Source organism: Malikia spinosa, assembly GCF_002980625.1.
Taxonomy (GTDB): Bacteria; Pseudomonadota; Gammaproteobacteria; order Burkholderiales; family Burkholderiaceae_C; genus Malikia; species Malikia spinosa.
In genome coordinates this window covers 1-43696 of sequence record NZ_PVLR01000064.1, presented here as the reverse complement: position 1 = coordinate 43696, position 43696 = coordinate 1, and the positions used below count along the sequence as shown (strand labels likewise).

40 protein-coding genes, 3 tRNA genes, 3 pseudogenes and 1 riboswitch are annotated in these 43696 nt (G+C 65.8%); of the genes and pseudogenes, 27 read left to right on the top strand and 19 right to left on the bottom strand.

Annotated features, from left to right (window positions below):
- The 3 genes from C6P61_RS16740 to C6P61_RS16730 all read left to right on the top strand — a co-directional run.
- On the top strand, nucleotides 1-935 hold a 935-nt coding region (locus C6P61_RS16740), incomplete at its 5' end, for a DNA polymerase III subunit delta' (RefSeq protein ID WP_105731050.1).
- A 13-nt stretch (nucleotides 936-948) separates the two neighbouring features.
- Nucleotides 949-1761, top strand: a complete 813-nt coding sequence (locus C6P61_RS16735) for a TatD family hydrolase (protein ID WP_105731049.1) — start codon at nucleotides 949-951, stop codon at nucleotides 1759-1761.
- Between the two features lie 46 nt (nucleotides 1762-1807).
- A complete protein-coding gene (locus tag C6P61_RS16730; RefSeq protein ID WP_105731053.1) occupies nucleotides 1808-2569 on the top strand; it encodes an ankyrin repeat domain-containing protein in 762 nt (253 codons plus the stop codon).
- A gap of 6 nt (nucleotides 2570-2575) precedes the next feature.
- Here the strand turns inward: C6P61_RS16730 and C6P61_RS16725 are convergent, their stop codons facing one another.
- On the bottom strand, nucleotides 2576-3622 hold the full coding sequence (locus tag C6P61_RS16725; RefSeq protein ID WP_105731048.1) for a hypothetical protein: 1047 nt from the start codon (nucleotides 3620-3622) through the stop codon (nucleotides 2576-2578).
- Between the two features lie 230 nt (nucleotides 3623-3852).
- On the opposite strand from C6P61_RS16725, the gene C6P61_RS16720 reads away from it, so the two are divergent.
- The 19 genes and pseudogenes from C6P61_RS16720 (at nucleotide 3853) to cobA (ending at nucleotide 17673) form a co-directional block, all read left to right on the top strand.
- The gene (locus tag C6P61_RS16720; RefSeq protein WP_105731047.1) at nucleotides 3853-5139 is read left to right on the top strand and encodes a tyrosine-type recombinase/integrase; all 1287 of its coding nucleotides are present in this window, start codon (nucleotides 3853-3855) and stop codon (nucleotides 5137-5139) included.
- Between the two features lie 81 nt (nucleotides 5140-5220).
- A tRNA-Val gene (locus C6P61_RS16715) sits at nucleotides 5221-5295 on the top strand.
- Between the two features lie 37 nt (nucleotides 5296-5332).
- A tRNA-Val gene (locus C6P61_RS16710) sits at nucleotides 5333-5407 on the top strand.
- 26 nt (nucleotides 5408-5433) lie between these two features.
- Nucleotides 5434-5508 (top strand) — tRNA-Val (locus C6P61_RS16705).
- Nucleotides 5509-5612: 104 nt separating this feature from the next.
- Nucleotides 5613-5820, top strand: a riboswitch (cobalamin riboswitch).
- 110 nt (nucleotides 5821-5930) lie between these two features.
- Nucleotides 5931-6608 (top strand): energy-coupling factor ABC transporter permease, encoded by a 678-nt coding sequence (locus C6P61_RS16700; RefSeq protein WP_105731046.1) that lies wholly within the window; start codon nucleotides 5931-5933, stop codon nucleotides 6606-6608.
- Nucleotides 6605-6952 carry an energy-coupling factor ABC transporter substrate-binding protein gene (locus C6P61_RS16695; RefSeq protein WP_105731045.1) on the top strand — a complete coding sequence of 116 codons (348 nt, stop codon included), beginning with the start codon at nucleotides 6605-6607 and terminating at the stop codon, nucleotides 6950-6952. The genes C6P61_RS16700 and C6P61_RS16695 overlap by 4 nt, the downstream gene beginning before the upstream one ends.
- Entirely contained in the window at nucleotides 6939-7688 is a 750-nt protein-coding gene (locus C6P61_RS16690; protein ID WP_211296996.1) for a CbiQ family ECF transporter T component, read from the top strand. Before C6P61_RS16695 ends, C6P61_RS16690 begins: the two co-directional genes overlap by 14 nt.
- The gene (locus tag C6P61_RS16685) at nucleotides 7685-8569 is read left to right on the top strand and encodes an energy-coupling factor ABC transporter ATP-binding protein (protein ID WP_105731043.1); all 885 of its coding nucleotides are present in this window, start codon (nucleotides 7685-7687) and stop codon (nucleotides 8567-8569) included. Before C6P61_RS16690 ends, C6P61_RS16685 begins: the two co-directional genes overlap by 4 nt.
- Complete coding sequence (gene cobM, locus C6P61_RS16680; RefSeq protein WP_105731042.1) at nucleotides 8566-9357, top strand: precorrin-4 C(11)-methyltransferase; 792 nt, start codon at nucleotides 8566-8568, stop codon at nucleotides 9355-9357. The genes C6P61_RS16685 and cobM overlap by 4 nt, the downstream gene beginning before the upstream one ends.
- The gene (locus tag C6P61_RS16675) at nucleotides 9354-10256 is read left to right on the top strand and encodes a sirohydrochlorin chelatase (protein ID WP_105731041.1); all 903 of its coding nucleotides are present in this window, start codon (nucleotides 9354-9356) and stop codon (nucleotides 10254-10256) included. The genes cobM and C6P61_RS16675 overlap by 4 nt, the downstream gene beginning before the upstream one ends.
- Nucleotides 10253-10942, top strand: coding sequence for a precorrin-8X methylmutase (locus C6P61_RS16670; protein WP_105731040.1), 690 nt, complete (start codon nucleotides 10253-10255; stop codon nucleotides 10940-10942). Before C6P61_RS16675 ends, C6P61_RS16670 begins: the two co-directional genes overlap by 4 nt.
- Before the next feature lie 6 nt (nucleotides 10943-10948).
- On the top strand, nucleotides 10949-12151 hold the full coding sequence (locus tag C6P61_RS16665) for a cobalt-precorrin-5B (C(1))-methyltransferase (RefSeq protein WP_105731039.1): 1203 nt from the start codon (nucleotides 10949-10951) through the stop codon (nucleotides 12149-12151).
- Entirely contained in the window at nucleotides 12148-13485 is a 1338-nt protein-coding gene (gene cbiE / locus C6P61_RS16660; RefSeq protein ID WP_105731038.1) for a precorrin-6y C5,15-methyltransferase (decarboxylating) subunit CbiE, read from the top strand. The genes C6P61_RS16665 and cbiE overlap by 4 nt, the downstream gene beginning before the upstream one ends.
- Complete coding sequence (gene cobI / locus C6P61_RS16655; RefSeq protein WP_105731037.1) at nucleotides 13478-14302, top strand: precorrin-2 C(20)-methyltransferase; 825 nt, start codon at nucleotides 13478-13480, stop codon at nucleotides 14300-14302. The genes cbiE and cobI overlap by 8 nt, the downstream gene beginning before the upstream one ends.
- Nucleotides 14299-15105, top strand: coding sequence for a cobalamin biosynthesis central domain-containing protein (locus tag C6P61_RS16650; protein WP_105731036.1), 807 nt, complete (start codon nucleotides 14299-14301; stop codon nucleotides 15103-15105). Before cobI ends, C6P61_RS16650 begins: the two co-directional genes overlap by 4 nt.
- Nucleotides 15102-15503: pseudogene (locus tag C6P61_RS18080) on the top strand (cobalamin biosynthesis protein); the annotation flags it as partial. The gene C6P61_RS16650 and the pseudogene C6P61_RS18080, both read left to right, overlap by 4 nt.
- A 60-nt stretch (nucleotides 15504-15563) precedes the next feature.
- Nucleotides 15564-16568 carry a precorrin-3B C(17)-methyltransferase gene (cobJ, locus tag C6P61_RS16645; protein ID WP_211296997.1) on the top strand — a complete coding sequence of 335 codons (1005 nt, stop codon included), beginning with the start codon at nucleotides 15564-15566 and terminating at the stop codon, nucleotides 16566-16568.
- Nucleotides 16565-16906: a (2Fe-2S) ferredoxin domain-containing protein gene (locus tag C6P61_RS16640; RefSeq protein ID WP_105731034.1), complete on the top strand. Its 342-nt coding sequence runs from the start codon at nucleotides 16565-16567 to the stop codon at nucleotides 16904-16906. The genes cobJ and C6P61_RS16640 overlap by 4 nt, the downstream gene beginning before the upstream one ends.
- The gene (gene cobA / locus C6P61_RS16635; RefSeq protein ID WP_105731033.1) at nucleotides 16903-17673 is read left to right on the top strand and encodes a uroporphyrinogen-III C-methyltransferase; all 771 of its coding nucleotides are present in this window, start codon (nucleotides 16903-16905) and stop codon (nucleotides 17671-17673) included. Before C6P61_RS16640 ends, cobA begins: the two co-directional genes overlap by 4 nt.
- Nucleotides 17674-17740: 67 nt before the next feature.
- On the opposite strand, the gene C6P61_RS16630 is transcribed toward cobA, so the two are convergent.
- The 12 genes from C6P61_RS16630 to C6P61_RS16575 form a co-directional block, all read right to left on the bottom strand.
- Nucleotides 17741-19474: a cation:proton antiporter domain-containing protein gene (locus C6P61_RS16630; protein ID WP_105731032.1), complete on the bottom strand. Its 1734-nt coding sequence runs from the start codon at nucleotides 19472-19474 to the stop codon at nucleotides 17741-17743.
- Complete coding sequence (locus C6P61_RS16625; protein ID WP_170067410.1) at nucleotides 19453-20511, bottom strand: tyrosine-type recombinase/integrase; 1059 nt, start codon at nucleotides 20509-20511, stop codon at nucleotides 19453-19455. Before C6P61_RS16625 ends, C6P61_RS16630 begins: the two co-directional genes overlap by 22 nt.
- Nucleotides 20512-20606: 95 nt before the next feature.
- Entirely contained in the window at nucleotides 20607-21332 is a 726-nt protein-coding gene (gene dnaQ / locus C6P61_RS16620; protein ID WP_105731052.1) for a DNA polymerase III subunit epsilon, read from the bottom strand.
- 14 nt (nucleotides 21333-21346) lie between these two features.
- A complete protein-coding gene (fdx, locus tag C6P61_RS16615; RefSeq protein WP_105731030.1) occupies nucleotides 21347-21685 on the bottom strand; it encodes an ISC system 2Fe-2S type ferredoxin in 339 nt (112 codons plus the stop codon).
- Between the two features lies 1 nt (nucleotide 21686).
- On the bottom strand, nucleotides 21687-23588 hold the full coding sequence (gene hscA, locus C6P61_RS16610) for a Fe-S protein assembly chaperone HscA (protein WP_105731029.1): 1902 nt from the start codon (nucleotides 23586-23588) through the stop codon (nucleotides 21687-21689).
- Between the two features lie 141 nt (nucleotides 23589-23729).
- Nucleotides 23730-24263, bottom strand: coding sequence for a Fe-S protein assembly co-chaperone HscB (gene hscB, locus C6P61_RS16605; protein ID WP_105731028.1), 534 nt, complete (start codon nucleotides 24261-24263; stop codon nucleotides 23730-23732).
- Nucleotides 24264-24267: 4 nt separating this feature from the next.
- On the bottom strand, nucleotides 24268-24591 hold the full coding sequence (gene iscA, locus C6P61_RS16600) for an iron-sulfur cluster assembly protein IscA (protein WP_105731027.1): 324 nt from the start codon (nucleotides 24589-24591) through the stop codon (nucleotides 24268-24270).
- A 38-nt stretch (nucleotides 24592-24629) separates the two neighbouring features.
- Nucleotides 24630-25019, bottom strand: coding sequence for a Fe-S cluster assembly scaffold IscU (gene iscU / locus C6P61_RS16595; RefSeq protein ID WP_105731026.1), 390 nt, complete (start codon nucleotides 25017-25019; stop codon nucleotides 24630-24632).
- 25 nt (nucleotides 25020-25044) lie between these two features.
- Nucleotides 25045-26265, bottom strand: a complete 1221-nt coding sequence (locus tag C6P61_RS16590; RefSeq protein WP_105731025.1) for an IscS subfamily cysteine desulfurase — start codon at nucleotides 26263-26265, stop codon at nucleotides 25045-25047.
- A 37-nt stretch (nucleotides 26266-26302) separates the two neighbouring features.
- Complete coding sequence (locus C6P61_RS16585) at nucleotides 26303-26836, bottom strand: Rrf2 family transcriptional regulator (protein WP_105731024.1); 534 nt, start codon at nucleotides 26834-26836, stop codon at nucleotides 26303-26305.
- A gap of 117 nt (nucleotides 26837-26953) precedes the next feature.
- On the bottom strand, nucleotides 26954-29017 hold the full coding sequence (gene uvrB / locus C6P61_RS16580; protein WP_105731023.1) for an excinuclease ABC subunit UvrB: 2064 nt from the start codon (nucleotides 29015-29017) through the stop codon (nucleotides 26954-26956).
- Between the two features lie 46 nt (nucleotides 29018-29063).
- Nucleotides 29064-30542, bottom strand: coding sequence for an AlbA family DNA-binding domain-containing protein (locus tag C6P61_RS16575; protein WP_105731022.1), 1479 nt, complete (start codon nucleotides 30540-30542; stop codon nucleotides 29064-29066).
- A gap of 148 nt (nucleotides 30543-30690) precedes the next feature.
- On the opposite strand from C6P61_RS16575, the gene C6P61_RS16570 reads away from it, so the two are divergent.
- The 3 genes from C6P61_RS16570 to rsxB all read left to right on the top strand — a co-directional run bounded on the left by C6P61_RS16570 (nucleotide 30691) and on the right by rsxB (nucleotide 34346).
- Nucleotides 30691-31887: an amino acid aminotransferase gene (locus tag C6P61_RS16570; protein ID WP_105731021.1), complete on the top strand. Its 1197-nt coding sequence runs from the start codon at nucleotides 30691-30693 to the stop codon at nucleotides 31885-31887.
- Between the two features lie 165 nt (nucleotides 31888-32052).
- Nucleotides 32053-33651, top strand: coding sequence for a polyhydroxyalkanoate depolymerase (locus C6P61_RS16565; RefSeq protein ID WP_105731020.1), 1599 nt, complete (start codon nucleotides 32053-32055; stop codon nucleotides 33649-33651).
- Between the two features lie 20 nt (nucleotides 33652-33671).
- Nucleotides 33672-34346 carry an electron transport complex subunit RsxB gene (rsxB, locus tag C6P61_RS16560; RefSeq protein ID WP_105731019.1) on the top strand — a complete coding sequence of 225 codons (675 nt, stop codon included), beginning with the start codon at nucleotides 33672-33674 and terminating at the stop codon, nucleotides 34344-34346.
- 30 nt (nucleotides 34347-34376) lie between these two features.
- On the opposite strand, the gene bioB is transcribed toward rsxB, so the two are convergent.
- The 6 genes and pseudogenes from bioB to scpA all read right to left on the bottom strand — a co-directional run bounded on the left by bioB (nucleotide 34377) and on the right by scpA (nucleotide 42740).
- Complete coding sequence (gene bioB, locus C6P61_RS16555; RefSeq protein ID WP_105731018.1) at nucleotides 34377-35399, bottom strand: biotin synthase BioB; 1023 nt, start codon at nucleotides 35397-35399, stop codon at nucleotides 34377-34379.
- A 94-nt stretch (nucleotides 35400-35493) separates the two neighbouring features.
- Nucleotides 35494-35965: pseudogene (locus C6P61_RS16550) on the bottom strand (VOC family protein).
- Nucleotides 35962-38013, bottom strand: a complete 2052-nt coding sequence (locus tag C6P61_RS16545) for an acetyl-CoA carboxylase biotin carboxylase subunit (RefSeq protein WP_105731017.1) — start codon at nucleotides 38011-38013, stop codon at nucleotides 35962-35964. Before C6P61_RS16545 ends, C6P61_RS16550 begins: the two are co-directional and overlap by 4 nt.
- Before the next feature lie 21 nt (nucleotides 38014-38034).
- Complete coding sequence (locus C6P61_RS16540; RefSeq protein ID WP_105731016.1) at nucleotides 38035-39567, bottom strand: acyl-CoA carboxylase subunit beta; 1533 nt, start codon at nucleotides 39565-39567, stop codon at nucleotides 38035-38037.
- Between the two features lie 24 nt (nucleotides 39568-39591).
- A complete protein-coding gene (gene meaB / locus C6P61_RS16535; protein WP_105731015.1) occupies nucleotides 39592-40584 on the bottom strand; it encodes a methylmalonyl Co-A mutase-associated GTPase MeaB in 993 nt (330 codons plus the stop codon).
- 8 nt (nucleotides 40585-40592) lie between these two features.
- Nucleotides 40593-42740 (bottom strand): methylmalonyl-CoA mutase, encoded by a 2148-nt coding sequence (gene scpA / locus C6P61_RS16530; RefSeq protein WP_105731014.1) that lies wholly within the window; start codon nucleotides 42738-42740, stop codon nucleotides 40593-40595.
- Between the two features lie 109 nt (nucleotides 42741-42849).
- On the opposite strand from scpA, the gene C6P61_RS16525 reads away from it, so the two are divergent.
- Together C6P61_RS16525 and C6P61_RS16520 are read left to right on the top strand one after the other, a co-directional pair.
- Nucleotides 42850-43497, top strand: a complete 648-nt coding sequence (locus C6P61_RS16525) for a GntR family transcriptional regulator (protein ID WP_105731051.1) — start codon at nucleotides 42850-42852, stop codon at nucleotides 43495-43497.
- Between the two features lie 47 nt (nucleotides 43498-43544).
- Nucleotides 43545-43696, top strand: a pseudogene (locus C6P61_RS16520) (IS5/IS1182 family transposase); the annotation flags it as partial.

The following is a 43696-nucleotide window of genomic DNA, read 5'->3' as shown; positions in this document are numbered from 1 at the left end:
GCCTGGGCCAGTACCCGCTGGCGCTGGCGCTGGCGCGGGCCTGGCTGTGCGAATCGCCGAGCCCGGAGCAGGGCGCCTGTGGCCGTTGCGCCAGCTGCCACGCGGTCGATGTGCGGACCCATCCCGATCTGTTCGTGCTGATGCCCGAGACGCTGGCGATCGAGCTCGGCTGGCCGCTCGATGAGCGCACGCAGGACAAGATCGACAAGAAGGAGCTCAAGCCCGGCAAGTTCATCCGCGTCGACGCCACGCGCGAGGCGGTGGCCTTCACCCAGTTCACCCGCTCGCGCGGCAACACCAAGGTGGTACTGGTCTATCCGGCCGACCGGCTCAACATGGAGTCGGCCAACACCCTGCTCAAGACGCTGGAAGAACCGCCGGGGGCATTGCGCTTCGTGCTCGCGACCGAAGCGGCCCATGCGCTGCTGCCCACGATCCGCAGCCGCTGCCAGAATCATGCGCTCGAATGGCCGGCACAGGCCGAGGCGCTCGGCTGGCTCGAGCAGGCAGTGCAGGGCGACGAGTCCCTGGCTGGCAAGCCGCAATCCCGCGAGGCGCTCGCCACCTGGTTGCTGGCGGCAGGCGGCCGACCCGACGAGGCGCTCGCGCTGGCCCGGCTCGGGCTCTCCACTTCGACCTGGGCCGGTCTGCCGCGCTCGATCGCGCGCGGTGACTGGTCGGCGCTGGCCGACTGGGCACCGGCGCGCCAGCTCGACCTGCTGCACAAGATCTGCCACGACCTGATGGTGGTCGCCAGTGGCGGCTTGCCGCGCTTCTTTCCGCCGTCCGACCTGCCGCCGCCGCCCCGGCTGTCCGCGCTGCTGCAATGGCAAAAAGCCTTGCAGCAGGCGGCCCGCACGGTCGAGCATCCCTTTAATTCCGGTCTGCAGCAAGAGGCGTGGGCCGGCCTGGCCCGCTCGGTGCTGACCCCCTGATTGATTACCCGACATGTTCATCGATTCCCATTGCCACCTGAACTTCACCGAACTGCGCACCCAGCTGCCCGAGATCCTGCAAGCCATGCAGCAGGCGCAGGTCGAACGCGCGCTGTGCATCTGCACTACGCTGGAGGAATTCGACAGCGTCCACCAACTCGCTGTCTCTCATGACCGGCTCTGGGCCACGGTCGGCGTGCACCCTGACAACGAAGGCGTGCGCGAACCCTCGGTCGAGGAGCTGATCGAGTTGTCGCAGCGCCCGCGTGTGGTCGGCATCGGCGAGACTGGCCTGGATTACTACCGCCTGGGCGAGCGCAGCCTGGGCGACATGGAGTGGCAGCGCGAGCGTTTCCGGCGCCATATCCGCGCCGCACGCCAGACCGACCTGCCGTTGGTGATCCATACCCGCAGCGCTTCCGACGACACGCTGGCCATCCTGCGGGAAGAGGGTGGTTTCGGACCCCAGGGGGCAGGCGATCTGCCGCAGTCGCGCGGGGTTTTCCATTGCTTCACCGAAAGCGTTGCGGTCGCGCGGGCCGCGCTCGAGCTGGGCTTCTACATCTCGTTCTCGGGCATCCTGACCTTCAAGAACGCGACCGATCTGCACGAGGTCGCGCGCTTCGTGCCGCTGGATCGCTGCCTGATCGAGACCGACAGCCCCTATCTGGCACCGGTCCCGTACCGCGGCAAGACCAACACGCCGGCCTATGTGCCCCATGTGGCGCAGAAGCTCGCCGAGCTCAAGGGGTTGCCGCTCGAACAAGTCGCCGCCGCGACCCGGGCAAACACGCTGGCGCTGTTCCAGGGCATGGCGGCTTCCTGAAACCTTGGCAGTCTTACCTTGGCATTCCTGACAGGTGCGCACCGAGATGTCCGACTTCCTCATCCGCCAGACCCGAGCCCGGCCTATCGCCCCACTGGCCTTGCCCGGCGTGCTTGATCGACCCGCTCACCCAGGCCGGCGCCGGGCTGTCTGGCAGCTGGCCGCGGCACTGCTGGGGGTTGGCATCGGCTTGCCTGCCGCGGCGGGGTCCTACGAGGATTTCCTGCATGCCTTGCGCAATGACGGGGTCGACGCGCTGCGCCGGCTCCAGCGCCAGGGCTTTGACTTCAATACCCGGGACGAGGGCGGTCAGCCCGGCTTGCTGCTGGCGCTGCGCTCGGACTCGCTGCGGGCCGCCGAATTCCTGCTCGCCCAGCCCGGGATCGACCTCGATGCCCTCAGCGCCAACGGAGAAAACGCCTTGATGCTGGCCGCGCTGCGCGGCCATGTCGGACTGTTCAAGCAGCTGATCGGGCAGGGTGCCGAAGTCAACCAGCCGGGCTGGACGCCCTTGCATTACGCCGCCACCCATTCAGCCCCGGCCAGCGTCGAGATGGTTGCGCTGCTGCTCGAGCACCATGCCTACATCGACGCAGCATCACCCAACGACACCACGCCGCTGATGATGGCGGCGCGCTACGGCAATACGGAAACGGTCAAGCTGCTGATCGATGCCGGTGCCGATGTCACGCTGCGCAACCAGCAGGGACTCAGCGCACGCGACTTCGCCCGCACGGCCGAGCGCCAGGATGTGGCCGACCTGATCAACCGGGCGCTGCGCGCCAAGCTCGGGCCGCCGACCTGGTGAGATCCATCAGCGCAAGGTCTTTCTGCGCACCGGCGTGGCAGCAGGAGCCGAGCGCCGTGACGGCTTGAGCCGGGCCTGGTTCGACTTGACGGGCTCAGCGGCCATCGATACTGGCTGGCGCTGGGCCTCGCTCAGGGCGGATTGCAGGACGGCAGCCCGGACTTTTTCCTCCTCGAGGTATTTCTCCAGCGTGCGGGTCAGCGCATCGGCGGCCTTGCGCTTTTCCTTTTCGCCCGCGAGCTCGCGCTCGACCACGCGCGCGGTGTCGATAGACAGCAGGCGTTGCCGGCGTTCCTCGTCACCAGCGGCCTGAGCCTGGCGCAGCGACAGCTCGAGCTGGCCCAGGCGCTCGGCGGACTGGTCTAGCCGCGACTGCAGCACGGCAGCGCGTTCGGCCGAGGCGCGGTTTTCCGCCTCAGACCGAACCAGGGCGGCCTGCAACTCGTCGAGGCGCAGCGCTTGCGCGGCATTCTGTTGCTCAAGGGCCACGGTCTGCTGCTGGCTTTGCTCCAGCCGCGATTCAAGTGCCCGCAACGCCTCGCGTGCCGACTGCCGTTCGGCCTCGGCGGCTTGCTGCTGGGCGGCCAGTTCGGCGGCCAACTGTGCGCGCAACTGCACCGCCTCGGCCTCGTAGGGGCGGCGGATCTCGTCCTTCATGAGGTCGAGCAGGCGCTCGAGCCAGCGATTCAGCCCCTCGACCATGTCGGCCGGCAGCGCCGGGTGCGCCACGCCCAGGGTATTGGCCCGCACCAGGCTGCGCCGATAGGCCGCCACGCAATCCTGCGCCACACCGGCGGTGCCGACCGGTATTGCCGGCAAGCCTGCCGGTCGCTGGGCGTTGAACAGCTGCAGCAGTCCGACCAGCCGGGCCCCGGTCGGCACATCGCCCTCGAGCCGGGCCACCAGCCGCGTCATCGACGCATAGGCCTCGCGCGCCGTGACCTGTTGCGCCGCCAGCGGCGTCAACAAGGCCAGCAAGCCCTGGCGCAGCTGCGTTTCCGGGTCGCTGGCAGCGGGACTGTTTTCGATCAGGGGGTCGGTGGCTTGGTTCATGGGTTTTCCGGCTCTGTTGCCGGTTTTGCGTTACTGGTTTGATTGCCCGGCATTTTACGTATTTTATTGACGTCATACGTAATATAAGTACCTTTGCATCCTCCTTGTTTCTGTTAATGTGAATTATCGGAACTAGGATCTTATCCGGCAGGGGAGTCAGCCCAGGTAAACACGGCACAATCGATCCAACGTTCCCAAGAGCCAGAATCACGCCAGAACCACTGCAGAAAATGCCTGAAAACACCGCGCAATCCCAAGAACTCGTGCTGGACGGCTTCGTCATTCCCGCCGGCGCCGGCCAGCAGCCGCCCGGGCTGCTGTTCGACCTGACGGCGGTCGGCAACTGGCTCGAACCGTTCCGGCGCAAGAGCCCGCACACGCACCGGGCCTACCAGCGCATCGCCGCCTACTGGCTCTATTTCCTCGAGCAGACCCACGGCTACCACGCCGACCTGCTGCTGCGCGCCGGTCCGATTGACGCCCATGATTTCCTGCGCGCGCTGACGCACGAGCCGCTGGATGCCGAGCGCTCGCGCAACTCCGCGCTGCTGGCCTCCGGATCGGGTCAGTTCGAGCTCGCCCGCCTGGCGCCGGCACCGTTCTGGCAGGACCACGGTCCGCGCGCGCTGCCGAACCATTTCGGCGTCGCCAGCAACCCGTTTGCGCGAGCCAAGTCGCCGCGCTCGGTGGCCCAGGCCATCGCGTCGCTGTCCTCGCTCTACAAGTTCAACAACACCAAGCGCTCGGCCCAGGACCAGGCCTTGCTCGACTTCAACCCCTTTTCCGACCTGGGGCGCTTCATCGTCAAGCAGGACGCCAAGACCGACCGCGTCTTCGAGCCCAACGCCTACCTGCGCATGCTGTCGGCTACCGACCGCCTGCTGGCCCAGGCCGAGACCCAGACCCAGCAGCAGCGTGCGATCCGGCTGCGCTGGATCACGGTCGCGTTGTTCAACCTGTGGATGCGGATCTCGGAACTGTCTGGCTTGCGCATGAGCGACATCCGCCAGCGCGGCGGCGTCTGGTTCGCCTCGGTCCATGGCAAGGGCCGCAAGGTGCGCGCGATCGAGATCACGCCCGCCGTCATGCAGGAACTGATGGCTTACCGTGAAGCGCTGGGCCTGCCCGCGTTGCCGCAGCGCCAGGAAACCGACATCCCAGCCGTGGTCTCGCTGCGGCGCAGCGCCAATCATTACCCCTCGATGACGCCGCGCGCCCTGTTCGGCGAAGTCAAGGACCTCGGAACGGCCGCCGCCGACTGGCTGCTCGAGTCGCACCCGAACCCGGCCGATCTCGAGGTCCAGTCGCTGGCCGAACGGCTGCGCCAGGTCTCGCCGCACTGGTTCCGGCATTCGGGCGCCTCGGAAGCGATCAACGGCCATTTCCCGATCGCCGACGCGGCCGAACGGCTGGGCCACAAGGACCCGGCCATCACGGTGCGCATGTACTACCACGGCGACGCCAAGCGGCGCGTCGGAGCGCTGCAGGCGCTCGAGCAGGCCCGGCAGGAAGACTGACAAGCGCCCTGCCCTGATCAGCCGCAAAAATTTGGCACCGCTCCCGGATCGGGCGGATTTTCGACATAGAATATCGGCTTCGGGTGATTAGCTCAGCGGTAGAGCACTGCATTCACACTGCAGGGGTCACATGTTCGATCCATGTATTACCCACCAGAAAAAACCTGACTGTCTTCCTCCGGAAAGCAGCCAAGGGCGATTAGCTCAGCGGTAGAGCACTGCATTCACACTGCAGGGGTCACATGTTCGATCCATGTATCGCCCACCACACCCAGCAAGCCACAAGGCCTGCGCGGATCGTTAGCTCAGGGGTAGAGCACCACATTCACACTGTGGGGGTCAGTGGTTCGATCCCACTACGATCCACCAGACTAAAGCACTCAATGCGCACCGCTTGAGTGCTTTTTTCATGGCTCGACCCTACCCCAGCCGTTCCCGCAGGTCTTCGTTGTGGCGCTGCACCCTATATTTCGTGTTACGATAAAAATTCGGGTGCGTTGTTCAAATCCATGAACCACGTTAAACGGGAAGCCGGTGACACTGCCATTGCAGTCATTCCGGCGCAGCCCCCGCTGCTGTAAGCCAGACGACTCTGCCCACTGCCACTGTGTTCACGAACATGGGAAGGCGCGGAGAAGGATGAAGGCGAGCCAGAATACCGGCCCGAAAAATGTCAGCACCATTCCCCGGGGTGATGGGAAACTGCTTCGACAGGCCTAGCTTCGCCCAGGTCTGTTGTTTGCATTCGTCCTCCGTTTGGTGTTTTTTCAACATTCGACGGGAGGTTTCGAATGCACATCATGGAAGGTTTCCTGCCACTCGAGCACGCGCTCGGCTGGTCGGTAGCAGCTACCCCTTTTCTGGCCTACGGCCTTCATGCGGTACGCCGCGACATTCGCCAACACCCTGAGCGGCGCATGTTGCTCGGTGTCGCTGCCGCGTTCAGTTTTCTGCTGTCCGCGCTCAAGCTGCCTTCGGTCACTGGCAGCAGTTCACACCCGACCGGCGTAGGTTTGGGTGCCTTGCTGTTCGGTCCCTGGGTCATGGTGCCGATTGCGTTTGTCGTGTTGCTGTTTCAGGCTTTGCTGCTGGCGCACGGTGGATTGACGACCCTGGGAGCGAATCTGTTTGCCATGGGCATCGTCGGCCCGTTCGTGGCCCATGGCCTGTTCCGGCTATTGCGCTTATTCGGTCTGCCCTGGATCGGAGCGGTCTTTCTGGGGGCCTGCCTGGGCAACCTGGCGACTTACCTGACCACCTCGCTGCAACTGGCCTGGGCCTTTCCCGATCCGGTAGGAGGTGCCGCGGGCTCTTTGGCCAAGTTCGCTGGCATTTTTGCGCTGACGCAAATCCCGCTGGCCATCAGCGAGGGCTTGCTGACCGTTCTGGTCGTCAAGGCCTTGCGCCGCTACCACCCGGATGAACTGAGCCAGATGCGGCTGTTCCCGGCGACGGGAGGCCGGGCATGAAAAGATCCAATCTGCTGATCGTGGCCGCCCTGTTGGGCCTGACCATCTTGCCGCTGTGGTGGGTGGCCGGCATCGAGCCGGCAGCCGGAACCGAATGGTTCGCCGGTTCGGACCGCCAGGCACAAGACATGATCCTGGCCCTGGCGCCGGCTTACTTGGCCTGGTTCGAGCCCCTGTGGCAACCGGCCAGCAGCGAGATCGAATCCTTGCTGTTTGCCCTGCAAGCGGCACTGGGGGCTGGTTTCATCGGCTACTGGTTTGGTGTGTCGGTCACCCGGCATGCGCTGCGCCAGTCTCAGCCAGTTCGCCAGCCTGATCCGATCCCGTCCCGTGTGGATTGTTGAGCGCTCGGCGCACCACAACCGCTGGTACGCCGTGACGCCCGCAGCCAAAGGCATTTTTGCCCTGGCGGGGCTGGCAGCGGCCTATCTGGCGCAAACACCTGCTGCAGCCTTGGCTGTGGCGGGGGCCTGCTTCATGGCGACATGGCTAGGTGCTGGCGTGCGCCTGGGCTGGTACCTGCGCGTGGCGGCTGCCCCGCTGGGTTTCCTGGCGCTGTCTGTGCTGTCCCTGCTCGGTTCCATCGCCTGGTCTGCCGAGGCGGGCTGGGCGTTGCGCCTGGATCTGGCCGCGCTGGCGCCGGCTGTGATGGTCAGCGCTCGTGCCCTGGCGGCGCTGTCAGCCTTGTTGGCACTGGTGCTCACCACGCCCTTGTCGCATCTGCTGGCCTTGTTGCGCCGGCTGCACTGTCCCGAGGTGTTGCTGGATCTGATGGTGCTGTGCTACCGCCTGCTGTTCGTGTTGGCCGACGCCAGCCGCGACACATTGGCCGCTCAATCGGCCCGGCTCGGGTTCAGCAGCCCGGTGCGGTCGCTGCGTTCGATGGGACTGCTGGTGGGCAATCTGGCCGCCCAGGTGGCGTTTCGGGCACGCGGTCTGCAAACGGCTGCCGAGGCACGCTGCAGCGATGGCAGTTTGCGCTTCTTGACTCCCCTGTTTGTCCACGCTGGTCGCCACATTGCGTTGGGCAGTGCCGCCGGGGTGGGGGTGTTGCTGCTGGCCTGGAGACTGTCGGTATGACCGCCGTGCTGGAATTGATCGAGGTCGGGCATGTGTACCCCGACGGGCGTGCTGGCCTGCAGCATTGTTCCTTGCGTTTGCGTGCTGCGGCCCGCCACGCCATTCTGGGCGCCAACGGCGCGGGCAAGACGACCTTGCTGCAACACCTGAACGCGCTGTTGCGCCCTCAGGCTGGCCAGGTGCATTTTCGGGGGCAGCCGATCGACTACCGACGTCAAGGCTTGCAGCGGGTGCGGCAGGAAGTGGGGCTGGTGTTCCAGAACCCCGACCGGCAGCTGTTTTCCGCGAACGTGTACGAGGACGTGTCGTTTGGTCCGCTCAATCTGGGGCTGGACGAACGCCAGGTGCGACAGCTGGTGGTGCAAGCCCTGTTGGCGGTCGGCATGGCCGAGCATGTCGACCGGCCAGTGCAGGAGCTGAGTTTCGGCCAGAAGAAACGCGTCTGCATCGCCGGGGTGCTGGCCATGCAACCCCGGGTGCTGCTGCTCGACGAGCCGATGGCCGGGCTGGACGCAGAGATGCAGCATGAGCTGGCGGTCTTGCTCGACGGATTGATCGACCAGGGTGTCACCGTGGTGCTGACTTCGCACGATGTGGACTTTGCCTATCGCTGGGCGGACGATATCCACCTGCTGGCAGCCGGCCGCTGCAGCGCGTCGTTCCCGGCTGCCGACCTGCCTCAGCACACCGAGGCCTTGCGTGTCGCAGTACAACCCTTGCCGCTGGTCCTGCGCCTGCATGCGGCGCTGACCGAGCGGGGCTGGATCGCCGAGCAGACGGCGCCACGCAGCGTCGAGGCGTTGCTGGCCACCTTGCCTCCTGCCCGCATTGGCATCGGCCATCCGTTTTCCTCCATTCTTTCAGAGCCCCGATTTTTATGATCCCCGCAACTACCGGCACCGTCTGGTTCGTGGGCGCCGGCCCCGGCGACCCGGAACTCATCACCGTCAAGGGCCGCAGGCTGCTGGAGCAGGCTGGCGCAGTGCTGTTCGCCGGCTCGCTGGTCGACCAGGCGGCGACCCGCTACGCCCCGGCGGCTTGCCTGATCCGGGACTCCAAGGACATGACGCTGGAGCAGATGACGCAATGGCTCACGGAACAAGCCCACCAGCACCCGACGGTGGTGCGCCTGCAGACCGGCGACCCGGCGCTGTACGGTGCCTTGATCGAGACGACCCGGCCATTGACGGCCGCCGGCATCGCCTGGGCGGTGGTGCCCGGCGTGTCGTCGGCGATGGCTTCGATGGCGGCGGCCGGGGAATCGATGACTCTGCCTGAAGTGACCCAGAGCGTGATCTTCACACGCGTCGAGGGTCGTACTCCGATGCCGCCCGGGGAAGACCTGGCCGCGCTGGCGGCACATCGCACCACGCTGTGCATCTTCCTGTCGATCACCTTGTTGCACAAGGTCGAGGCCGGTTTGCGGTCCGCCGGCTGGCCCGATGCTGCGCCCATGCTGGTGGTCCACAAGGCCAGCTGGCCCGGGGAAGAACGCATCGTGCGCGGCACCCTGGCCGACATCAAGCAGCGTTGCCGCGACGCGGGCATTGTCAGCCAGGCCATGGTCATCGCCAGCCCGACGCTGGGCGCTGCCAGCTGGGACCAGCTGGTCCGCTCCAAGTTGTACGACCCCGCTTTCACCCACCGTTTCAGAAAGGCCATTGCATGAGCAGCACGACAGACACCCTTCTTCTCGTGGGGCACGGTTCCCGCGAGGCATCGGGCAATCAGGAAATCCAGGTCTTTGTCGAGCAATGGCGTGCGCGCCGCCCGGACTGGCGCATCGAGCTGTGCTTCATCGAATTCGCCTCGCCCTCGCTGCACGACGGCCTGGTGTCGGCGGCACAGGGTGCCCGCCGGGTGCTGGTGCTGCCCTTGATCCTGAACGCGGCTGGCCATGTGAAGATGGAAATCCCGGAGGCGATCGAACACGCGCGCGAGCACGCGCCGGGCGTGGAGTACCTGTACGGACCGCATCTGACCGCTTGCGATCCGATCCTGCTCATCCTCAGGCGTCGCCTGCGCCAGGCCATGGCTGCGCTGGACATGCCTGACCCCACCACCACCGGGGTGGTGTTGCTGGGGCGTGGCTCGTCGGACCGTGCCGCCAACGGCGACATGGCCAAGATGGCGCGCTGGCTGCAGGAGGAAACTGACCACGAGCTGGTCGACCTGGCTTTCACCGGCATCACCTACCCCAGGCTGGAACGGGTGGTGCAGCGTCAGGCCCTGCTCGGCATCAAGCAGGTGATCGTGCTGCCGTACTACCTCTACACCGGTACCTTGATGCAGCGCATCCAGCGCCAGGTGGAACACTTGCGCGGCCAGTACCCGCAGATGCGTTTTGCCTGCGGCACGCAGTTCGGCCTGGAGCCTGAAATCTTCGAGCTGCTGGAGCAGCGCGCTGCGGACCTTCAAGCTGGCAAGCCCGACAGCAAGATGCCTTGCGACGGCTGCAGCCTGCGCGAACTTGCCCATGACCTCGGGCATGGGCATTCCCATGCGCACACCCATCAACAGGCCGTCCCGGTGCTGTTGCAGGGCGCCTTGGCGGAGGCCCTGGCATGAGCACGGTCAATACCGTCACCGAACAGCTGACGAGCGCCGGACAGGCGATCGAGCATGACAGCTTCGCCATCATTGACGCCGAGGCGGGGTCCTACCGCTACACCGAAGTCCAGTGGCCGATCGTGCGACGCATGATCCACGCCAATGCCGATTTCGAGTTCAACGGCCTGACCGACTTTCACCCCGAGGCGGTGAGCGCCGGCATCGCCGCCATGCTGCGCGGCGGCACGCCCGTGGTGGCCGATGTGGAGATGATCTGCTCGGGCCTGTCGGCCCCCAGGCTGGCCCACTTTGGCATGCACGCCCATCAATTCATCAGCGATGCCGATGTGATTGCCCAGGCGCAGGCCGAAAACACCACCCGTGCGGTGCAGGCCATGCGCAAGGCCCGGCGCCAGGGCTTGCTCGACGGCGCCATCGTGGGCATTGGCAATGCGCCCACGGCCTTGATCGAACTGGTGCGCCAGATTCGCGAGGAAGGTGTGCGCCCCGCACTGGTGGTGGGCATGCCGGTGGGTTTCGTCTCTGCCGCGGAGTCGAAAGACCTGATGGCTGAACTCGACGCGGTGCCCTGGATCGTGATCCGGGGCCGCAAGGGAGGCTCGACCCTGGTGGTGGCGGCATTGCATGCCTTGCTGGCGCTGGCCGAAGCGCGTCAGAAAACCCTGACATCCGCCCAGGCCTGACACCGCATGATGGACAAGAACTCCCCGCGCGGCACGCGCACCGGCTTCACCACCGGAGCCTGTTCAGCCGCAGCGGCACGAGCGGCGGCCATCGGGCTGGCTCAGGGCCAGGTACCCGCCGAGATTGAAAGCCTGCTGCCCAACGGCAGCCGGATATCTTTTGCGGTGCAGGATGGCCGCTGCGACGAGCGAACCGCGCATGCGGTGGTGGTGAAGTTCGCCGGCGACGATCCGGACTGCACCGACGGTGCCCACCTGACCGTCGACTTGCGTTTGCTGCCACACCAGCCAGGCACCCTGCTCTACCGCGCCGGCGAAGGCGTGGGCACGGTGACAATGCCGGGCCTTGGCCTGGAGGTCGGCGGTCCTGCCATCAATCCGGTGCCCAGGCAGAACATCCTGGACAACATCCGCGAAGCGGCCCCGGGCCTGCTGGCCGAGCACGGACTGGAAATCACCATCAGCGTGCCAGGGGGCCAGGACATGGCCCGCAAGACCACCAACGCGCGCCTGGGCATCCTGGGCGGCATCAGCATCCTGGGTACCACGGGCATCGTCAAACCCTATTCGACGGCGGCCTGGCGCGCCAGCGTGGTCCAGGGCATCCAGGTGGCGGCCACGCTGGGTCATGGCATGGTGGCCCTGACCACGGGCGGGCGCACTGAAAGCTTTGCCATGACCGAGCTGCGCCAGCAGCGTCCCGAATTGCCGGCAGCCTGTTTCGTGCAGATGGGCGATTTCCTGCGCTACGCCCTCGACGAGGTGGTGGCGCAAGGCATCCGCCTGGTGGTGCTGGGCGTGATGGTGGGCAAGCTCACCAAGATCGCCCAGGGCGAAACCATCACCCACGCCAATCGCGCCGAGGTCGACACCGATCTCGTCGCTCGCCTGGCGCGCGACATTGGTGCCAGCGAGGCGGACTGCCAGGCCATCGCACAGGCTGAAACCGCGCGCTTTGGCGCCGAGCTGATGGTGGAGCGCGGACTGGGCCCAGCCTTTCACCACGCACTGGCGCAAGCCGCCATCGACACCCTGACCGCGCCTGAGCGCTACGGCAACGCCTTCCAGTTGCGGGTGCTGGTGTGTGACTTTGCCGGCCAGAAAGTGGCCGACCTGTGGTCGGCTCTGGCCGATGAAGGCGCCTCGCCCGTCACTGCCGGGCGCACCGGCATTGGCCATATCCAGCACCCGGACTTCGACACCGAATGACCAGCCACTCCCTGCGCCAAGATCCCAACCCCTGCCGCGTGATCGGCGTGCTCGACGACGGGGTGGCCAGCCTGAGCGCCACCGCACTGGCCCACCTGCGCACCGCCGATGTCGTGGTGGGCGGCAGCCGCACCCTGGCGCTGTTCGCACGCGAATGCAAACCCGGCGTGGTGTTGCATGACCTGACAGGACAGCTCGGCGCCTTGCCCGAATGGATACGCGCGGCCCGGGCCGCGAACCAGGCCTGCGTGGTGCTGGCCACGGGTGACCCGCTGTGCCATGGCATTGCACCCTACCTGGCGCAGCAGCTGTGCCTTGATGCGCTGGAAATCCTGCCCAACCTGTCCACCCTGCAGCTGGCCTGCGCGCGAGTCGGCCTGGCGTGGCAGGACGCCGCCATCTTGTCGGTCCACGGCAAGGACGCCGGAGAATGGTCGCGCGGTAGCCGCCCCGAGCATGGTTTGTACCCGCTGGCGCAGGCCGTGCGCGCGCAGGAGCGCCTGCTGGTACTGACCAGCCCGGCCAACAGCCCGGACCGGCTGGCCCGTCTGCTGCTGACCGAGGGACTGGGCGACGACTTCCAGCTCGCGGTCGCCGCCGACCTGCTGCAAGCCACTGAACGGGTGTGGTCGCAACTGGCGCCATCGGACGCCGCCCAGATGGCTTTTCCGGCGCTGAACGTGGTGCTGTTGTGGCGGACTCGGCCGCGGCCCATGCCAGTGCAGATCGGGCTGGCGGACAGCGCCTACGAGCAACGCCAGCCCGACAAGGGTCTGATCACCAAGCAGGAGGTGCGCGCGGTCAGCCTGGCCAGGCTGCAACTGCGCGCCCACAGCGTGGTCTGGGACATCGGTGCCGGCTCGGGCTCGGTGGGACTGGAGGCGGCACGGCTCTGCCCGAAGGGCCATGTGTATGCGATCGAGAAGAACGAGGCCGACCATGCGATTGCCGCGCGCAACCATGCCGCCTTCGGCGTCAGCAACTACAGCCTGGCACTGGGCAAGGCACCGCAGCAGCTGGACCACTGGCCCAACCCGGACGCCGTGTTCATCGGCGGCTCGGGCGGCGAACTGGCCGAGCTCATCTACCTCGTGCTGCGCCGCTTGCGCCCGGGCGGACATCTCGTGATGAACTTCGTCACCCTGGAAAACCTGGCCACGGCCACCGCCACGCTGCAAGGCGCTGCGGCTGCGGCCGAGCTGTCATGGGACGTGTTGCAACTGCAGGCCTCCCGCAGCAAGCCGATTCTGCACATGCACCGCATGGCGGCCGAAAACCCGGTATGGCTGGTCTGCGCCCACAAACCCGAACCTCAGAGGCCCGCACATGACTGAAGCTGAACATCCCCGCCGAGGCACTTTGTGGGGCGTCTCCCTGGGTCCGGGCGCTCCGGGCTTGATCACCCGTGCCGCCTGGGCCGCCTTGCAGCGCCGCGACACCGTGTGGGTCTATCCCGCGCGCAGCGGCAAGACGCCCAGCTACGCGCTGGACATCGTGACCCGAGCCGGGTTGGTTCCGCCGGCCGACCACGCGCAGCTGCTGTTTCCCATGACGCACGATGGCGAAAAACTGGCGCGGGCCTGGCTGAAAGCCGCCCACACCGTGTTGCCCTGGCTGCAAGCCGGACGCGATGTGCTGTTCCTGGTCGAGGGCGATGCCAGCACCTACGCCACCTTCGGCCACCTGGCCCGCACCTTGCGCGCGCTCGACGCTGACTTGCCGCTGCAGGTGATCGCGGGCGTGAACTCCTTCACCGCCGCCTGTGCCGATGTCGGTGAGCCGTTCGCCGAGCAGGACGACACGGTCGCCATCGTGCCGGCAGCCTATGGCGTTGGTGCGGTGGACCGGCTGCTGCACGACTTCGACACCCTGGTGTTGATGAAGATCAAGCCCCTGCTGGACGAGCTGCTGACCTGGCTGGAAGACAAGGGTTTGTTGGCCCATGCACATTTCATCGAACGCGTCGGAGCCGAGGATGAACGGCGCCTGTCCGGCGCTGACCTGCTGGCCCTGCGCGGTCAGCGGGTCAGCTATCTGTCCCTGTTGATCGTGAAGAACCCGCACCGCGTGCGCGGTGAACGGATCAGGGGCTGCCTGAAGAAGACCAGCCTGGGCACCGTCCCCGTGGCGCAGGAGGAAGTGACGCCATGAGTGCAGAGACCACCGTGGTGCTGTCGGCACCCGCACTGACCGAGGTCGAGCACCGGATCTGCCTGGTTGCCATCACCAGGCATGGCGCGGCGCTGGCCGCGCGCCTGGCACGCGATCTGCCGCAGGCCCATGTCTGCAGCGCGAGCAAGTTCTCTGCCACCTTTGCCGACCTGCCACAGCCGGTGCATGCCTACGCAGGCGCCTTGCGCGACGAAATCCCCCGCCTGTTCGCACAGTACGACCAGCTGGTGTTCCTGGTCTCGCTCGGGGCCGTGGTTCGGCTGATCGCCTCCCACCTCAAAGGCAAGGACGAAGACCCGGGCGTGACCGTGGTCGACGATGCGGGTCAGTTCGTCATTCCGGTGCTGTCGGGCCATGTCGGTGGCGCCAACGCCATGAGCGAACGCGTGGCTGACCTGCTCGGCGCCACCGCCGTGCTGACAACCGCGTCCGATGTCGGCAAGACCATTCCGGTGGACATACTGGGTCGCCACCTGGGCTGGCGGGTCGAGGCGCCCAAGATCAACATCACCCGCGTGTCGGCGCATGTGGTCAATGGCGAACCGATCGCCTTCGTCCAGCAGGCCGGCAGCCGCCACTGGTGGACCCGTGCCACCCCCCTGCCAGCCAACATCGAATGCCTGGAGCATTGGGAACAGGTGCGGCCAGAACACCATCGCGCGGTGCTGTGGGTGACCCAGGCCGACATTCCGGCGGCGCATTGGCAGCAATGGGCCGAGCGCCTTGTGGTGTACCGCCCGCCGCTGGAGCCTGCAATCCCTGCCGATGAGGTCCGCGCGTGACGCCCCAGACCGACCATACCCTGGTGCTGGGACTCGGTTGCGATCGGGGTACCGCACTGGCCACGCTGCAAGAGGCGGTCGCCCAGGCGCTGCAACAACTGGGGGCCAGCGTGAACGCGGTAGCGACGCTGGCCAGCATCGACCTCAAGGCCGACGAACCCGGTCTGCTGTCCCTGGCCCTGCAGCTGAACTGTGCCATCCATTTCTACCCGGCGGCCGCACTGGCCGCGGTGCCTGTGCCCAACCCCAGTGCCACGGTGTTGCGCCACACCGGCACGCCATCGGTGAGCGAGGCAGCTGCCTTGCTGGCTGCTGGTGCGCCTGATCACCCAGCCCCACCCACTGCCCTGTGCCTGGAAAAGCACAAATGGCGGGGCGCGGACGGCAAGAACGCCACCGTGTCGATCGCCCGCCGGATTTCTCCCGCCCCCCCTACCCCTGCAGCAAGGAAAGCACGCATGACGACCCCATCCCCCATTCCTGACGCCGCGTCCACGGCCGGCAAGATCATGCTGGTCGGCATCGGTCCCGGCAGCGAAGCCCACATGACGGCGCGCGCGCGCCAGGCCATCCAGGAGGCCGACACCGTCATCGGCTATGTCACCTACATCAAGCTGGTGGCGGATCTGCTCGAAGGCAAGGAAATCATCCGCAAGAGCATGACCGAAGAGCTGGACCGCGCGGTCAGCGCGCTGGATGCGGCCCGGCAAGGCAAGAAGGTGGCACTGATCTCGTCCGGCGACGCGGGCGTCTACGGCATGGCCGGCCCGACCTACGAGGTGCTGTTCCAGGCCGGCTGGACTCCCGACGACCCGGTGCAGGTGGAAATCATCCCGGGTGCTTCGGCGCTCAACAGCTGCGCGGCGCTGGTCGGCGCACCGCTGACGCACGACTTCTGCGCCATCTCGCTGTCGGACCTGCTCACCCCCTGGCCCACCATCGCGCGGCGCCTCGATGCGGTAGCCATGGCCGACTTCGTGGTCGCGCTCTACAACCCCAAGAGCGGCCGGCGTACCCGACAGATCGTCGAAGCCCAGCGTCTGTTCCTGCGTCACCGCCGCCCGGACACGCCAGTGGCAATCGTCAAGAGCGCCTACCGCCGACGGGAACAGATCCTGTTCACCACCCTCGACCAGATGACCGAGGCCGACATCGGCATGCTGACCACGGTGCTGATTGGCAACAGCAATACCTTCGTACGCCACGGGCTGATGGTGACGCCTCGCGGCTATGCCAACAAGTACGACCTGGAACAGGGCGGAGACACCCGTGACGGGGAAAAACGCGGCCGATCCCTGTCCACCGGCCTGCTGGGCTGGCTTGACACCTTGCAGGCCGAACACGCCGAGGGACTGGACATCGATACCCTGGCCGCACGCCACCGGCTGCCTGCCGACTACATCCGTTCCACCCTGATGGAGCCGGTGACAGCAACCGCGGTGGAATCCGAGGAAAACGCATGAGCCATCCGGTGGAAAAACCCAAGATCGGTAACTACCACCGTCACCTGCTGCTGTGCACCGGAACGCGCTGCACCCAGGACGGTGCAGCGCAAGCCTTGTTCGACAGCCTGGGCGAAAAATTCAAGGCGGCCGGGCTGGACCAAGGCGAGCTGCGGGTCAAGCGCAGCCGGGTCAACTGCTTTGCGGCCTGCAAGGGCGGCCCGGTGATGTGCGTGCAGCCTGACGGCACCTGGTACTACAACGTGACCCCCGACAACATGGACCGCATCATCGAACAACATTTCGTGGGTGGGCAGCCCGTGCAAGACCTCGTGTTTCACCAGGGGCCCTCGTCATGATGCCGGTGCTGTCAGAACAGGCCAGAGGCACGGTGTCGCTGGTGGGCGCTGGCCCGGGTGATCTGGAGCTGCTGACCCTGCGCGCCTGGCGTCGCCTGCAGATGGCCGAAGTGCTGGTGTACGACAACCTGGTCGGTCCAGGTATCGTGGACCTGGCGCCGCCACAAGCGCAACGCCTCTACGTCGGCAAGGCCGCCGGGAACCACACCTTGCCGCAGGACGAGATTTGCCAGCTGCTGGTGCGGCTGGCGCAGCAGGGGCGGCGGGTGGTACGTCTCAAGGGCGGCGACCCGTTCGTGTTTGGGCGCGGCGGCGAGGAAATGGATCGGCTGCTGCAACACCAGATTCCGGTCGAAATCGTGCCTGGCATCACGGCTGCCCTGGGTGCAGCGGCCAGTTTTGGCTTTCCCTTGACACACCGCGATCATGCCCAGAGCTGCGTCTTCGTCACCGGCCACCAGAAAGATCACAAGGTCGAACTGAATTGGCCAGCACTGGCCCAGTCCGGGCAAACTGTGGTGATCTACATGGGCGTGACCGGTCTGGAAACCATCGCGTCCAGACTCCAGTCTGCGGGACTGCCAGGGAACACCCCGGCAGCACTGGTCTACAAGGCGACCTGGCCGCAAGAGGCCATTTTCCCCACTCGCCTGTGCGATCTGGCGAGCACCGCCGAACGGTACGGCGTGAAGCCGCCGAGCTTGTTGGTCATTGGGAGCGTGGTGTCGCTGGCGCAGGCGTGGAGCATCCGCTCGCATCCGTCATGAAGGCCGGGACTGATTCCGTGCCCTGACGAACAGATCAGCCGATACCGGCTGTGGTGATCCGGCGGGTTCAGCCATGGGATGACGCCGGGGCTTTTTCGCCTGGACTGGCTTGCGCTCCCAGGCGTTCCAGCACATGGTGGGTCATGCCCTTGGCCAGTTCCTCCTCGCCAAAGAAGACCTTGCCGATGCCATCCTTGCACAGCAGCACCGACTCATCCTCACTGTGCGTGCGCAGCACGATCTCGATACCGGGATTGAGCGTCCTGGCCGTCTCTGCCATCTGACGCAGGTTGAACAGATCAGGCGTTGCCACCACCAGCATCGCGGCCTCGGCCACATGGGCCTGGACCAGCACCACCGGATCGGCCGCATTGCCCGATACGGCCACCTTGCCCTGCTGGCGCAGGTCCTCGACCAGCTCGCGGTTCTGCTCCACCACCACATGGGGAATGCCGCTCGCCTCCAAGGCCTCGGCAATCCGCTTGCCGACCCGGCCATAACCCACCAGCACCACCTGTCCTTGCAGGTACTTGCGCTCGGTGCTGGTCGGCAGTTCGGCATAGGGGTCGGTTCTCTGCTCCAGCTGGCGCGCCAGCGCCGAGCGCTGCAGAATCCAGCGCCGCAGCGGCTCGACGGCCGCGAACAGCAGCGGATTGAGCGCGATCGAGATCAGCGCGCCGGCCAGCACCAGGCTCATGCCCTCGGCGGGCAGCAGTCCGAGCGACAGGCCCAAGCCGGCCAGGATGAAGGAGAACTCGCCGATCTGTGCCAGGCTGGCCGAAACCGTCAGCGCCGTGTTGAGCGGATAGCGCAAGGCCAGCACCAGGCCGAAGGCCGCCAGCGACTTGCCGAAGATGATGATGGTCACCACGCCCAGCACATGGACCGGTTGCTCCAACAGGATCGCCGGCTCGAACAGCATGCCAACCGAGACAAAGAACAGCACCGAGAACGCGTCGCGCAGCGGCAGCGATTCTGTCGCCGCCCGATGGCTGAACTCGGACTCGCGCATCACCATGCCGGCAAAGAAGGCGCCCAGCGCGAACGAGACGCTGAACAGCTGCGCCGCGCCGTAGGCGATGCCGATCGCAGCCACGATCACGGCCAGCGTGAACAGCTCGCGCGAGCCGGTGCGCGAGATCTGCCACAACAACCAGGGCAGCACGCGGCGCCCGGCCACCAGCATGATGGCGATGAAGGCCGCGACCTGGAGCAAGGTTTTTGCGATCGTCAGCCACAGGGGTTGCGGATTCGCCACTTCGGCGACCGAGCCGCCGAGCACCCCCGCCAGCGGCGGCAGCAGGACCAGCACCAGCACGGTCGCCAGATCCTCGACCACCAGCCAGCCGACCGCTATGCGGCCGTTCATGCTGTCGAGCACGCCCCGGGCTTCCAGCGCCTTGAGCAGCACGACCGTGCTGGCACAGGACAAGGACAGGCCAAAGATCAGCCCGGCGCCCCAGCTCCAGCCCCACCACCAGGCCACGGCCATGCCAAGCACCGTGGCCAGGCTCATCTGCACCACGGCCCCGGGTACCGCTAGGCGCTTGACCGCCAGCAGGTCGTTGAGCGAGAAATGCAGGCCGACGCCGAACATCAGCAGCATGACGCCGATCTCGGACAGCTGGGCCGCCAGATGCACATCGGCGACGAAGCCCGGCGTGCCGGGCCCGATCAGGATGCCGGCCAGCAGATAGCCCACCAGCGCCGGCACCTTGATGCGCTCGGCCAGGAAGCCCAGCACCAGCGCCACGCTGAAGCCGGCGGCCAGGGTGGTGATCAGGGGGATGTTGTGTTCCATGCTGTGTTGGCCTCCTTGCCGGTTTCCGATAAATGTGACAGATGCGCGCGCAGGTGCTCGAGCGCCAGTTTTCCCTGGTAGCCGGCGCGCCGGCAGACTTCATCCTGTGCCAGCCCAGCCTTGAGCCAGTGCAGGATCGCCGTATTGCGCAGCACCAGCGGCCCCAGATGGCGCGGCAGCCCGAGCGCTAGCGATTCGCAGGCCTGGGTGATCAGGCGCGAGGTCAGGTGAAACAGCACGCGGCGCGACAGCGGCTTGCGCCGCTCGGTGAAGAGCACCAGCTCGAGCACGACCAGCGTATCAGGCCGCCCCTTGGACAGGGTATCGCTGCGCACCGCCAGCCAGTCGCGCAAGGCCCCCGATGCCTGCGCGCCGAGCTGCAACTCGCGCCGCTGCGCGGCCCGATTGCCCTGCAGCCGGATCGTGATCAGGCTGCCCACGGGGCCATCGCCCTCACCCGCCATGGCCTCGTCGAGCTGGCCCAGGTTCAAGGCCGCGAGCTCGGCCGGGGTCAGCGCCGCATCCAGCATCAGACACAGCAGCGCGCGGTCGCGCAAGGCAAACGGTGACCGATCAGCCGGTTCTTGCGCGGCCTGCTCGAGCAGCCGGTTCCAGATGCCGGGCGCGAGCACCTCGGCATCGGGCCGGTCCTCGCCCGCCAGCTCATAGAGCCGCAGCATCGGGTTTTCTGCCAGCAGGCCCAGCCGCTGCAGATGGCCGTAGACCCCGCGCAGCACCATGCAGTAGCGCTCGCGCGTGACGATCGAGATCTCCGGCGAACTGCCGCTGCGCTGGGTCGCGGGCTTGACGCGATCGAGCAGAAATTCCATCGCCTGCGCCGGCCCCGCTGCCAGCACCAGCTCGGTCCAGTCGCCCTGCCCCGACCTGTCGGCCCCGAGTAGCCACTGGCACCAGGACGACCAGATGTAGCGATAGGGTTCGGCCGCGTGAGGAGTCAGCGGGTTTTCTCGCTCGCTGGCGCGTTCGAGCAGCCAGGATTCGAACCACTCCAGTGGGACGGCAGCTACTGACCCCACTTTTTGTTTACTTGTGTCCATACAGTTAAACTTTAATTTGCGTAAGTAACAAGTACAGGACAATGATAAACCCGGGACAGGCCCGGGTGCAAGCTTCAAGCTGCTGCGGCTTGCATTTCGAGCTGACGCCAGACGGTCTTGCCCTTGCTGGCCTTGTCGAGGTCGGCCAGCAGCGCCTCGTGCGCCTGCAGCTCAACTTCGCTCAGGCCCAGCACCGGCAGCTCGAAGCGGCTCAGGTCGATCGCGACCAGCTGGCCGTCGGCCCCAGCCTCGCCGCTCTCGACTTCCATTGCGAGGGCGTTCTGCCCGCGCGTCATGTTGATGTAGACGTCGGCCAGCAGCTCGGCATCGAGCAAGGCGCCATGGAAATTGCGCCCCGAGTTGTCGACCCCGAGTCGGTCGCACAGCGCGTCAAGGCCATTGCGCTTGCCTGGGAACATTTCCTTGGCCATAGCCAGGGTATCGATCACGCCATCGAGCCAGTCGGTGATCTTGCCGCGCCCGAGCCGGCGCAGCTCCTCGTTCAGGAAGCCGATGTCGAACGGCGCGTTGTGCGCCAGCAGCTCGGCGCCCTGCAGGTAGTCGAGCAGGTCGTCGGCAACGGCGCGGAACTTGGGCTTGTCGGCCAGGAACTCGATCGAGATGCCGTGCACCCGCTGGGCCTCCTCGTGGATCGCGCGGTCCTCGGGGTGCAGGTAGAAATGGCGGTTGTTGCCGGTCAGCTTGCGGTTGACCAGCTCGACGCAGCCAATCTCGATGATGCGGTCACCGTCGATGGCCGACAGGCCGGTGGTTTCGGTATCGAGGACGATCTGGCGCATGCGCAACTCCGGTTTCAGTGGTGCTCGCGCGCGTGGTTGATGGTGTAGCGCGGGATCTCGATGGTGAGATCCTGCTTGGCCAGTCGCGCCTGGCAGCTCAGGCGCGACTGCGGCTCCAGGCCCCAGGCCTTGTCGAGCAGGTCTTCCTCTTCCTCGGTCGCCTCGTTCAGGCTATCTATCCCCGAGCGCACGATCACATGGCAGGTGGTGCAGGCACAGCTCATGTCGCAGGCATGCTCGATCTCGATCTCGTGGTCGAGCAGCGCCTCGCAGATGGTGGTGCCCGGCAGGGCCTGGATCTCGGTGCCTTGCGGGCAGTATTCGGGATGGGGCAGGATCTTGATGATCGGCATGTCAGAAATTCTCCACGTTTTTGCCGGACAGGGCACGGGCAATGCCGCGGTTCATGCGCATGGCGGCAAAGGCTTCGGTGCCCTTGGCCAAGGCTTCAGTCGCGGCCTCGATGCTGGCGGCATCAGCCGAACTGGTGCGGATGGCGTCGGTCTCTCCGAGCAGGCGGTCGATTGCCGCGCGCATGTCGGGTTCGAGCAGGTCAGCGTCGGCCGCCAGCGCGCTGCGGGTGGCATCGAGCATGCGCTCGGCCTCGACCCGGGCCTCGACCAGCGCGCGCGCAGCCATGTCCTGTTGCGCGGTGGCGAAGCTGTCTTGCAGCATGGCGGCGATCTGGTCGTCCGACAGGCCGTAGCTCGGCTTGACCACGATCTGGGCCTCGACCCCACTGCCCTGCTCTTTCGCGCCCACGGTCAGCAGGCCGTCGGCATCGATGGTGAAGGTGACGCGGATGCGCGCGGCACCGGCCGGCATCGGCGGGATGCCGCGCAGCTCGAAGCGCGCCAGGCTGCGGCAGTCGACCACCAGGTCGCGTTCGCCCTGCAGCACATGCAGCGCCAGCGCGGTCTGGCCGTCCTTGAAGGTGGTGAAATCCTGCGCCAGCGCGGTCGGAATCGTGGTGTTGCGCGGCACGATGCGTTCGACCAGTCCGCCCATGGTCTCGATCCCGAGCGAGAGCGGAATGACGTCGAGCAGCAGCAGATCGCCGTCAGGGTTGTTGCCCGCGAGCTGATTCGCCTGGATCGCCGCGCCGAGCGCGACCACCTCGTCCGGGTTCAGGTTCGTCAGCGGCGGCTGGCCGAAAAATTCGCCGACCGCCTGCCTCACAACCGGCATGCGGGTCGAGCCGCCAACCATCACCACGCCCTTGACTTCGGACTTGTCGAGGCGCGCGTCGCGCAGCACGCGCTTGACGGCGACCATGGTGCGCTGCGTCAGCTCAGAGCAGGCCTGGGCGAATTCGGCATGGGTCACTTCGCGCGCCAGGGTCTGGCCGGCGAGCAGGACCTCGAAGCGCACCGCCACGCCATCATCGGCATGGGCCGACAGCGCTTCCTTGACGCGACGCGCCTCGGCTTGCAGGCGGGCGCGCTCGCCAGCCGGCAATTCATCGGCCTTGAGCGGATGGCCGCCTTGCTGCAACACCCAATCAGCCAGCGCGCGGTCGTAGTCGTCGCCGCCGAGCGCGGAATCACCGCCGGTGGCCATGACCTCGAACACGCCCTGGGTCAGGCGCAGGATCGAGACGTCGAAGGTACCGCCGCCGAGGTCATAGACCGCGTAGACGCCTTCCGAGCCCTGGTCCAGCCCGTAGGCGATCGCCGCCGCGGTGGGCTCGTTGATCAGGCGCAACACTTCCAGGCCAGCCATCTGCGCGGCGTCCTTGGTCGCCTGGCGCTGGGCGTCGTCGAAATAGGCCGGCACCGTGATGACGGCACCGAACAGGTCGTTGTCGAAGCTGTCCTCGGCGCGAAAACGCAGCGTGGCCAGGATCTCGGCGCTGACCTCGACCGGCGACTTGTCGCCCGCCACGGTGCGCACCGCTGCCATGCCGGGGCCATCGACCACCGTGTAGGGCAGCTTGGCCGCCACACCCTGGGCTTGCAGGTCGGCCAGCTTGCGCCCCATCAGGCGCTTGACCGAACTGATGGTGTTGTACGGATCGTCGATCTGGGCGGCGAGCGCGTCCCAGCCGATCGATCGGCCCGAGCCAGACCCGGGCGCCAGATAGCGCACCACGCTGGGCAGGATCACGCGGCCCTGCTCGTCAGGCAGGCATTCGGGCACGCCGTGACGCACCGAGGCGACCAGCGAATGGGTGGTACCGAGGTCGATGCCGACAGCCACGCGCCGCTGATGCGGGTCGGGCGTCTGGCCGGGTTCGGAGATTTGCAGCAGGGCCATGGGGCAAGGCGGGCATAAAAGCCCGGGGTAAAAACTCGGTCCCGGAAAATCCCGGGCAAGCCCGCTATTGTCGCAGGCGAAGCAGCCCTGGAAGATCAGGCGGATTTTCCGGCGCGGGATGGAGAAAAGATCGGGACAGGATCAGAGCCGGTCGAGCCGGCCGTGCAGGTCGTCGGCAAAACGCTCGACGAACATCAGCGCCCTGACCTGCTGGGCCGCAGCCAGCGCGTCGCGCTGCTGGTCAATCGTGCGGCCGAGCTGATCCAGACTGTCGCGCCGGAAGGCCTGGGTCTGCTCCAGCAGGGCCTCGATGGCCTCGGCGCCAGCAGCCTCCTCGAGCGCTTCACGCCACTCCATCTGTTGCATCAGGAAGGCGGTGGGCATCGCGGTGTTGCTTTCGGCCTTGATCGGGGCGCCGTTGAGCTCGCACCAGTAGGCCGCGCGCTTCAACGGGTCCTTCAGGCGCTGGTAGGCCTCGTTGATGCGCACCGACCATTGCATCGCGACGCGCTGGGCCGCCGTCCCCTGGGCCGCGAAGCGGTCGGGGTGGGCCTGGCGCTGCAACGCCTTCCAGCGTTCGTCGAGCGCGGCGCGGTCGAGCGCAAAGCCCATGGGCAGGCCGAACAGACGGAAATCGTCGTCCTGCAGGCTCGGCGCCTCGACTCCGGACTCCATGAACTCAGACACGGAACGACTCTCCACAGCCGCAACGGTCGCGCTCGTTCGGGTTGTTGAAGCGAAAGCCCTCGTTCAAGCCCTCGCGCACGAAGTCCAGCGTCATGCCGTCGAGATAGGCCATCGACTTGGGATCGATCATGATCTGGATGCCCTTGTCCTCGAACACCACGTCCTCGGGAGCGACATCGTCGGCGTACTCGAGCTTGTAGGCCAGGCCCGAGCAGCCGGTGGTCTTGACGCCCAGCCGCACCCCGACCCCCTTGCCACGACGGCTCAGGTATTTGGTGACATGCTTGGCGGCGGCTTCAGTGAGGGTGACGGACATGGTGAGCGCAGGATAAGGGGTCGGTCGGGGTCAGTGGATCAGGCGGCGACGTGCTTCTTCTTGTAGTCGTCGACGGCCGCCTTGATGGCGTCCTCGGCCAGGATCGAGCAGTGGATCTTGACCGGCGGCAGCGCCAGCTCCTCGGCGATCTCGCTGTTCTTGATCTGAGCCGCTTCGTCCAGCGTCTTGCCCTTGACCCATTCGGTCACCAGCGAGCTCGATGCGATCGCCGAGCCGCAGCCGTAGGTCTTGAAGCGCGCGTCCTCGATCACGCCGGTAGCCGGGTTGACCTTGATCTGCAGCTTCATGACGTCGCCGCAGGCCGGTGCACCCACCATGCCGGTGCCGACGTCCTCGTCGCCCTTTTCGAAGCTGCCGACGTTGCGGGGGTTTTCGTAGTGGTCAACGACCTTGTCAGAGTAAGCCATGTCAATTCTCCTGTTCAGTGCGGGATCAGTGGGCAGCCCACTGGATGGTCGAGATGTCGATGCCGTCCTGGTACATGTCCCACAGCGGCGAGAGCTCGCGCAGCTTGGCGACATTGGTCTTGATCGACTCGATCGCGGTGTCGACCTCTTCCTCGGTGGTCCAGCGGCCGATCGTCATGCGCAGGCTGCTGTGCGCCAGCTCGTCGCTGCGGCCCAGGGCGCGCAGCACATAGCTGGGCTCCAGGCTGGCCGAGGTGCAGGCCGAGCCGGAGGAGACCGCCAGGCCCTTGATGCCCATGATCAGCGACTCGCCCTCGACATAGTTGAAGCTCATGTTGAGGTTGTGCGGGATGCGGCGGGTCTCGTGACCGTTCAGGAAGGTCTGCTCGATCGAGGACAGGCCGGCGAACATGCGGTCGTGCAACGCCTGGATGCGCGGCAGCTCGGTCGCCATCTCGGCCTGGGCAATCGCGTAGGCCTCGCCCATGCCGACGATCTGGTGCGTCGGCAGCGTGCCTGAGCGCATGCCACGCTCGTGACCACCACCATGCATCTGCGCTTCCAGGCGGATGCGCGGCTTGCGACGCACATAGAGCGCGCCCACGCCCTTGGGGCCGTAGGTCTTGTGCGAGGTCAGGCTCATCAGGTCGACCGGCAGCGTCGCCAGGTCGACATGGACGCGGCCGGTGGCCTGCGCCGCATCGACGTGGAAAATCACACCCTTCTCGCGGCAGATCGCGCCGATGGCCGGAATGTCCTGGATCACGCCGATCTCGTTGTTGACGAACATCACGCTGGCCAGGATGGTGTCGGGACGGATCGCGGCCTTGAAGGCCTCGAGGTCGAGCAGGCCATCGGGCTGGACGTCGAGGTAGGTGACCTCGAAGCCCTCGCGCTCGAGGTGGCGGCAGGTATCGAGCACGGCCTTGTGCTCGGTCTTGACCGTGATCAGGTGCTTGCCCTTCCCCTGGTAGAAATGGGCCGCGCCCTTGATCGCCAGGTTGTTGGACTCGGTCGCGCCGCTGGTCCAGACGATCTCACGCGAATCGGCGCCGATCAAGGAGGCGACCTGCTCGCGCGCCTTCTCGATCGCGGCTTCAGCTTCCCAGCCCCAGGCGTGGCTGCGCGAGGCCGGGTTGCCGAAATGCTCGTTCAACCAGGGGATCATCTTGTCGACGACGCGCGGGTCGCAAGGCGTGGTCGCGCTGTAGTCGAGGTAGATCGGGTAATGCGGGGTGGTGCTCATGATGTCATCCTGTGAAAAGGGGCCTGCGGGCGCGAGCTTACTTGGCTGCGGCAGTCCCGAGTGCAAAGACGGAATTGGGGGCGTTGACGCGGATCGGCTTGACCACCGGCGCGGAGGAGATCGCGCGCCGGATCTGCGGCACCGACTCGATCACCACGCCCTTGGCCAGTTGTTCGTCGATCAGCTTTTGCAGCGTGATCGAGCTCAGGAACTCGACCATCTTGGCGTTGAGCTGATCCCAGAGGTCATGCGTCAGGCAGGGCATGCCGTCACCGAGGCAGTTGCTCTTGCCACCGCAGCCGGTCGCATCGATCGGCTCGTCGACCGAGACGATAATGTCGGCCACCGTGATCGCGTCGGCCTTGCGGCCCAGAGTGTAGCCGCCGCCGGGACCGCGGGTCGACTCGACCAGCAGGTTGCGGCGCAGCTTGCCGAACAGCTGCTCGAGGTAGGACAGGGAGATCTGCTGGCGCTGACTGATGGCGGCCAGCGTCACCGGACCGCTGCCCTGGCGCAGGGCCAGGTCGATCATGGCGGTGACGGCGAAACGGCCCTTGGTGGTAAGGCGCATGGCAAACTCCTGGAAATGGCCGGGGAAACCTGCCCTCTTCGCACCTGCAAGGAGGATCGCATCGAATCCCGAGCGTTTCAGTCAAGTATACACCAATCCCGACTGTTTTAGTAGGCATTAAAGCTGGTCGCTGCCATGCGCGCCCAGCACCCGGTCCTTCAGGCGGGCCAGCTGGTCGCGTACCCGCGCCGCCTGCTCGAACTCCAGGTTGCGCGCATGCTCGAGCATCTGCTTCTCGAGCCGCTTGATCTCGCGCGCCAGCTCCTTCTCGCCCATGTCGGCGATATCGGCCATCTGCTGCTGCGCCAGCTCGAGCTTCTTGGCCTCCTCGCCGGCCTTCTCGCTGTAGACGCCTTCGATCAGGTCCTTGATGCGCTTGACCACGCCGCGCGGCGTGATGCCATGGGCCAGGTTGAAGGCGACTTGCTTGGCGCGCCGGCGCTCGGTCTCGCCAATGGCGCGCTGCATCGAGTCGGTGATGCGGTCGGCATACAGGATCGCCTTGCCGTTGAGGTTGCGTGCCGCGCGGCCTATGGTCTGGATCAGGCTGCGCTCGGAGCGCAGGAAGCCTTCCTTGTCAGCGTCGAGGATCGCCACCAGCGAGACCTCGGGGATGTCCAGTCCCTCGCGCAGCAGGTTGATGCCGATCAGCACGTCGAACACACCCAGGCGCAGGTCGCGCAGGATCTCGACCCGCTCGACCGTGTCGATGTCGCTGTGCAGGTAGCGCACCTTGACCCCGTTCTCGGTCATGTAGTCGGTCAGCTGCTCGGCCATGCGCTTGGTCAGGGTCGTGATCAGCACCCGCTCCTCGCGCTCGATGCGCAGCCGGATCTCGCCCAGCACGTCATCGACCTGGTGCGTCGCCGGGCGCACCTCGACCACCGGATCGACCAGGCCGGTCGGGCGCACCACCTGCTCGACCACCTGGCCGCTGTGCTGCTGCTCGTAGGCAGCTGGCGTGGCCGAGACGAACACGCACTGACGCATCTTGGTCTCGAACTCCTCGAGCTTGAGCGGACGGTTGTCCAGCGCCGACGGCAGGCGAAAGCCATACTCGACCAGCGTGGTCTTGCGCGCGCGGTCGCCGTTGTACATGCCGCCGAGCTGGCCGATCATGACGTGGCTCTCGTCGAGGAACATCAGCGCGTCTTTCGGCAGGTAATCGGTCAGGGTGCTGGGCGCCTCGCCGGCGGCAGATCCGCTCAGGTGCCGGCTGTAGTTCTCGATCCCCTTGCAGTGGCCGACCTCGGTCAGCATCTCGAGGTCGAAGCGGGTGCGCTGCTCCAGGCGCTGCGCCTCGACCAACTTGCCCATGCCAACCAGCTGCTGCAAGCGCTCGGCCAGCTCGAGCTTGATTGCCTCCACCGCCGACAGCACCTGCTCCCGGGGCGTGACGTAATGGCTCGACGGATAGACCGTGAAACGCGGGATCTTCTGCCGGATGCGACCGGTCAGCGGATCGAACAGCTGCAGCGTCTCGACCTCGTCATCAAACAGCTCGATGCGGATCGCCAGCTCGGAATGCTCGGCCGGGAATACATCGATGGTGTCGCCACGGACTCGGAACTTGCCACGGGAAAAATCCTGCTCGTTGCGCTGGTACTGCATGCGCACCAGCTGGGCGATCAGGTCGCGCTGGCCGTAGCGGTCTCCCACGCGCAGCGTCATGATCATCTGGTGATAGCTCTCGGGCTTGCCGATGCCGTAGATGGCTGACACCGTCGCCACGATCACCACGTCGCGCCGCTCGAGCAAGCTCTTGGTACAGGACAGGCGCATCTGCTCGATATGCTCGTTGATCGCGCTGTCCTTCTCGATGAACAGGTCGCGCTGCGGCACATAGGCCTCGGGCTGGTAGTAGTCGTAGTAGCTGACGAAATACTCGACCGCGTTCTTCGGGAAGAACTCGCGGAACTCGGAGTAGAGCTGCGCGGCCAGCGTCTTGTTGGGCGCGAACACGATCGCCGGGCGGCCCAGGCGCGCGATCACGTTGGCCATGGTGAAGGTCTTGCCCGAGCCGGTCACGCCGAGCAGGGTCTGGAACACCTCGCCGTCGTTGATGCCATCGACCAGCTGCGCGATCGCGGTCGGCTGGTCGCCCGCGGGCGGGAAAGGCTGGAACAGCTCGAACGGCGAACCGGGGAAGGTGACCAACTGGCCTTGGGATTCTTCAGACATGCCGAATTGTTTCACAAGGCGGACAACTGGCAGGTGCTGGCAGGTGTCAGGTTTTTGCCAAGGCTGCGCTAGCAAGCGCTTGCCGGGCCAGTTCAGTCAGTCGGTATTTCTGGAGCCGGCTCTGCGGCTTGTCTGGCAATGTCATCTCGATCCAGCCCAGCTCCAGCAGGCGCCGGACTTGCTTGTGCAGCTCGCCCGAAACAGTTTGATGCCCGAGGGATTTCGCCAGCTCGGACTTGCCCCGGAGCTGCTCGTTGAGCAGCAGCACGATTCTGGCGGCAAGCTTCGACTCTAGCCGTGACTCTAGCCGTGACTCTAGCCGTTCATCTGGTGCAGGCTGGAAGTGGCTGGAGTCGTGAAGAACAGGCAGCGGAATCACCTGTGGCTGCTTGAGGTAGATCGTCAGGCGCAAGTGCATGCCCAGCTCGGCAATGGCTGGCTCGGGCAGGCCCAGCGACTCAGCTTCACTGAAGATGCGGCGCACCCCGCTACCCCATTGCTCAATCAGCCCGAGCTCCCGGAAGGTGCGCGCGATCACGCGATTGCGCAGGTTGGAAACGCCTTGCTTCATGTCCTCGATGGTCATGCCGGGCACCAGGATGCCAGGGCTCTCGACCTCGATGCGGTCATCAAAAAATGCGACCCGCACGGGTGAACCCGCTTGTGAGTAATCGGCATGCACCAGCGCGTTGACGATCGCCTCGCGCAGCATCAGCAGAGGGATGCTCCAGACATCCTTGCGCTGCAGGTCCGACAGATCGGCACTCTTGTACGCATGCTTCTTCAGGAAAGCCGTCACCTGCTCGACGCTATCGGGCAGATTGGTCCGGATATCGGTGTGATCAAAAATATGCGACTTGTCGCAGCCACGAAAGCGCCCGCACTGGACCCATGCATCGGGGAAAAATGCATCACGGGACTTGCCAAACAACAGCACTGCGCCTTTGGTCGGAACCAGGCGTCCTTGCTCGCGCGTCAACAGGCGCAGCGACAGCAGCTCCTGCTCGATCAGGGCGCGTGGGGCAAACCAGCGGCGCGCCGCTTCCAGATCCAGGTCTTCAACGCCCAGGTCAGAGACAGGCAGCTCGTCAAACACGACCCCCATCGCCGACCGCTGCAACTGCGCCACCAACTCGGGCCCAGCCTGCCGGTTGCTGGAACCCAGCCGAACGTAGCTACCTTGCTCACGCCCCTCCGACTTGATGTAATGCGGGCGCAGGCTGCTGGGAAATACTTCGACCAGCAGCAGACTTTTTCCTTCGAGCGTTACATGCTCGATGCTCGGGACAAGGCGTGGCGCAATGGCGTCGGCCACCTGATTGGCCAAACGCTCCTCATCGTCCAGTGGCTGCGCCACCCCTTGGGCCTGTCCACTGTCGTCTACCCCTACCAACAGGCAACCACCCGCCGTGTTCGCAAAAGCGACCAGCGTCTTGAGCAGGTTGCGTGGTGACGACAGGTCACGCTTGAACTCAAGGGTCTTGCCTTCAGGCCGCGTCAATAGCTGTTCAACTGTTGGATGCATTTCAACTCAATTGTTTCACAAGGCGGGACGGAATGATCCGCTCGGGCCCAGCGCATTGACCACTGCAGCCAAGCTAAAATACCCGCCTTTGTGCTGCCTTGCTGCGCAGCGCATGACCGCTCCTTCCTTCACACACAGGTAACGACTCATGTCTCTGTTTTCCGCCGTCGAAATGGCCCCCCGCGACCCGATCCTGGGTCTGAACGAGCAGTACAACGCCGACACCAACCCCAACAAGGTCAACCTGGGCGTGGGCGTGTACTTCGACGACAACGGCAAGCTGCCGCTGCTGCAGTGCGTGCAGGCTGCCGAGAAGACCATGATGGAAAAGCCTGCTGCGCGCGGCTACCTGCCGATCGACGGCATCGCGGCCTATGACGCCGCCGTCAAGGGCCTGGTCTTCGGCGCCGACAGCGAGCCGGTCCAGAGCGGTCGCGTCGCCACCGTGCAGGCCATCGGCGGCACCGGCGGCCTGAAGGTCGGCGCCGACTTCCTCAAGAAGCTCAGCCCCGGCGCCAAGGTGCTGATCTCCGACCCGTCCTGGGAAAACCACCGCGCGCTGTTCAGCAACGCCGGCTTCGAAGTCGGCACCTATGCCTACTACGACGCCGACAAGCGCGGCATCAACTTCGACGGCATGCTGGCCAGCCTGAACGCGGCCGAGCCGGGCACCGTCATCGTGCTGCACGCCTGCTGCCACAACCCGACCGGCTACGACATCACGCCCGAGCAATGGGACCAGGTGATCGCCGTCATCAAGGCCAAGGGCCTGACGCCTTTCCTCGACATGGCCTACCAGGGCTTTGGCTACGGCATCGCCGAAGACGGCGCCGTGATCGGCAAGTTCGTCGCTTCGGGCCTGAACTTCTTCGTCTCGACCAGCTTCTCCAAGAGCTTCAGCCTGTACGGCGAGCGCGTCGGCGGCCTGTCGGTGCTGTGCCAGGACAAGGCTGAGGCCGACCGCGTGCTGTCCCAGCTCAAGATCGCGATCCGCACCAACTACTCCAACCCGCCGATCCACGGTGGCGCCGTGGTCGCTGCGGTGCTGAACAACCCCGAGCTGCGCGCGCTGTGGGAAAAGGAACTCGGCGAGATGCGCGTGCGCATCAAGGCCATGCGCCAGAAGCTGGTCGACGGCCTGAAAGCCGCCGGCGTGCAGCAGGACATGAGCTTCATCACGACCCAGATCGGCATGTTCAGCTACTCGGGCCTCTCCAAGGACCAGATGGTACGCCTGCGCAACGAGTTCGGTGTCTACGGTACCGACACCGGCCGCATGTGCGTGGCCGCGCTCAACAGCAAGAACATCGACTACGTCTGCCAGGCCATCGCCAAGGTGATGTAAGTTTGGCGCAATAAATGCTGTAAGCGATAAAAACGCCGCCTTAGTGCGGCGTTTTTTGTTATTCTAGGGAACTGTGCATATTGATGCTTAATGCATGAATCGGTTGCTGCAGTGCAGCATACGCTGCGATAATGCTGCAGTGCAACAACCTCTTGGAGTCCCGCCATGCTTTACCAGATCTACGAAACCCAGCGCTCACTGATCGAGCCTTTCTCCGACCTGGCCAAGGTGACGGCCAAGATGTTCACCAACCCGATGCTTCCGGTCGGCATGACGCCGCTGTCGCAGCGCATGGCGGCGGGCTTCGACCTGGTGCACCGCCTGGGCAAGGACTACGAGAAGCCTGAGTTCGGCATCCGTACCATCGACATCGACGGGGTCCAGATCGCGATCCAGGAACGCGTCGAGATGGGCAAGCCCTTCTGTGACCTGCTGCGCTTCAAGCGCTTCAGCGACGACCCCGAGACCCTGGGCCGCCTCAAGGGCCAGCCGGTGGTGCTGATCGTCGCGCCGCTGTCGGGCCACTACGCGACGCTGCTGCGCGAGACGGTGCGCACCATGCTGAAAGACCACAAGGTCTACATCACCGAGTGGAAGAACGCGCGCCTGGTGCCGCTGTCCGAAGGCGAGTTCCACCTCGACGACTACGTCAACTACCTGCAGGACTTCATCCGCTACCTGCAAGGCCGCTACGACAACTGCCATGTCATCAGCGTCTGCCAGCCGACCGTGCCGACGCTGGCTGCGGTGTCGCTGATGGCCAGCCGCGGCGAGAAGACTCCGCTGTCGATGACGATGATGGGCGGCCCGATCGATGCGCGCAAGTCGCCGACCGAGGTCAACAACCTCGCGGTGCATCGCCCGTTCGAGTGGTTCGAGAACAACGTGATCTACCGGGTGCCGAACAACTTCCCGGGCGCCGGTCGCCGGGTCTATCCGGGCTTCCTGCAGCACACCGGCTTCATCGCGATGAACCCGGACCGGCACGCCAACAGCCATTACGACTACTTCAATCACCTGATCAAGGGTGACAGCGACAGCGCCGAGGCGCACCGCCAGTTCTACAACGAGTACAACGCCGTGCTCGACATGGACGCGGACTACTACCTCGAAACCATCCAGACCGTGTTCCAGGACTTCAAGCTGGTCAACGGCACCTGGGAAGTGCGCAACGCGCAGGGCGAAAAGGAGCTGGTGCGCCCGCAGGATATCCGGCACACCGGCCTGCTGACGGTCGAAGGCGAGCTCGACGACATCTCGGGCAGCGGCCAGACCCACGCCGCGCATGGGCTGTGCACCGGCATCGAGAGCGAGGAGCAGCGCCACTTCGAGGTCAAGGGCGCAGGCCACTACGGCATCTTCAGCGGCAGCCGCTGGCGCAACCAGGTCTACCCGGTGGTGAAGAAGTTCATCCTCGAGCACCAGGCCGGCATGCCCAAAGCCGTAACGGCCGTGGCTGCCGAGCCCGCAGTGGTGGCTGCAGTCGCCGAACCGGCCGCAGCCGCGATCAGCATCGAAGCGCCAGCCCCGGTGGCCGCGGTGATCGAGCCCGCAGCCAGCCTGCCTGAATCGACTTCGCTCGAAGCACCGGCCAGCGTAGATGCGGCGGCAGTCGAAGCCGTGGCGCCGGAAGTGGTGGCTTCGGAAGCCGGCGCGACCGAGCCGGCCACAGTGCAAGCGCCGGCCGCTACTGCCGCAGAAAAACCCGCTGCCCAGCCGCGCGCCGGCTATCGCCGCAGCCCCGCCGTCGGCAAGAAACGGTAATTCGATTGAGCATTGAAGTCATGCCGGTGGCCAACGCCGAGAGCGAGCTGATCGCTCGCCTCGACGCGGCGCTGCCGCAGACCCAGTGCACGCGCTGCGGCTACCCCGATTGCATGTCCTACGCGCGAGCCATCGCGCAGGGGCAGGCCGACATCAACCAGTGTCCGCCCGGTGGCGCCGAAGGTGTGCTGCGGCTGGCGACGATCACGGGCCGGCCGGCCAAGCCGCTCGATCCCGAACATGGGCTGGAGTCGGTACGCACCCTGGCGATCATCGACGAGGACTGGTGCATAGGCTGCACGCTGTGCATCAAGGCCTGCCCGACCGATGCGATCGTGGGTGGCAACAAGCGCATGCACACGGTGATCGAGCCCTATTGCACCGGCTGCGAGCTCTGCCTTCCGGTCTGCCCGGTCGACTGCATCTCGCTGGTCAGCGCCAGCGGCGAAAAGACCGGATGGTCGGCCTGGTCGCCCGAACAGGCGGCTCAGGCGCGCTCGCGCTACCAATGGCATCAGCAGCGCCAGCAGCGCGACCTGACCGAGCATGAGGCGCGCCAGATGCTCAAGGCCCAGGACAAGCTGGAGCATCTGGCCGAGCATTCCAAGCTGACCGATCCGGCAGCGCTCGATCGCAAGCGCTCGATGATCGAGGCGGCGCTGGCCAGGGCCAAGGCGCGCCAGTCCGGCAACTGAAGCGAAAACTGCTGGCTGCTGGTCAATCTGTCATGCGGGCTGCTGAACCGCCGGACGTGTGCCCTGCGCGCGCAGCCCCAGGCGGTCGAACAGCGCGCGGTCGCGCTCGGCCTGCGGATTGGCGGTCGTCAGCAGCTGGTCGCCGTAGAAGATCGAGTTGGCGCCGGCGGCCAGGCACAGTGCCTGCAGCGCCTCGTCCATCTGCTCTCTACCGGCCGACAACCGCACCATGGTGGTCGGCATCGTGATGCGCGCCACCGCGATCGTGCGCACGAACTCGAACGGATCGATCGGCTCGGCGCCCTCCAGCGGCGTGCCGGGCACCGCGACCAGGTTGTTGATCGGCACCGACTCCGGATAGGGGTCGAGGTTGGCCAACTGCGCGATCAGGCCGGCGCGCTGCTCGCGCGTCTCGCCCAGGCCGACGATGCCGCCGCAGCAGACATTGATGCCGGCTTCGCGCACGTTGGACAGCGTGTCGAGCCGGTCCTGGTAGGTCCGGGTGCTGATGATCTGGCCGTAGAAATCGGGCGCACTGTCGAGGTTGTGGTTGTAGTAGTCGAGCCCCGCGTCCTTGAGCTGGCGCGCCTGGCCCGGGTCGAGCATGCCCAGCGTCATGCAGGTCTCCAGGCCGAGCGCACGCACGCCCTGCACCATGTCGGTGACCTTTTCCATGTCGCGCTCCTTGGGGCTGCGCCAAGCCGCGCCCATGCAAAAGCGCGTTGCGCCCTGCTGCTTGGCCGCGCGCGCGGCAGCCAGCACCTGCTCGAGCTGCATCAGCTTGTCGGCCTCGACCTCGGTGTCATGGTGTGCCGACTGCGGGCAGTAGCCGCAATCCTCCGAGCAGCCACCGGTCTTGATCGACAGCAGGGTCGAGAGCTGGACCTCGCTCGGATCGAAATGCTCGCGGTGCACCTGCTGGGCACGGAACAGCAGCTCCATGAAGGGCAGTTCGAACAGCGCCTCGATGGCGGCGACCGACCAGCGGCTTGAAGGAACACCCGCCTCGGGACGGCGGATGGCGGATACGGGGATGGAAGCAACCGTGTTCATGTCTCTCGGAAAAAACAAGGCGCGGCAGATACCAGCGGAATCTGCCGCGCCCTGATGCTGAAACCACGGGGATGCGCCAGCACCCCCGGCTGGATTATCCCAGCGCCGCGATCACATCGGCCGGCGCCTGTACCAGCTCGATCAGCACGCCCTCGCCCGCGATCGGAAACTCGTCGTTCGACTTCGGGTGCAGGAAGGTGATGTCGTAGCCGGCCGCGCCCTTGCGGATGCCGCCCGGCGCGAAGCGCACGCCATTCGCGCTCAGCCACTCGACCGCCTTCGGCAGGTCGTCGATCCACAGGCCGACATGGTTGAGCGGCGTGGCATGCACGGCCGGCTTTTTCTCGGGGTCGAGCGGCTGCATCAGGTCGACCTCGACCTTGAACGCACCCTTGCCCATCGCGCAGATGTCCTCGTCGACGTTCTCGCGCTCGGACTTGAACGTGCCCGGTGACTTCCAGGCCGAGCATATCGACCCAGAGTTTCTGCATGCGGGTCTTGTCGGGGCCGCCGATCGCGATCTGCTGGATGCCCAGCACCTTGAAAGGACGCTGGAGCGCGCTCATTTCTCGAACTCCACGATCGCCTGGTCAACCACCAGCGACTCGCCCTTGGCGGCCAGCACCTTGGCGACCACGCCATCGGCAGCGGCGAACAGCACGTTTTCCATCTTCATGGCTTCGATCACCGCGACGCGCTCGCCGGCCTGGACCTTCTGACCCGGCTTGACCGCGACCTCGACCAGCAGGCCGGGCATCGGCGACAGCACGAACTGGCTCAGGTCGGGCGCGGCCTTGTGCGGCATCTGGGCATAGAGCTCGGCCATGCGCGGCGACACCACCATGCACTCAAGCTTGGTGCCGTTGTGCTGCACCACCAGCGCCAGCGGGTTCTTGATCGAGCCGCGCTCGACCTGGGCCGTGAAGGGCTGGCCGTTGACCAGACCGGTGATCACGATCTCGTTGAGGCGCGAGGTCGAGCTGATCTGGTAGCGCTTGCCACCCACCTGCACGCTGGCCGAGCCGGTCTCGCCGGTGAACTCGTCGACATGAACCGCGGTGTGCTTGTGATGGCCTTCGATGTCGAGGCTGATGACGGTGTAGTCCTTGCCGACCTGCACGCCATAGCCCGGCAGCTGGCCCGACAGGCCCGAGGCGCGTTCACGCGACTTGCGACGCACGAAGGCGGCCAGCGCGACCAGGAAATCCTCGTCGTCATGCGGCACGTCCTCGGCGCGGAAGCCGCCCGCGTAATGCTGGGCGATGAAGCCGGTGTTGAAGTTGCCGGTCACGAAGTCCGGGTGCGCCAGCAGCGCGGCCTGGAACGGGATGTTGGAGTTGATGCCGCGAATCACGAAGCCGTTCAGGGCCTCGCGCATCTTGGCGATCGCCTCGTTGCGGTCCTTGCCGTGCACGATCAGCTTGGCGATCATCGAGTCGTAGAACATCGGGATCTCGCCGCCCTCGAACACGCCGGTATCGACGCGCACGCCCTGCAGCTGGCTGGTATCGGCCTGCCACATGGTCTGGGCCGGCGGCGTGAAGCGCACCAGGCGACCGGTCGACGGCAGGAAGTTGCGGAACGGGTCCTCGGCGTTGATGCGGCACTCGATCGCCCAGCCGTCACGCTTGACATCGGCCTGGGTGAAGGCCAGCTTCTCGCCGGCGGCCACGCGGATCATCTGCTCGACCAGGTCCAGGCCGGTGATGGCCTCGGTCACCGGGTGCTCGACCTGGAGCCGGGTGTTCATCTCGAGGAAGTAGAAGTCCTGGTCCTTGCCGACCACGAACTCGACCGTGCCGGCCGACTGGTATTGCACCGCCTTGGCCAACGCCACGGCCTGCTCGCCCATGGCCTTGCGGGTGGCGTCGGAGATGAAGGGGCTGGGCGCCTCCTCGATCACCTTCTGATGCCGGCGCTGGATCGAGCATTCGCGCTCGTTGAGGTAGACCACGTTGCCGTGGCTGTCGCCTAGCACCTGGATCTCGATGTGACGCGGCTGCTCGACGAACTTCTCGATGAAGATGCGGTCGTCGCCGAAGCTGTTGCGTGCCTCGTTCTGGCAGGCGGTGAAGCCCTCGAACGCTTCCTTGTCATTGAACGCGACGCGCAGGCCTTTGCCGCCGCCGCCGGCCGAAGCCTTGATCATGACCGGATAGCCGATGCCTTGGGCGATGCCGACCGCCGCCTCGGCGTTGGCGATCGGGTCGTTGTAGCCCGGAATCGTGTTGACCTGGGCCGCGTTGGCCAGCTTCTTGGAGGCGATCTTGTCGCCCATGGCGGCGATCGAATGCGCGCGCGGACCGATGAAGGCAATGCCCTCGTCCTGGCAACGCTGGGCAAAGGCCTCGTTCTCGGACAGGAAGCCGTAGCCCGGGTGGATCGCCTCGGCACCGGTGGCCTTGGCGGCTTCGATGATCTTGTCGGCGACCAGGTAGGACTCGCGCGAAGGCGCCGGGCCCAGCAGCACGGCCTCGTCGGCCAGGCGCACATGGCGCGCTTCCTTGTCGGCCTCGGAGTAGACCGCAACGGTCAGGATGCCCATCTTGCGGGCGGTGGCGATGACGCGGCAGGCAATTTCGCCGCGGTTGGCGATCAGGATCTTCTTGAACATGTGCTGTATCTCCTCAGGCGCTTAGAGCGGGATGTTGCCGTGCTTGCGCCACGGGTTTTCGATCTTCTTGTCCTTGAGCATGACCAGGCTGCGGCAGATGCGCTTGCGCGTCTCGTGCGGCAGGATCACGTCGTCGATGTAGCCGCGTTCGGCAGCGACGAAGGGGTTGGCAAAGCGGGTCTTGTACTCGGCTTCGCGCTCGGCCAGCTTGGCCGGGTCCTTCTTTTCCTCGCGGAAGATGATCTCGACGGCGCCCTTGGCGCCCATGACGGCGATCTCGGCATTCGGCCAGGCCAGGTTGACGTCGCCACGCAGGTGCTTGGAGCTCATCACGTCGTAGGCGCCGCCATAAGCCTTGCGCGTGATGACGGTGATCTTCGGCACCGTGCACTCGGCGTACGCATACAGCAGCTTGGCGCCATGCTTGATGATGCCGCCGTATTCCTGCGAGGTGCCGGGCATGAAGCCGGGCACGTCGACGAAGGTCACGACCGGAATGCTGAAGGCGTCGCAGAAACGCACGAAGCGCGCCGCCTTGATCGAGCTCTTGATGTCGAGGCAGCCGGCCAGCACCAGCGGCTGGTTGGCCACGATGCCGACCGTCTGGCCGTCCATGCGCGCGAAGCCGACGATGATGTTGGCGGCGTAATGGGGCTGGATCTCGAAGAAGTCGCCGTCGTCAACCGTCTTGACGATCAGCTCCTTCATGTCGTAGGCCTTGTTCGGATTGTCCGGCACCAGGGTGTCGAGGCTCAATTCCTTGCGGTCGATCGGGTCGCCGCTCGGGCGCAGCGGGGCCTTCTCGCGGTTATTCAGCGGCAGGTAGTTGTAGAGGCGACGCAGCATCAGCAGCGCCTCGACGTCGTTCTCGAACGCCAGGTCGGCCACGCCAGACTTGGTCGAGTGGGTCACGGCGCCACCGAGCTCCTCGGCGGTCACTTCCTCGTGCGTGACGGTCTTGACCACTTCGGGGCCGGTCACGAACATGTAGGAGCTGTCCTTGACCATGAAGATGAAGTCGGTCATGGCGGGCGAATAGACCGCGCCACCGGCCGACGGGCCCATGATCATCGAGATCTGCGGGATCACGCCCGAGGCCATCGCGTTGCGCTGGAACACCTCGGCATAGCCGCCGAGCGAGGCCACACCCTCCTGGATGCGGGCGCCACCCGAGTCGTTCAGGCCGATCACCGGCGCGCCGACCTTCATCGCCTGGTCCATCACCTTGCAGATCTTCTCGGCATGGGCCTCGGACAGCGCGCCGCCAAAGACCGTGAAGTCCTGGCTGAAGACGAAGACCAGGCGGCCGTTGATCATGCCGTAGCCGGTCACGACGCCGTCACCCGGGATCTTGTTGGCTTCCATGCCGAAGTCGGTGCAGCGGTGCTCGACAAACATGTCCCATTCCTCGAACGTACCCTCGTCGAGCAGGACTTCGAGGCGCTCGCGCGCGGTCAGCTTGCCCTTGGCGTGCTGGGCATCGATGCGCTTTTGCCCACCGCCGAGGCGGGCGGCCTCGCGTTTTTGCTCCAGTTGTTGCAGTATTTCTTGCATGGTGATGGTCTCCGGGGGGATGAATCAGTTGAACAGTTCGAGCAGCTGGCGCGCTGCCGTCGAGGCGGGCAGCTGGCCCTGCAGGACCTGCTCGGTGGTGTGGTCTAGTTGCGCCTTGACGGCGGGGTGGTCACGGAAGCGCTGGCGCAGCCCGGCTTCGATCCGTTCCCACATCCAGGACTGGGCCTGGCGCTGGCGCTTGGCGGCGAAGCGGCCGTTATCCGTCTGCAGTTGCCTGAAACGGCTGACCTGCTGCCAGAATTCGGCCACGCCCTGGCCTTGCAGGGCGCTGAGCTGGACCACGGTCGGCTGCCACTGGCGGTCGTCATGCGGGTCATGCTCGGGGTTGCCGTGGTGACCCAGCAGGCGCAGCGAGGACTGGATCTGGAGCTGGGCGCGCGTGGCGGCCAGCGGCTCGAGGTCGGCCTTGTTGATCACGACCAGGTCGGCCAGCTCCATCACGCCCTTCTTGATCGCCTGCAGCTCGTCGCCGGCATTGGGCAGCTGCAGCAGGCAGAAGATGTCGGTCATGCCGTGCACCGCGGTCTCGGACTGGCCGACACCGACGGTCTCGACGATCACGATGTCGTAGCCGGCGGCCTCGCAGACCAGCATCGCCTCGCGCGTCTTCTCGGCCACGCCGCCCAGCGTGCCGCTGCTCGGGCTGGGGCGGATATAGGCGCGTTCATGGACTGACAGCCGCTCCATGCGGGTCTTGTCGCCCAAGATGGAGCCGCCCGAGACGGTCGAGGACGGATCGATCGCCAGCACCGCGACGCGGTGCCCCTGCTCGATCAGATAGAGCCCGAGTGCCTCGATGAAGGTCGACTTGCCGACCCCGGGCACGCCGCTGATGCCGAGGCGCAGCGCGCGTCCGGTGTGCGGCAGCAGCGCGGTCAGCAATTCGTCGGCTTGCAGCCGGTGGTCGGCGCGGGTCGACTCGAGCAGCGTGATGGCCTTGGCCATGGCACGCCGCTGCACGGTCGGGTTACCCTCGGTGATGCCTGACAGCAGCATGGCGCAGATCAGGCGATGGCCTTCTTGATCTGTTCCAGCACGTCCTTGGCGCTGGCCGGGATCGGGGTGCCCGGGCCATAGACGCCCTTGACGCCAGCCTCGTACAGCATCTCGTAGTCCTGGCGCGGGATCACGCCGCCGACGAAGACGATGATGTCGTCGGCGCCCTGCTTCTTGAGCTCGGCGATGATGGCCGGCACCAGGGTCTTGTGGCCGGCGGCCAGGGTCGAGACACCGACCGCGTGCACGTCGTTCTCGATCGCCTGACGCGCGCATTCCTCGGGGGTCTGGAACAGCGGGCCGATGTCAACGTCGAAGCCGAGGTCGGCAAAGGCCGTCGCCACCACCTTGGCGCCGCGGTCATGGCCGTCCTGGCCCAACTTGGCGATCATCACGCGCGGGCGGCGGCCCTGCTCGGTGGCGAAAGCGGCAATCTCGTCCTTCAGCTTGTCCCAGCCCTCGGCCGAGTCGTAGGCGGCTGCATACACACCGGTCACCTTTTGCGTATCGGCGCGGTGGCGCCCGTAGACGGCCTCGAGCGCGTCGGAGACTTCGCCGACGGTCGCGCGCAGGCGGATCGCCTGGATCGCCAGATCGAGCAGGTTGCCCTGACCCGACTCGGCGGCGGCGGTCAGTGCCGCGAGCGCGGCGACCACGGCGGCGCTGTCGCGGCTGGCCTTGATAGCCTGCAGGCGGGCGATCTGGCCGTCACGCACCCGGACGTTGTCGACGTCAAGGGTGTCGATCGGGTCTTCCTTGGCCAACTTGTACTTGTTGACGCCGACGATCACGTCCTTGCCCGAATCGATGCGGGCCTGCTTCTCGGCCGCGGCGGCCTCGATCTTGAGCTTGGCCCAGCCCGAATCGACCGCCTTGGTCATGCCGCCCATGGCATCGACTTCCTCGATGATGGCCCAGGCCTTGTCGGCCATCTCTTGCGTCAGCGACTCCATCAGATAGGAGCCGGCCCACGGGTCCACCACATTGGTGATATGGGTCTCTTCCTGGATGATCAGCTGGGTGTTGCGCGCGATGCGCGAGCTGAACTCGGTCGGCAGCGCGATCGCCTCGTCGAGCGAGTTGGTGTGCAGCGATTGGGTGCCGCCGAACACGGCGGCCATGGCCTCGATCGTGGTGCGCACCACGTTGTTGTACGGGTCCTGCTCGGTCAGCGACCAGCCCGAGGTCTGGCTGTGCGTGCGCAGCATCAGGCTCTTGGGGTTCTTGGCGTCGAAACCCTTCATGATGCGGGCCCACAGCAGGCGGGCCGCACGCATCTTGGCGATCTCGAGGTAGAAGTTCATCCCGACCGCCCAGAAGAAGGACAGCCGGCCCGCGAACGCGTCGACATCCATGCCCTTGGCGATCGCGGTCTTGACATATTCCTTGCCGTCAGCCAGCGTGAACGCCATCTCGAGCACCTGGTTGGCGCCGGCTTCCTGCATGTGGTAGCCCGAGATCGAGATCGAGTTGAACTTGGGCATCTTCTGCGCCGTGTACTCGATGATGTCGCCAATGATCTTCATCGACGGCTCGGGCGGGTAGATGTAGGTGTTGCGGACCATGAACTCCTTCAGAATGTCGTTCTGAATCGTTCCGGCCAGTTGGTCCTGGCTGACGCCCTGCTCCTCGGCGGCCACCACATAGCCGGCCAGCACCGGCAGCACCGCGCCGTTCATGGTCATCGAGACCGACACCTTGTCGAGCGGAATGCCGTCGAACAGGATCTTCATGTCCTCGACCGAGTCGATCGCCACACCGGCCTTGCCGACGTCACCGGTCACGCGCGGATGGTCCGAGTCATAGCCGCGGTGCGTCGCCAGGTCGAACGCGACCGACACGCCCTGGCCGCCGGCGGCCAGCGCCTTGCGGTAGAAGGCGTTCGATTCCTCGGCGGTCGAGAAGCCCGCGTACTGGCGGATGGTCCAGGGGCGCACGGCGTACATCGTGGCCTGCGGGCCGCGGATGAAGGGCTCGAAACCGGGCAAGGTGTTGGTGAAGGGCAGCTCCTTCACATCCTCGGCGGTGTAGAGCGGCTTGACCGTGATACCGTCAGGCGTGAGCCAGTTCAGCTTGTCGAGCGAGCCGTCCTTGACGGACTTCTGAGCGGCTTTTTCCCAATCAGCCAGGGTGGCGGGTTTGAATTCGGACGACATAAAAAGGGGCACCTTAGTGAGCAAGACTGCCTCATTCTACGTCATTCATAATTATTGATGCAAAATTTTTGATCCAGTAGAATGGCGACCCTAGTAAGGAATGCAGACCATGGCCGCCCTCTCCCTGTCCCCCCGCGCACTGTATGTAGAAGTGGCCGAGCTGCTGCGCCAGCGCATCTACAACCGCGAGCTGGCGCCGGGCAGCTGGATCGATGAGCTGCGCATCGCCGAGGAACTCGGCATCAGCCGCACCCCGCTGCGCGAGGCGCTCAAGGTGCTGGCCGCCGAAGGCCTGGTCACGATGAAGGTCAGGCGCGGCGCCTACGTGACTGAAGTATCCGAACAAGACTTGCATGAGGTTTACGAGCTGCTGTCGCTGCTCGAATCCGATGCCGCCGCCGCCCTGTGCCGGCTGGCCGACGACGCCGACCTGGCCGAGCTCGCGGCCCTGCACAAGCAGCTGGAAAACGCTGCCCGACCCGGAACCGGCTCGCGCGACCAGTTCTTCGAGCTCAACGAGCAGTTCCACCGCCGCATGCTCGAACTGGCACAGAACCGCTGGCGGGTCCAGATCGTGGCTGACCTGCGCAAGGTCATGAAGCTCAACCGCCAGGGCTCGCTGTTCAAGGCCGGGCGGATCGAGCAATCACTGGCCGAACACCGCGCGATCATGGACGCGCTGCTGGCACGCGACGAGGTGCTCGCGGTGCGGCGCGTGCGCGAGCATTTCGCCTCGGGGCTGCAGGCGGCGGCCTGAAACCTTAGAGCGTGTTCAAAGTCTCCGTGCTGTGAGAAGCTCGGAGGGTGAGAAAAGGTTACCCAAGCGATATCAAGCGCGAGCAGTTCGAGGTCATTAGGCCATTGCTGGAGAGCGCGCGAAAGAAGACAGCTCCACGCAAAGTGGAGCTGTACGAGGTGTTCTGTGCGGTACTGTACCTGCTGCGTACGGGCTGCCA

What these genes read in the sequence shown, in the direction of transcription:
- hscB (WP_105731028.1), bottom strand. Translation starts at nt 24,263, where the DNA reads ATGGAGTCCGGAGTCGAGGCGCCGAGCCTGCAGGACGACGATTTCCGT.
- dnaQ (WP_105731052.1), bottom strand. Translation starts at nt 21,332, where the DNA reads ATGCGCCAGATCGTCCTCGATACCGAAACCACCGGCCTGTCGGCCATC.
- C6P61_RS16640 (WP_105731034.1), top strand. Translation starts at nt 16,565, where the DNA reads ATGAGCCATCCGGTGGAAAAACCCAAGATCGGTAACTACCACCGTCAC.
- iscA (WP_105731027.1), bottom strand. Translation starts at nt 24,591, where the DNA reads ATGTCCGTCACCCTCACTGAAGCCGCCGCCAAGCATGTCACCAAATAC.
- cobI (WP_105731037.1), top strand. Translation starts at nt 13,478, where the DNA reads ATGACTGAAGCTGAACATCCCCGCCGAGGCACTTTGTGGGGCGTCTCC.
- C6P61_RS16685 (WP_105731043.1), top strand. Translation starts at nt 7,685, where the DNA reads ATGACCGCCGTGCTGGAATTGATCGAGGTCGGGCATGTGTACCCCGAC.
- C6P61_RS16665 (WP_105731039.1), top strand. Translation starts at nt 10,949, where the DNA reads ATGATGGACAAGAACTCCCCGCGCGGCACGCGCACCGGCTTCACCACC.
- C6P61_RS16525 (WP_105731051.1), top strand. Translation starts at nt 42,850, where the DNA reads ATGGCCGCCCTCTCCCTGTCCCCCCGCGCACTGTATGTAGAAGTGGCC.
- cobA (WP_105731033.1), top strand. Translation starts at nt 16,903, where the DNA reads ATGATGCCGGTGCTGTCAGAACAGGCCAGAGGCACGGTGTCGCTGGTG.
- C6P61_RS16570 (WP_105731021.1), top strand. Translation starts at nt 30,691, where the DNA reads ATGTCTCTGTTTTCCGCCGTCGAAATGGCCCCCCGCGACCCGATCCTG.
- C6P61_RS16585 (WP_105731024.1), bottom strand. Translation starts at nt 26,836, where the DNA reads ATGCGCCTTACCACCAAGGGCCGTTTCGCCGTCACCGCCATGATCGAC.
- cbiE (WP_105731038.1), top strand. Translation starts at nt 12,148, where the DNA reads ATGACCAGCCACTCCCTGCGCCAAGATCCCAACCCCTGCCGCGTGATC.
- C6P61_RS16650 (WP_105731036.1), top strand. Translation starts at nt 14,299, where the DNA reads ATGAGTGCAGAGACCACCGTGGTGCTGTCGGCACCCGCACTGACCGAG.
- C6P61_RS16735 (WP_105731049.1), top strand. Translation starts at nt 949, where the DNA reads ATGTTCATCGATTCCCATTGCCACCTGAACTTCACCGAACTGCGCACC.
- cobJ (WP_211296997.1), top strand. Translation starts at nt 15,564, where the DNA reads ATGACGACCCCATCCCCCATTCCTGACGCCGCGTCCACGGCCGGCAAG.
- scpA (WP_105731014.1), bottom strand. Translation starts at nt 42,740, where the DNA reads ATGTCGTCCGAATTCAAACCCGCCACCCTGGCTGATTGGGAAAAAGCC.
- C6P61_RS16695 (WP_105731045.1), top strand. Translation starts at nt 6,605, where the DNA reads ATGAAAAGATCCAATCTGCTGATCGTGGCCGCCCTGTTGGGCCTGACC.
- bioB (WP_105731018.1), bottom strand. Translation starts at nt 35,399, where the DNA reads ATGAACACGGTTGCTTCCATCCCCGTATCCGCCATCCGCCGTCCCGAG.
- C6P61_RS16575 (WP_105731022.1), bottom strand. Translation starts at nt 30,542, where the DNA reads ATGCATCCAACAGTTGAACAGCTATTGACGCGGCCTGAAGGCAAGACC.
- C6P61_RS16720 (WP_105731047.1), top strand. Translation starts at nt 3,853, where the DNA reads ATGCCTGAAAACACCGCGCAATCCCAAGAACTCGTGCTGGACGGCTTC.
- C6P61_RS16725 (WP_105731048.1), bottom strand. Translation starts at nt 3,622, where the DNA reads ATGAACCAAGCCACCGACCCCCTGATCGAAAACAGTCCCGCTGCCAGC.
- C6P61_RS16670 (WP_105731040.1), top strand. Translation starts at nt 10,253, where the DNA reads ATGAGCACGGTCAATACCGTCACCGAACAGCTGACGAGCGCCGGACAG.
- C6P61_RS16565 (WP_105731020.1), top strand. Translation starts at nt 32,053, where the DNA reads ATGCTTTACCAGATCTACGAAACCCAGCGCTCACTGATCGAGCCTTTC.
- C6P61_RS16630 (WP_105731032.1), bottom strand. Translation starts at nt 19,474, where the DNA reads ATGGAACACAACATCCCCCTGATCACCACCCTGGCCGCCGGCTTCAGC.
- iscU (WP_105731026.1), bottom strand. Translation starts at nt 25,019, where the DNA reads ATGGCTTACTCTGACAAGGTCGTTGACCACTACGAAAACCCCCGCAAC.
- meaB (WP_105731015.1), bottom strand. Translation starts at nt 40,584, where the DNA reads ATGCTGCTGTCAGGCATCACCGAGGGTAACCCGACCGTGCAGCGGCGT.
- cobM (WP_105731042.1), top strand. Translation starts at nt 8,566, where the DNA reads ATGATCCCCGCAACTACCGGCACCGTCTGGTTCGTGGGCGCCGGCCCC.
- C6P61_RS16730 (WP_105731053.1), top strand. Translation starts at nt 1,808, where the DNA reads ATGTCCGACTTCCTCATCCGCCAGACCCGAGCCCGGCCTATCGCCCCA.
- C6P61_RS16675 (WP_105731041.1), top strand. Translation starts at nt 9,354, where the DNA reads ATGAGCAGCACGACAGACACCCTTCTTCTCGTGGGGCACGGTTCCCGC.
- C6P61_RS16700 (WP_105731046.1), top strand. Translation starts at nt 5,931, where the DNA reads ATGCACATCATGGAAGGTTTCCTGCCACTCGAGCACGCGCTCGGCTGG.
- C6P61_RS16590 (WP_105731025.1), bottom strand. Translation starts at nt 26,265, where the DNA reads ATGAGCACCACCCCGCATTACCCGATCTACCTCGACTACAGCGCGACC.
- rsxB (WP_105731019.1), top strand. Translation starts at nt 33,672, where the DNA reads ATGCCGGTGGCCAACGCCGAGAGCGAGCTGATCGCTCGCCTCGACGCG.
- fdx (WP_105731030.1), bottom strand. Translation starts at nt 21,685, where the DNA reads ATGCCGATCATCAAGATCCTGCCCCATCCCGAATACTGCCCGCAAGGC.
- uvrB (WP_105731023.1), bottom strand. Translation starts at nt 29,017, where the DNA reads ATGTCTGAAGAATCCCAAGGCCAGTTGGTCACCTTCCCCGGTTCGCCG.
- C6P61_RS16545 (WP_105731017.1), bottom strand. Translation starts at nt 38,013, where the DNA reads ATGTTCAAGAAGATCCTGATCGCCAACCGCGGCGAAATTGCCTGCCGC.
- hscA (WP_105731029.1), bottom strand. Translation starts at nt 23,588, where the DNA reads ATGGCCCTGCTGCAAATCTCCGAACCCGGCCAGACGCCCGACCCGCAT.
- C6P61_RS16540 (WP_105731016.1), bottom strand. Translation starts at nt 39,567, where the DNA reads ATGCAAGAAATACTGCAACAACTGGAGCAAAAACGCGAGGCCGCCCGC.